Source organism: Peribacillus sp. B2I2, from assembly GCF_041261685.1.
Lineage (GTDB): Bacteria > Bacillota > Bacilli > Bacillales > DSM-1321 > Peribacillus.
The window spans coordinates 2,250,789-2,308,459 of record NZ_JBGCCB010000001.1; the positions used below are offsets into that span (position 1 = coordinate 2,250,789).

Annotated in this window: 49 protein-coding genes and 2 pseudogenes (1 of these 51 only partly in view); 41 read left to right on the plus strand and 10 right to left on the minus strand. The window is 38.9% G+C overall.

Annotation, left to right across the window (positions count from 1 at the left end; genetic code table 11):
* The first annotated feature begins 176 nt into the window (after positions 1–176).
* The 4 genes from ABIE66_RS11290 (at position 177) to ABIE66_RS11305 (ending at position 4,115) form a co-directional block, all read left to right on the plus strand.
* Positions 177–620: a MaoC/PaaZ C-terminal domain-containing protein gene (locus ABIE66_RS11290; protein WP_370014726.1), complete on the plus strand. Its 444-nt coding sequence runs from the start codon at positions 177–179 to the stop codon at positions 618–620.
* Positions 621–1,011: 391 nt separating this feature from the next.
* Positions 1,012–1,935: a DMT family transporter gene (locus ABIE66_RS11295; RefSeq protein WP_370014727.1), complete on the plus strand. Its 924-nt coding sequence runs from the start codon at positions 1,012–1,014 to the stop codon at positions 1,933–1,935.
* Positions 1,936–2,427: 492 nt separating this feature from the next.
* Positions 2,428–3,405: a ring-cleaving dioxygenase gene (locus tag ABIE66_RS11300; RefSeq protein WP_370014728.1), complete on the plus strand. Its 978-nt coding sequence runs from the start codon at positions 2,428–2,430 to the stop codon at positions 3,403–3,405.
* A gap of 110 nt (positions 3,406–3,515) precedes the next feature.
* A complete protein-coding gene (locus tag ABIE66_RS11305; RefSeq protein WP_370014729.1) occupies positions 3,516–4,115 on the plus strand; it encodes a nitroreductase family protein in 600 nt (199 codons plus the stop codon).
* Positions 4,116–4,623: 508 nt separating this feature from the next.
* Here ABIE66_RS11305 and ABIE66_RS11310 read toward each other — a convergent pair.
* On the minus strand, positions 4,624–5,967 hold the full coding sequence (locus tag ABIE66_RS11310) for an aminotransferase-like domain-containing protein (protein ID WP_370014730.1): 1,344 nt from the start codon (positions 5,965–5,967) through the stop codon (positions 4,624–4,626).
* A gap of 117 nt (positions 5,968–6,084) precedes the next feature.
* Here ABIE66_RS11310 and ABIE66_RS11315 point away from each other — a divergent pair, with 117 nt between their 5' ends.
* Both ABIE66_RS11315 and ABIE66_RS11320 read left to right on the plus strand, forming a co-directional pair.
* Positions 6,085–7,041 carry a DMT family transporter gene (locus tag ABIE66_RS11315; RefSeq protein ID WP_370014731.1) on the plus strand — a complete coding sequence of 319 codons (957 nt, stop codon included), beginning with the start codon at positions 6,085–6,087 and terminating at the stop codon, positions 7,039–7,041.
* Positions 7,042–7,926: a DMT family transporter gene (locus tag ABIE66_RS11320; RefSeq protein WP_370014732.1), complete on the plus strand. Its 885-nt coding sequence runs from the start codon at positions 7,042–7,044 to the stop codon at positions 7,924–7,926.
* 286 nt (positions 7,927–8,212) lie between these two features.
* On the opposite strand, the gene ABIE66_RS11325 is transcribed toward ABIE66_RS11320, so the two are convergent.
* From ABIE66_RS11325 to ABIE66_RS11335, 3 genes are all read right to left on the minus strand, one after another.
* Positions 8,213–8,770, minus strand: coding sequence for an MFS transporter (locus ABIE66_RS11325; RefSeq protein WP_370014734.1), 558 nt, complete (start codon positions 8,768–8,770; stop codon positions 8,213–8,215).
* Positions 8,767–10,197 carry an FAD-binding protein gene (locus tag ABIE66_RS11330; RefSeq protein ID WP_370014735.1) on the minus strand — a complete coding sequence of 477 codons (1,431 nt, stop codon included), beginning with the start codon at positions 10,195–10,197 and terminating at the stop codon, positions 8,767–8,769. The genes ABIE66_RS11325 and ABIE66_RS11330 overlap by 4 nt, the downstream gene beginning before the upstream one ends.
* A 145-nt stretch (positions 10,198–10,342) precedes the next feature.
* A complete protein-coding gene (locus ABIE66_RS11335; RefSeq protein WP_289324764.1) occupies positions 10,343–10,948 on the minus strand; it encodes a TetR/AcrR family transcriptional regulator in 606 nt (201 codons plus the stop codon).
* A gap of 492 nt (positions 10,949–11,440) precedes the next feature.
* On the opposite strand from ABIE66_RS11335, the gene ABIE66_RS11340 reads away from it, so the two are divergent.
* The 14 genes from ABIE66_RS11340 to ABIE66_RS11405 all read left to right on the plus strand — a co-directional run bounded on the left by ABIE66_RS11340 (position 11,441) and on the right by ABIE66_RS11405 (position 28,384).
* Entirely contained in the window at positions 11,441–12,760 is a 1,320-nt protein-coding gene (locus ABIE66_RS11340) for an MFS transporter (RefSeq protein WP_370014736.1), read from the plus strand.
* Positions 12,761–13,071: 311 nt separating this feature from the next.
* On the plus strand, positions 13,072–14,577 hold the full coding sequence (locus ABIE66_RS11345) for a helix-turn-helix transcriptional regulator (RefSeq protein ID WP_370014737.1): 1,506 nt from the start codon (positions 13,072–13,074) through the stop codon (positions 14,575–14,577).
* A 196-nt stretch (positions 14,578–14,773) separates the two neighbouring features.
* Positions 14,774–16,450 (plus strand): urocanate hydratase, encoded by a 1,677-nt coding sequence (gene hutU / locus ABIE66_RS11350; RefSeq protein ID WP_289316713.1) that lies wholly within the window; start codon positions 14,774–14,776, stop codon positions 16,448–16,450.
* The gene (gene hutI, locus ABIE66_RS11355; protein ID WP_370014738.1) at positions 16,447–17,745 is read left to right on the plus strand and encodes an imidazolonepropionase; all 1,299 of its coding nucleotides are present in this window, start codon (positions 16,447–16,449) and stop codon (positions 17,743–17,745) included. The genes hutU and hutI overlap by 4 nt, the downstream gene beginning before the upstream one ends.
* Positions 17,746–17,990: 245 nt before the next feature.
* The gene (locus ABIE66_RS11360; RefSeq protein WP_370014739.1) at positions 17,991–18,140 is read left to right on the plus strand and encodes a hypothetical protein; all 150 of its coding nucleotides are present in this window, start codon (positions 17,991–17,993) and stop codon (positions 18,138–18,140) included.
* 73 nt (positions 18,141–18,213) lie between these two features.
* Positions 18,214–19,599, plus strand: coding sequence for an MFS transporter (locus ABIE66_RS11365; RefSeq protein WP_370014741.1), 1,386 nt, complete (start codon positions 18,214–18,216; stop codon positions 19,597–19,599).
* An 83-nt stretch (positions 19,600–19,682) separates the two neighbouring features.
* Complete coding sequence (gene hutH / locus ABIE66_RS11370; protein WP_370014742.1) at positions 19,683–21,242, plus strand: histidine ammonia-lyase; 1,560 nt, start codon at positions 19,683–19,685, stop codon at positions 21,240–21,242.
* 92 nt (positions 21,243–21,334) lie between these two features.
* Complete coding sequence (solA, locus tag ABIE66_RS11375) at positions 21,335–22,462, plus strand: N-methyl-L-tryptophan oxidase (RefSeq protein ID WP_370014743.1); 1,128 nt, start codon at positions 21,335–21,337, stop codon at positions 22,460–22,462.
* Between the two features lie 328 nt (positions 22,463–22,790).
* Positions 22,791–23,549, plus strand: coding sequence for a 5-oxoprolinase subunit PxpA (gene pxpA, locus ABIE66_RS11380; RefSeq protein ID WP_370014744.1), 759 nt, complete (start codon positions 22,791–22,793; stop codon positions 23,547–23,549).
* A gap of 121 nt (positions 23,550–23,670) precedes the next feature.
* Complete coding sequence (locus ABIE66_RS11385) at positions 23,671–24,810, plus strand: NRAMP family divalent metal transporter (RefSeq protein WP_370017026.1); 1,140 nt, start codon at positions 23,671–23,673, stop codon at positions 24,808–24,810.
* A 90-nt stretch (positions 24,811–24,900) separates the two neighbouring features.
* The gene (locus ABIE66_RS11390) at positions 24,901–25,692 is read left to right on the plus strand and encodes a putative hydro-lyase (protein WP_289324773.1); all 792 of its coding nucleotides are present in this window, start codon (positions 24,901–24,903) and stop codon (positions 25,690–25,692) included.
* Positions 25,693–25,714: 22 nt separating this feature from the next.
* Positions 25,715–26,473, plus strand: a complete 759-nt coding sequence (gene pxpB / locus ABIE66_RS11395) for a 5-oxoprolinase subunit PxpB (RefSeq protein WP_289324774.1) — start codon at positions 25,715–25,717, stop codon at positions 26,471–26,473.
* Entirely contained in the window at positions 26,470–27,465 is a 996-nt protein-coding gene (locus tag ABIE66_RS11400; protein ID WP_370014745.1) for a 5-oxoprolinase subunit C family protein, read from the plus strand. The genes pxpB and ABIE66_RS11400 overlap by 4 nt, the downstream gene beginning before the upstream one ends.
* A 163-nt stretch (positions 27,466–27,628) precedes the next feature.
* The gene (locus ABIE66_RS11405) at positions 27,629–28,384 is read left to right on the plus strand and encodes an IclR family transcriptional regulator (protein ID WP_370017027.1); all 756 of its coding nucleotides are present in this window, start codon (positions 27,629–27,631) and stop codon (positions 28,382–28,384) included.
* Positions 28,385–28,753: 369 nt separating this feature from the next.
* Here ABIE66_RS11405 and ABIE66_RS11410 read toward each other — a convergent pair whose 3' ends face one another.
* Entirely contained in the window at positions 28,754–29,776 is a 1,023-nt protein-coding gene (locus ABIE66_RS11410) for an NAD(P)H-dependent amine dehydrogenase family protein (protein WP_370014746.1), read from the minus strand.
* A 397-nt stretch (positions 29,777–30,173) separates the two neighbouring features.
* On the opposite strand from ABIE66_RS11410, the gene ABIE66_RS11415 reads away from it, so the two are divergent.
* The 9 genes and pseudogenes from ABIE66_RS11415 (at position 30,174) to ABIE66_RS11455 (ending at position 37,746) form a co-directional block, all read left to right on the plus strand.
* A complete protein-coding gene (locus ABIE66_RS11415) occupies positions 30,174–30,734 on the plus strand; it encodes an HPP family protein (RefSeq protein ID WP_289335564.1) in 561 nt (186 codons plus the stop codon).
* A 399-nt stretch (positions 30,735–31,133) separates the two neighbouring features.
* Positions 31,134–31,592 carry a DUF2690 domain-containing protein gene (locus ABIE66_RS11420; RefSeq protein ID WP_370014747.1) on the plus strand — a complete coding sequence of 153 codons (459 nt, stop codon included), beginning with the start codon at positions 31,134–31,136 and terminating at the stop codon, positions 31,590–31,592.
* Between the two features lie 895 nt (positions 31,593–32,487).
* A complete protein-coding gene (locus ABIE66_RS11425) occupies positions 32,488–33,282 on the plus strand; it encodes an alpha/beta fold hydrolase (RefSeq protein ID WP_370014748.1) in 795 nt (264 codons plus the stop codon).
* Between the two features lie 44 nt (positions 33,283–33,326).
* On the plus strand, positions 33,327–33,575 hold the full coding sequence (locus ABIE66_RS11430) for a ferredoxin (RefSeq protein WP_289324780.1): 249 nt from the start codon (positions 33,327–33,329) through the stop codon (positions 33,573–33,575).
* A gap of 213 nt (positions 33,576–33,788) precedes the next feature.
* A complete protein-coding gene (locus ABIE66_RS11435; RefSeq protein ID WP_370014750.1) occupies positions 33,789–34,781 on the plus strand; it encodes an NAD(P)/FAD-dependent oxidoreductase in 993 nt (330 codons plus the stop codon).
* Positions 34,782–35,749: 968 nt separating this feature from the next.
* The gene (locus tag ABIE66_RS11440) at positions 35,750–36,079 is read left to right on the plus strand and encodes a carboxymuconolactone decarboxylase family protein (RefSeq protein WP_370014751.1); all 330 of its coding nucleotides are present in this window, start codon (positions 35,750–35,752) and stop codon (positions 36,077–36,079) included.
* A gap of 178 nt (positions 36,080–36,257) precedes the next feature.
* A pseudogene (locus tag ABIE66_RS11445) lies at positions 36,258–36,485 on the plus strand (SDR family oxidoreductase); the annotation flags it as partial.
* Between the two features lie 87 nt (positions 36,486–36,572).
* Positions 36,573–36,779: an aldo/keto reductase gene (locus ABIE66_RS11450; protein WP_370014752.1), complete on the plus strand. Its 207-nt coding sequence runs from the start codon at positions 36,573–36,575 to the stop codon at positions 36,777–36,779.
* Positions 36,780–37,503: 724 nt separating this feature from the next.
* Positions 37,504–37,746, plus strand: a complete 243-nt coding sequence (locus tag ABIE66_RS11455; protein WP_370014753.1) for a hypothetical protein — start codon at positions 37,504–37,506, stop codon at positions 37,744–37,746.
* Between the two features lie 26 nt (positions 37,747–37,772).
* Here the strand turns inward: ABIE66_RS11455 and iadA are convergent, their stop codons facing one another.
* Positions 37,773–38,945 (minus strand): beta-aspartyl-peptidase, encoded by a 1,173-nt coding sequence (iadA, locus tag ABIE66_RS11460; RefSeq protein WP_370014754.1) that lies wholly within the window; start codon positions 38,943–38,945, stop codon positions 37,773–37,775.
* A 36-nt stretch (positions 38,946–38,981) separates the two neighbouring features.
* Entirely contained in the window at positions 38,982–40,403 is a 1,422-nt protein-coding gene (locus ABIE66_RS11465; protein WP_289324784.1) for a YfcC family protein, read from the minus strand.
* 268 nt (positions 40,404–40,671) lie between these two features.
* On the opposite strand from ABIE66_RS11465, the gene ABIE66_RS11470 reads away from it, so the two are divergent.
* Positions 40,672–42,714 (plus strand): sigma-54 interaction domain-containing protein, encoded by a 2,043-nt coding sequence (locus ABIE66_RS11470; protein ID WP_370014755.1) that lies wholly within the window; start codon positions 40,672–40,674, stop codon positions 42,712–42,714.
* Between the two features lie 197 nt (positions 42,715–42,911).
* On the opposite strand, the gene ABIE66_RS11475 is transcribed toward ABIE66_RS11470, so the two are convergent.
* Entirely contained in the window at positions 42,912–43,829 is a 918-nt protein-coding gene (locus tag ABIE66_RS11475) for a LysR family transcriptional regulator (protein ID WP_370014756.1), read from the minus strand.
* A 451-nt stretch (positions 43,830–44,280) separates the two neighbouring features.
* On the opposite strand from ABIE66_RS11475, the gene ABIE66_RS11480 reads away from it, so the two are divergent.
* The 4 genes from ABIE66_RS11480 (at position 44,281) to ggt (ending at position 50,129) form a co-directional block, all read left to right on the plus strand.
* Positions 44,281–45,255: a TAXI family TRAP transporter solute-binding subunit gene (locus ABIE66_RS11480; protein WP_370014757.1), complete on the plus strand. Its 975-nt coding sequence runs from the start codon at positions 44,281–44,283 to the stop codon at positions 45,253–45,255.
* Between the two features lie 85 nt (positions 45,256–45,340).
* On the plus strand, positions 45,341–45,850 hold the full coding sequence (locus tag ABIE66_RS11485) for a DUF1850 domain-containing protein (RefSeq protein WP_370014759.1): 510 nt from the start codon (positions 45,341–45,343) through the stop codon (positions 45,848–45,850).
* Positions 45,840–47,834: a TRAP transporter permease gene (locus ABIE66_RS11490; RefSeq protein WP_370014760.1), complete on the plus strand. Its 1,995-nt coding sequence runs from the start codon at positions 45,840–45,842 to the stop codon at positions 47,832–47,834. Before ABIE66_RS11485 ends, ABIE66_RS11490 begins: the two co-directional genes overlap by 11 nt.
* 219 nt (positions 47,835–48,053) lie before the next feature.
* Positions 48,054–50,129 (plus strand): gamma-glutamyltransferase, encoded by a 2,076-nt coding sequence (gene ggt / locus ABIE66_RS11495; RefSeq protein ID WP_370014761.1) that lies wholly within the window; start codon positions 48,054–48,056, stop codon positions 50,127–50,129.
* Between the two features lie 144 nt (positions 50,130–50,273).
* On the opposite strand, the gene ABIE66_RS11500 is transcribed toward ggt, so the two are convergent.
* Positions 50,274–51,458, minus strand: coding sequence for an acyl-CoA dehydrogenase family protein (locus ABIE66_RS11500; RefSeq protein ID WP_370014762.1), 1,185 nt, complete (start codon positions 51,456–51,458; stop codon positions 50,274–50,276).
* Between the two features lie 341 nt (positions 51,459–51,799).
* Between ABIE66_RS11500 and ABIE66_RS11505 the strand changes: the two genes are divergently transcribed.
* The 6 genes and pseudogenes from ABIE66_RS11505 (at position 51,800) to ABIE66_RS11530 (ending at position 55,942) form a co-directional block, all read left to right on the plus strand.
* Positions 51,800–52,672 carry a transporter substrate-binding domain-containing protein gene (locus ABIE66_RS11505; protein WP_370014763.1) on the plus strand — a complete coding sequence of 291 codons (873 nt, stop codon included), beginning with the start codon at positions 51,800–51,802 and terminating at the stop codon, positions 52,670–52,672.
* A gap of 185 nt (positions 52,673–52,857) precedes the next feature.
* Positions 52,858–53,565 carry an amino acid ABC transporter permease gene (locus tag ABIE66_RS11510; RefSeq protein WP_289316676.1) on the plus strand — a complete coding sequence of 236 codons (708 nt, stop codon included), beginning with the start codon at positions 52,858–52,860 and terminating at the stop codon, positions 53,563–53,565.
* A gap of 12 nt (positions 53,566–53,577) precedes the next feature.
* The gene (locus ABIE66_RS11515) at positions 53,578–54,291 is read left to right on the plus strand and encodes an amino acid ABC transporter permease (RefSeq protein WP_370014764.1); all 714 of its coding nucleotides are present in this window, start codon (positions 53,578–53,580) and stop codon (positions 54,289–54,291) included.
* Between the two features lie 20 nt (positions 54,292–54,311).
* Positions 54,312–55,067, plus strand: a complete 756-nt coding sequence (locus ABIE66_RS11520) for an amino acid ABC transporter ATP-binding protein (RefSeq protein ID WP_241588816.1) — start codon at positions 54,312–54,314, stop codon at positions 55,065–55,067.
* A 74-nt stretch (positions 55,068–55,141) separates the two neighbouring features.
* Positions 55,142–55,332 (plus strand): annotated as a pseudogene (locus ABIE66_RS11525) (IS1595 family transposase); the annotation flags it as partial.
* Positions 55,333–55,420: 88 nt separating this feature from the next.
* Complete coding sequence (locus tag ABIE66_RS11530; protein WP_370014766.1) at positions 55,421–55,942, plus strand: SF0329 family protein; 522 nt, start codon at positions 55,421–55,423, stop codon at positions 55,940–55,942.
* A 244-nt stretch (positions 55,943–56,186) separates the two neighbouring features.
* Here the strand turns inward: ABIE66_RS11530 and ABIE66_RS11535 are convergent, their stop codons facing one another.
* Positions 56,187–57,089: a LysR family transcriptional regulator gene (locus ABIE66_RS11535; protein WP_370014767.1), complete on the minus strand. Its 903-nt coding sequence runs from the start codon at positions 57,087–57,089 to the stop codon at positions 56,187–56,189.
* A 124-nt stretch (positions 57,090–57,213) separates the two neighbouring features.
* Between ABIE66_RS11535 and hutG the strand changes: the two genes are divergently transcribed.
* Positions 57,214–57,671: the 5' portion of a formimidoylglutamase gene (gene hutG, locus ABIE66_RS11540; protein ID WP_289324797.1), read on the plus strand. 499 nt of this gene lie beyond the right edge of the window; 458 of the gene's 957 nt are visible here — the first part of the coding sequence; it begins with the start codon at positions 57,214–57,216; its stop codon lies off the right edge, out of view.

Consider the following 57,671-nt stretch of genomic DNA (forward strand, 5'->3'; position numbering starts at 1 on the left):
GGAAAATATATTTCATTTACTAGCTTTAAACGCTATTCACATCGAATAGTACGTCTTTGAAAGACATTTTTTATAGTGTTGATATTAAAAACTATCACTAAATTATATTGTATATAGTATTTAATATCTGAATTTTCCGCCAACTAATTCAAGCCCAAATAAAGGAGATTGGAATAATGTTTAATAAATATTTCCATCAATATGAAATCGGAGAAACATGGGTGTCGAAAGGACGTACTATAACCGAAGCAGATCTAGTAATGTTTTCTGCATTTAGCGGTGACTGGTTTCCCCTCCATACTGATAAGGAGTATGCAGCAAATACAAAATTTAAGCAAAGGATAGCCCACGGAATGCTTATACTTTCGGCTGCAACCGGCTTATTTCAATTTGAATCAGGAATCGTCGTTGCATTTTATGGTTTGGAGAAAGTTCGATTTACAAACCCTACCTTTATTGGGGACACGATACATGTAGAATTAAAGGTGATTGACCTTTTTGAAAAGGGCTATCAAGGTGTTGTAACAGTCATCCAAGAAATAAAAAAACAAAACGGAGAAACTGTAGCCATCGCCAATATGAAAATAATGGTCAATTCTGATGCCGAAGTAAAAATATAATAATCACTTGATCTATTAGGTGACAAACTTAAATATTCGAGCAGGTAAAACGTACTTATGACTACTATCAATATCAAATTAGGCAATTCGAAGTGAAAGGTATTATCCCAAACTTTAGCACAGAAATTTAAACGGCGGTAGGTGGAAGAAACAAAATAACAAGCTGCGTTTTTTTACTTCATTTTTCAGAAGAAGGCAAGCCTGCACACTGGCTTGTCTTCTTTGATGAACTCAAGCCTCTTTAGTTTTTTAAGACATCTTTGACTTGCCTTTATAGGGTGTTGTTTCGATTTTGGCAGAAGAAAATTTCAAGTTCATCTTATATAGCAAGATTTTAAATGAAATCCCTAACAATTTTTGTCATAATAAGAAAGTAGGAAGGGGGAACATCATGCTTCGATTATACGGGGCTTTAATCGGCCTTAGTTTGATATGGGGTTTATCATTTGTTTTTATGAAGTGGATGCTCCCGCCAGCGGGAATTTGGGGCATTGTGTTTCTCCGCTGTTTTGCGGGTGCTGTTGTTCTGCTTCCCGTGTTATGGTGGAAGCGCAGGGAAATCAACTGGAAATTGCCGTGGAAAGCACTGGTCGTTGTCGGAATCTTCAATTGCGGATTAGCATGGGGATTAATACCTTTAAGTGAAACAGAGATTAACAGCAGCACGGCATCGATTCTAAATGCAACCACACCCATCTGGACGGGGATCATCGGATTTATCATTTTTTCATACGTTCTAACCGCCCGACAATGGATGGGCATTCTAATTGGTTTTTTCGGAATTCTAGTATTGATGGATTTTCAAATCGGTCAGCTTTTCGGAAAGGAATTCATCGGGATTGGGACAATGCTGCTAGCGTCCATCTGTTATGGTTTTGCTGGTCATTTTACGAAAAGATTTCTTTCCAGTACCAGCATATTGGTCATTACGACGTTTACGCTGCTCACGGGTGCCGTTATCGGTTTGATCGGGATGCTAATAACAGAGCCGATTAAGCCAGTGATGTTGATGGAACCGCTGACGATTTTCGCCATAGTCGGTCTTGGGTGCTTTGGCTCTGGGCTTGGCCAGCTAATCTATTTTTACATCAATAAAAATGGCAGCCCAGAGTTAGCCGCATCGGTTACATACCTTATTCCTGCAACAGCTATGGTTTGGGGCTACGTCCTGCTTGGAGAAGCGATAAATCCTAATGTAATTATTGGCCTGCTGATTATTTTCGCAGGAGTTTATCTTTCTTCTAAGAAGTCAAAAGAAAATGATGGCACAAACTCTTCATCCGGAAAACAAGCGGAATTGCATCACGTAAAATAAGAAACCAAAACGAAATAGCCCTCACGTAAAGATTTTGTTTTTTCCTGAGGGCTTTCGTATTGAATCGCATTAATAGTTTTTTACTTATTCTAATCCAATTTTGCCAAAGAAGTGATTGATTGTCTTTGCCGCATTTATAGCTATAGACATTAACCCTTATACAGAAGTGGATTTGCATTAGAATGGATATTCTTACGTAGAATATTTAGAATTAATTTCTCCTATTATAGAAAGGGAAATTGACAGTATTTTTTGCCTGAAATTATTTTGATGTTGAGATATATTAATTTGAGATAATATTGTTGACAGTAAATTTAATTCATGATAAATTACCTTTAAGTAAAGATAATTTAATTCGAGATATTAAAAAGTGTAAAACCCTATACAAACTCCTTTAATGAATAGACCACTCTGCTTGAAGGAAAAATATAGGGAACTAATGAAAAAGCTAAACAACCATAAGTTGAATCGTTTTAATGGGAGGAATCAAGTATGAATGGATTAAAAGGTATACACCACGTAACGGCCATAACAAGCAGCGCAGAAAAGAATTATGAATTTTTCACTGATATTTTAGGTATGCGTTTAGTCAAGAAAACAGTTAACCAAGATGATATCCAAACCTATCACCTGTTTTTTGCAGACGATGTTGGGGGTCCAGGTACTGACATGACTTTCTTCGATTTCCCTGGTATTCCAAAAGGTGTGCATGGGACCAATGAGATTTCAAAAACATCCTTCCGTGTACCGAATGATGCCGCATTAGAGTATTGGGTTAAGCGTCTCGACCGTTTAGAAGTGGGGAATACAGGAATCCAAGAACAATTTGGTGAAAAGGTCATTTCTTTTGTCGATTTTGATGATCAGCAATATCAATTGATCTCAGATGAAAACAATGAAGGGGTAGCAGCTGGAATCCCCTGGCAAAAAGGACCGATTCCTCTGGAGTACGCCATTACAGGATTAGGACCAATTTTCATTCGTATCGCCAACTTCGATTACTTTAAAGAAATGATGGAAAAAGTTCTATTATTCAAAGAAATAGCCGAAGAAGGATCCTTTCATTTATTCGAAGTAGGGGAAGGCGGGAATGGAGCACAAGTAATTGTCGAGCATAATTCGAGCCTTCCTCAGGCACGGCAAGGTTTTGGGACTGTTCACCATACAGCCTTCCGGGTAGAAGACCGTTCCGTTCTGGAAGAATGGATCGAACGAATGGAAAGCTTCCAATTTCAAACGTCTGGTTATGTTGATCGTCACTTTTTTGAGTCGCTTTACGTACGAGTGGCGCCGCAAATTTTATTCGAATTTGCCACTGATGGTCCTGGATTTATGGGGGATGAACCATATGAAACCCTTGGGGAAAAGTTATCCTTACCACCGTTCTTAGAACCTAAAAGGGATCAAATCGAAAAATTGGTCCGTCCCATTGATACAGTGAGAAGCACAAAGGAATTCATTAAAGAATAATTGGTAACCTTAAGCGAATGATAAATTGGTTTATGCCCATACTAAAACAGGTAGAAATAAAACATGGAATAATCATTTGAAATAGAAAAAATGCTCTGGAGGAATGAATCATGACAAAAGATTTTTACACGGCCATTAAAGAGAGACGTTCATATTATGGAATCAATAAAGAGGTCCAAGTATCTGATGAGAAAATAAAAGAAATTGTTGAATTTGCCGTTAAACACACGCCATCGGCTTTTAATTCCCAATCTTCCCGCCTTATTGTTTTAACAGGCTCAGCACATGATAAATTATGGGATATTACGACGCAAGCGTTAAGGAAAGCGGTCGGTGAGGGAGATTTCTCTGGCACTCAACAAAAAATGGATTCCTTTAAAGCGGGATATGGAACCATCTTATTCTTTGAAGATGAATCTGTTGTGAAATCACTTCAAGAACAATTTGCTACTTATGCCGATAACTTCCCAATCTGGTCACAACAAACATCAGGAATGCATCAATTAGTTGTTTGGACTGCCCTTGAGGCAGAAGGATTGGGAGCAACTTTACAGCATTATAATCCTCTAATTGATGATGAAGTGAAAAAAGAATGGGATGTTCCAAGTAATTGGAAGTTGATTGCGCAAATGCCATTCGGTAATCCAACAGCTCAACCAGGTGATAAAGAATTCAAACCACTTGAGGATCGTATAAAATATTATAAATAACTAGTAAGAGCAACTTTATTAAAGCCAAGTCTAACGGGCTCTCAGACTGTAGACAAACTCGAAGAAAAGCGAGTTTGTCTACAGTTTTTTTCTTTAAAAAACATTCCCTCGCCACAAGCGTCTTTGGTGTCCCGGCTAGCCAGTTATTCGGCAGGAGTGTCGCAAATTTCTTCAACCTAGCGAGAGTTCCATCCCATATAAAACAGTAAAAAATCATGGAGTATAACCAAGTTTTGTTTTGAAATTATGGTAATGATCCCCTCGATAAAATCGTGAAAAGGATTCGGGAAGAGACCATCCCGCCCCCTTTTTGTATACAAACCGAGAGCCAACTCTATTTAGCTCTTTTTTAGTTGAGCTCATTTTGCATATGCTTTTCAGAATTACAAATGTTAATGGATGTAATTTACAGATATTAATGGCTTTGCGTTGTTATCAGAAAAAATATTTTTACTGCTTTTTTGATAAATGTTCTGAGTGGAAAGTGACTATACCTTATGTAAAAGCTTTATAAGTAATAGTTCTGCTTGTTATTCAATTCTTTAAAAATGAGTGCTATTCCTTGGTCAAGTTTTTGTATATTTGTATTGGACACGTTTAATTTTAATATTTTTTCCTGGTGAAAGCCATCTATATAATTTTGCTCTATCGTCTCTACCAGTACTTGTTGATTATGTAAGTTTTTGATTAGTTGAGCACTATTTAAACGATGAGGTAGTACGATATGAGCGTTCATACATATGGATGCTGGGCGATGAAAGCCTGAAGTTGAGTGCTTTTCTAGAGCATCATACAGCAAGTTTGCACGCACTAAATAGGACAGGCGCACTTTGTTTCTATGGCGTTCAAACATACCGCTTTTTATGTAGATTTCCAGGGCTGCTTGTGAAATCATGGAACTATCGATATCAGCTGTCCTTTTATATAGTTGGAAGCTGTTCGCTAATGGTTTTGGCAATACGGCAACACCTATACGTAATCCTGGAAACATTATTTTAGAGAAGCTTTTTAAATAAATGACCATGTGATGTGTATCCTCGGAAAAAATAGGGTCTACCTTCATATTTTCTTCGAAATCTGCTAAAAAATCATCTTCGACAATATAAACACCATACTTTACAGCAAGTTTTAGTATCTCTTCCCTGTCCTTTTTAGAGTAAGAAGTCCCTAACGGATTATGAAAACGAGGCATCGTATAAAAGAATTTAATTTCCTGACCACTAAAAATCCGTTCTAATTCCTCTAAATCAATACCTTCTGCCGTTCGTTGGATTCCTAGCACGGAAATCTTGTACGCTTTCAATTGCTCCACAAATAAATGATAACTAGGTTGTTCAACAAGTATATGGGTACGTTCATTTGGAAAGGGGATAAGTGTTAATAAGGAAAGTGCTTGTTGCACACCAGAAGTAATGAAAATCTGTTCTTCCTTTGCGAAAACCTGATATTGCTCTAATTGCTTTTGTATCACTTTAATTAAAGAGGGTAGTCCTTTTGGAGTGCCATAGATAAACAATTCTTGCTGATAGGTATCGATGGCTTTGTTGATGCAATGTTGAAAGTCATGATACGGAAATTGATGCCAAGCGGGAGCGGAGGTAACAAAATCGATTTCCGCAGTTGGTTCACTTTTACCATTAAATTCTTTTTGAACGACATAATATCCACTTTTAGGTACCGCATAGATTAAATGCCTCTTTTCCAATTCTTGCAGGGCTTTTATGACTGTACTTTTACTACAATGATGTTGATCGCTTAGTTGACGAATTGATGGGAGTTTAAATCCTGCTTTGAGCTGTCCATTCTGGATGAGAGATTCAAATTCATTAAACAAAGCTACGTATTTTAACATGAATACCTCCTAAAAACTGTACCGTTACAGATGCTTTTTATTTGTATTGTATCGTAGTCGAACTTTTAATACGATACTAACAACCGGCCGGCTGTTGAAAAGGAGGATTTACTCTATATGCCAGAACATAAAAAAGCCTATTTTGCAGCGATACTATATGCCATTATTATTGGATTTTCATTTATCTTTACAAAAATATCATTAATGGAAGCGAGTCCGTTAGACACATTGGCACATCGATTTACGATGGCTTTTTTGATCGCTATAGTTTTTAAGCTGTATAGGAGGACATCAGTGAAAATGAGTGCAAAGGATACTTTGAAAACTCTTCCGTTGGTGTTCCTTTATCCAATTTTATTCTTTACATTCCAAGTGTTTGGTCTCGTTTATACCTCATCTTCAGAAGCGGGTATCATCCAAGCGACCATACCAATTTTCACGTTATTATCAGCTTCATTATTTTTGAAGGAATACGCAGGTAAAAGTCAGAAATTTTTTCTTTATTTATCTGTGATGGGGGTTATCTTTATCTTTGTCATGAATGATTTGCAACTTGAGGCTCACAGTTTGAAAGGAACGATCCTGATCTTATTATCTGCGATTGCTGCGGCTCTTTATAATGTGGTAGCAAGAAGGTTAACAAAGCGATATTCACTATTTACGTTAACTTATGTGATGACGTTCTATGGTTTTTTTGCTTTTAATAGTATGGCCATCATCAACCATATCATTAACCAATCTTTTAGTAGCTTTTTTTTACCCTATACAAGTAGTGCATTTCTCATTTCGATCATATATCTTGGTGCATTATCGTCACTGCTTACTGCTTTTTTATCAAACTATGCATTATCTATATTACCAGCATCTAAGATGAGCGTTTTCAGTAATTTAGCGACATTGATTACGGTTATGGCAGGGGTGATATTCTTACATGAATCCATACACTATTATCACGTTATTGGTGCAATGATTATTCTTGTTGGTGTAATCGGCACAAACTATTTTGGTGGAAATCGGTCAAAGCATATCAGTAAGGTTATTGGCGATCCATTAATGAAGAGAGAGGTAAAGTGAATGAATAAATATGTGTTATTACTGGTGATTAGTTGTATATGGGGATCTCAATTCTTCTTTATTGCATTAGTTATAGATAATGTTGGGGTTATTACTTTGTCAGCCATCAAAGCATGTATCGGTGGTATCTGTTTACTCTTCATTGGTTTTTTCTTATCAAAAGAAGAGCGAAGAGTAAATAGGAGTTATTATAAATGGTATATAATCATTGCGGTTTTCGAAGTTGTACTACCATTCGTATTTATTGCGCAAGGTCAGAAAACGGTACCAAGCAGTATCGCATCGATGTTGATTGGAATGGTTCCTGTCTTTACCATCCTCTTTTTAATAACATTTTACAAAAGAAAAAGCACAATGCCGGAGATTACAAGTATACTATTCGGATTTGCAGGTATTGTCTTCCTTTCCTGGCCAACACAAGGATTCCATGACCTTTTCACCAGTATTCAAGGTAATATCCTATTGATATTGGCTGCCATGAGTTTTGGATTATCATTGATTATCATGGAGAAATTAAACGAGGGATCTTCCGTTATTCATATGAGAAATGTATTATTGATTGCCAGTGCATTTCTCATCCCAATGTCCCTTTTATTTGAGCAATCTTTCAAATTGGATTTAGAACGATCTCAATCTATCTACTTAGCGATTTTAGGCATTTTCCATGCAGGAGTAGTTTATGCATTATTTAATAGGCTGATTCGGCAAGAAGGCGCGTTATTTACGTCATTCAGTAATTATATAGTGCCTGTCATCGGTATGATTTTAGGCTTTTTCTTTTTACATGAAGCGTTGTCTATTCATCAGATGATTGGGATGGGTATAATTATGATGTCATTGGTTTTTTCAGACAAAAAAATAATAACCAAGTTGATAAGAAAGTAGTATTTTAATATATGTGCTATTGTCCGTAGTCTTTAATTGTACTAATAAACCGCAGATTTTAGAATTTCGAAAAAATACCGCAGTAAAAGTGAGAAAAGAGAAGTGGATTATATTTTATCTTTGTAGGATGGAAATTCATTTTTTGAAAGAATATGTGGTTTTTGGTGTTTGATCCGCAAATGATTTATATACTTTTATATAATAGAAGCAGCATCTGCTTAGGTTAAAGCAGATGCTGCTTCTACTAAAAATTATCACTAACTAGCAATAACCCTTATGTTTTTATTTATTCTGCATTAGATAGTGGAGCGTTTTTATCCATCTTCATTATAATAAATCCAGACCAGGCAAACATTAAGGATGCAAGGTAAAAGATGCTTCCAATCGTTAAAAAGTCGACTAAATATCCGGTTGCTATCACGGCAGCTGCAGCACCAATGGATGTCCAAACATGGTAGTTTCCAATTTCCTCACCCGCGGTTGTTTTCGTAACATATCTTGCAAGTACCGTTTTTTCAGTGTTTTTTTGTACAGCCCCAAGGACCCCCATTATAATTTGCAGGAGATAGACATGCCAAATTTCATATGCGAGAGGAAAGGCAAGAAGGATTAGTGCCATCCCCCATGAATAGATAATGAGAAATGTTTTGTCACCGGCTTTGTCAGCGAATTTTCCGATTAAAGGGTAACTAAGTGCTGCTGTCAGTGAGAATATTCCATATGCCCATCCGAATTGCGAATAGCTGGTACCTACATTCTTGATTAGCAAAATATAAAAAGGGAAAATCATGCTGGCAGCCATACCAACAGTGCCTTGGTAAATAACAAAACGTTTATAATTCATGGATGATACTCCTTGTAGAAAAGATTCATGAAGCGATTATCAGGATCATACTTCTTCTTTAATTGAAAGAATTCCTCAGCACGCGGATACGCTTCAAATAATTGTGTTTTGGTTGGATAACCATAATAGGGCAAATAGTAGCTGCCATTATGCTCAAGCGTCACATTAATCATATTACGGATGACCCTTCCCGTATTTTCCTTACTTTCGTTATCTGTCCCTTGATTGATTAGCATAACAAGAGCGAACATATCATCCTTGGCATAGGACATGAGTGATTCATCATTATGTTCCACATAACGAATTGTAATATTTAATAAATTGAAATCTTTTTCATGTGATAAAGTTTTTCTTAGATCATCGATATAATCAGTAAATTGATCTATCGGAACGAAGTATTCTTGCAACACTTCTGTTTTGGAGGGATTGCTGTAATCCATAAAGGCAGAGTCCGACCTCATCACATTATTCCTGGAAACCAAGTTACCATCAATATTGGCCATGTAGGTCTCTTGAGTTTCCCAAAACCTCTTTTTCCCCCAGTCATTATAACGCGATAGGCCAAGAAAGAATTTAGGCACGGCAACGATTGTTTCCCGTTTGAGAGTATTGTAGTTCGATAGCTGTGCTTGGTCATTTGCCCTATAATAATCCGTTACATACATTTCATCCAAATAGGAGCCAGGAGCAACCGATATTCTTGCCAGATGCATTTTAACAGCATCGTTTTGAAGGACATCTCTTTTAAAATACGAAGTATATTCATCATAATTGAGTGATTTCGTTTTAATTTTATAAAGTTCGTCATCGGTTAGCTGGAGTGTAACATCAAGTATTACTCCAAACAAACCATATCCGCCAATAACCGAAGAGAAGAGCTCCGAATTTTCTTCGCGGCTCACCGTTAGGATTTGTCCTTTCGCGTTAAGCAATCTAAAAGATTCCACGGTTTCTATCAAGGCATGATGGCGGATATCACGGCCATGGACATTAACGCTCAAAGAACCGCCGATGGTGAATATGTTTTGAGATTGACTGACCTTCAGTGCAAGTCCATATGGGTTGATATATTCCTGTAGATCAGCCCAGGTTGCTCCGCTTTGAACCGTGATGTGTTTTTCTTTTACATCCAAATCAAGGATTTTGTCATAATGCTTCATATCCAGCAGGATCCCGTTTGGATATAATGTCTGTCCCCCTTGGCTATGCTGCATTCCGGCAATGGAAATGGAATCACCGTTTTTTACAGCTTCTTTAATGACCTTTTTGATTGCTCCTTCACTATCTTCTGCTTTTATCGCTTTCATTTTAACTGGCATCAGGCGGCTGATATCTTCTGCAATGGGGTGGTCAAGCTTGAAATTAAAAGCCTGCAGGGATAAACCAAATAATATTGCATATGGGATGATAAAGAAAAATCGTTTCATAATAACTAGCTTTCGACTCCTCGTTAAAAATGTTTGACACTCAAGAGATATATTAATGCATGAACTTTATTGAATAATTGAGTTACCTCGCCATTCATTGAGATTGGGTTTAATATGCTTTAAATAATGTTGAACTTTTTATGTATTAGTGCTTCATTTTCAGCCCATTAATGATAGTTTCGATTAGAGGTATGGATAAAGATTCCAAGCTTTGTTCTGTGTTGTTTAAACCCCAATGGTAGATGATACCCATCAGGCTTTGGGTGAGGAGTGTTGAAATCTCATTTATTGACTGTTCCGTGCCTATGCTGTTTTGTTTTTTCGCCTCTTCAATTAATGAACGAATAATTTGTAAGAGTGAGCGATTTGAATTTGAAAAGTATGTATGTTCTTTTGAATCTAATGCGGAACTGTAAATCACTTTCATTAGATCTTTGCCCATCTCTTCTTCCAGAAAACGCATCAATTTGCGTATGAAAACAAACAATTTCTCGGTAGCGTCCATATCGGCTGGGAACGAATGGAAGACTTCACGATAGTAATCATCGACTTCTGTGAACCTCGCTAAAAAAATGTCCGATTTCGCTGAAAAGTGTTGATAAAATGACCCTTTCGAAGTGCCGCTTTTTTTCACGATTTCGTCTACTGTAACTTTATCATAACCCTTTTCGCTAAATAGCTTTAAAGAGATGTTTAAAATTTTTTCACGAGTCTTTTCTCCCCTAAGCTGTTTTTTTCTAGGTTCAATCATAAAAAAACCTCCTAGTGATAATTGACAGAATATTCCTATATAGTTTACTATCAGACTACAGTCTGGTTTAGGGAATTTATGGTCTATTTAATTTAACGTAGATTATGAATATTCACAACGCTTTCTTAATTCATTTGGCATATCGGGAAAGCGCTTACGATGTTTCTTGGTCAGTATGGGTGTTGTCAATCTAGCAAAATCAGGAGGATTTTTTAAAAATAGGAGAATACCTGAAAAGGGTGGTTAGAGTTCGTAAGATCCCTTTCCTATTAGTTACTGTCAGGTAGAAAAGGTAATTCTTTTTTAGCCTGGATGATATGCGTTTTGTAATATTGTTGGGAATGAGTAAATGTAAATGGAGAGGAGGTGGTATTTCGACTTTTTGAAGGTACCGGGAATGAACCAGAGAGTCGGGAAGCTAGGAAAGAAACGATCAGCGGCAATCGCATTTTTTTATGGGGAAAATGTAGCTTGAAAAGGGAGGAAATAATCATGAATCATTCCAGTGGTGAAATAGAGAAAAAGACGATCAGTAAAACGATGAAACGCATTCTTCCATTTATCTTGATCCTTTATATCATTGCATATTTGGACAGGATCAATTTAGGCTATGCTGCTTTACAAATGAATGCGGAATTAGCTTTATCCGCTGAGGTTTTTGGATTACTTTCTGGTATTTTCTTTATAGGCTATTTCTTCTTTGAAGTTCCAAGCAACATGATCATGCATAAAGTGGGAGCTCGGATATGGATTGCCCGTATAATGATTTCGTGGGGGCTCGTTGTAATATTAACAGGTTTTGCGCAAACAACTATGCATTTATATATTCTCCGTTTTTTATTAGGTGTCGCCGAAGCTGGTTTTTTCCCTGGTATAATCTTATATTTAACTTATTGGTTCAGGGCCCGCGAAAGAGGAAGGGCAACAGCGGTCCTGCTTTTAGCCTTACCGATTGGCGGATTGATTGGTGCGCCTGTGTCGACGTGGATTCTTGACAATATATCCTGGTTTGGTATGGCAGGCTGGAGATGGATGTTCATCCTTGAAGGCATTCCGGCCATTATTATAGGAATTGTTGTTGTTTTCTATTTAACTAATAGACCGACTAACGCTAAATGGTTATCTAAGGAAGAAAGTGATTGGTTAGAAGGGGAATTGAGTGCGGAAAGAAAAGTTAGCTCGAAAATAAATAAAGTCACTAAGCTTGATATGCTGAAAGATTCGAAAATCTGGAAGTTGGCCCTTTTTTATTTCGCAGGGTACACATCTATCTATGGATTGTCATTCTGGATGCCAACCATCATTAAATCTTTATCGGAAAATGCAACAACCAATTTAGAAATAGGCTGGTTAGCGATGATTCCATCATTAGTCGGTATACCTGCCATTATGTTTGTTGGCTGGAACTCAGATCGGACCAATGAACATAAACCACACTTGCTTGTTTGTCTCATGATATCAGTTATCGGATTTATCGGGTGCGGCTTTTCAGATAGTGTATTTATGATGGTGCTTATGTTAACGATTACATCTTTCGGGTTATACGGTTTCAGTGGATGTTTCTTTGCCTATATGACATTTTTCTTTACTGAGTCGACTGCACCAGTTGGCATAGCCCTAGTCAATTCATTTGCGGCTTTAGGTGGTTTTGTAGGACCGATGATTCTTGGAACTGTTGCATTTACTCAAGGCATGTTTATATTATCTGGATTACTTGTGATAGGAGTCATTACTTTATTATCATTAAAATTGACTAATGTTTCAGCTGAAAATATTGGAAAAGAAGTTGAAGTCAATATTAAGCAATTATAAAAAATTCTAAATGAAAATTGAATTAAAGCGTAGAGTACTAAAATAGAAACATCAGTGGAAATCACAAAGGTCCATGGTGTTTCTTTTTTCATATAGTCATATTATTAAAGAAAAGTAATTTTTAAATGAGGGAAGTAAATGTAATAAATATGGATGCTTTCCATTTTGAGCATGTCCAAATTTAATCTTGATCGCAGGTTCTTCTCAATATGACTTGTTTGAAGGATTCGGCAGGATTAGAATGGAGATGAGATGCAACTAACTTTGTAAAGAACAGGGATTCCTTTTCTTTCAAACGTCACATTTATTCGATGAAAAGGATATCAGGGAGAGAAATGGGTGATGATGTGGAAATTCATTTGGTGGTAAAAGATGAGATAGAGGCTCAAGGAATTCGTTGGATAGTTGAATCCCACCTTACGGGAGTCCGACTGATCCTATGGAAAACGATTGAAGAATTTGAAAAGGGCATGCGCAATCAGCATCCGGAATTCGTCATTTTAGATATGGATATTTGGACGAATGAAAGTGAGGCGATGGGCGCTTCGTTAAAGCGGAGGGGAATTCGTTGGTTAGGGATTTCATCTGAGCGAATCTTTCAAACAGCTTATCGGGCCTTACGTTTTCGTGCGGATGATGTTCTATTCCGTCCTTTTTCTTCAGCGGATTTGGTAAAGCATATCCAACAATTGCGTTTTCAATTAAGAAATGGTCAAGGTTTTTCCTCGACAGGCACCATGGATGAGGAGAATACACTTGATATTGGTTATCCAGATTTCTTCTTGACAGAGCGGAGGCATGATAGTCGAATAACCATGGTGGCATTTTTGACACCTGATAATAGGGCCCTCCCTTTAGTATATGATGAACTGCAACGATATTCTTTTACTGGGAAGCATCAAATATTCGCTTTATCGGATTTTATTTTATGCGTCCAGGAAACAAAGGAAATTGATGTAAATAAGGAAGAATATCAAGCGTTCCTGGCTCACTGGAAAGAAAGAATGGATGAGCCTCTTGCCATCATAATAAAAGTGGCAACGCCTGATGAGTCTTTAAAAAGGATGTACCAGCAAACACGTGAATTTACGAGGCAAATCTTTTTCGATGGATATGATATCATTTTAGCGGAAAGTCAACAAACTTCCCCTCAAGAGATGGATCCATTCCTCACTCCTCTTGAACAAAGGCTTTGGATAGAAATGCTCGAAAGACGGGATGCGAAAGCCATCAGGAACTGGATCGAACGTGAATTCCTAACTTTTCAACAACCATACCCTGACCCGGAAATCGTTCGTATTCGCCTTACAAGCGTACTCGCACAGATCCGTAGGCATATGAAATCATACAACTTGCAAAATGCGTCTCTAGAAGCAATATACTATGATGTATTTCAGCAAATCGTACATAAACCAGTCATTCATCAAATAGTAAAAGAACTGCATGCGTTCACCACCCATTTGCTCCTTCAGGATCACGGGCAATTACAGGAAGGAGCACGCACTCTTAGCGAAAAAGCAAGAGAGCTGATCGAGTCCAACTATTGGGATTCCCAGTGGAATCTATCGACCTGTGCAGATACTCTGCGTGTCAATAAAAGCACACTCAGCCGTCGTTTTGCAGCTGAATCCGGCGAGTCTTTTCGCAATACGCTGCATCAAGTTCGAATTAGGGAAGCTAAACGCCTATTAAAGGAAACGGATTTATCATTGGAGGAAATCGCACAATTAGCCGGTTATTCACATCAGACCTATTTTAATGCAAAATTCAAACTGCTTGAAGCTTGTACTCCATCAGCTTATCGGTCTGGATTATAAAAAGGACGATTCAGTAATATTGAATCGTCCTTTTTTATTTCATAACAATATAATTCTCAATATAATTCATAAAAAAATAAAGTTAACTACAAAAACTTGAAATAATTTATAAAATAATCATTAAATTATAATTAATGAATTATTCTGAATTTTTCTTATAGAATGAAAATATAACAAAAACAAGGGGGAAATGAAAATGAACACGATTACAAACAAGGTTATCCGTTATACTGGAACAGAATTGCATACAAAAGGATGGCAACAAGAAGCAGTGCTTAGAATGTTAATGAATAATTTGGATCCTGAAGTTGCAGAACGTCCAGAAGATCTGGTGGTATACGGAGGGATCGGGAAAGCAGCTCGTAACTGGGAATGCTTTGATGCAATCGTCAAATCACTAAAAGAGCTTGAAGAAGATGAAACTTTATTGGTCCAATCAGGGAAACCGGTGGCCATTTTTAAAACGCATTCGGATGCACCACGTGTCCTGCTTGCAAATTCAAATATCGTCCCTGCTTACGCGAACTGGGAAACATTCCATGAACTTGATAAAAAGGGATTGATGATGTATGGGCAAATGACAGCTGGTAGCTGGATATATATTGGTTCTCAAGGAATCGTACAGGGTACATACGAGACATTTGCCGAGCTTGCAAAACAACATTTCAATAACTCATTAAAAGGCACCATTACTCTAACGGCAGGACTAGGCGGTATGGGAGGGGCACAGCCACTGGCAGTTACGATGAACGGCGGTGTCTGTATCGGAATCGATGTTGATGAGACAAGAATTGACAGGAGGATCGAGACTCGTTATACCGATGTGAAAACGGATTCTTTAGATGAAGCCATTCGTCTAGCTAAAGAAGCAAAACTTGCAGGAAAAGCATTATCGATTGGCTTGATTGGGAATGCGTCCGATCTTCTTCCTGAAATGATCGCCAGAAACTTTATTCCGGATGTCTTGACAGATCAAACTTCCGCCCATGATCCGTTAAATGGATATACACCATCTGGTATGTCAATGGAGGAAGCTGCACAATTACGGAATGCGAATCCAGAAGAGTATATTAAACTCTCTAAAGCTTCAATGGCCAAACATGTAAGAGCGATGCTTGAAATGATGGAAAAAGGAGCCGTGACGTTTGATTATGGCAACAATATCCGTCAAGTTGCGAAAGATGAAGGGGTAGAGAATGCTTTTGACTTCCCTGGTTTCGTTCCTGCTTATATCCGTCCACAATTTTGTGAAGGAAAAGGTCCATTCCGCTGGGTGGCTTTATCTGGTGATCCTGAAGACATTTATAAAACAGACCAAGCCATTTTACGCGAATTTGCTGATAATGAACATTTATGTAACTGGATTAGAATGGCTCAAGAAAAAATTCAGTTCCAAGGTCTGCCTTCGCGCATTTGCTGGCTTGGTTATGGGGAGCGCGCCCGTTTTGGTAAAATCCTCAATGATATGGTTGCAAGTGGAGAATTGAAGGCCCCGATAGTAATTGGGCGTGACCATTTGGATTCAGGCTCTGTCGCTTCGCCGAATCGTGAAACGGAAGCAATGAAGGATGGTTCGGATGTAGTGGCTGACTGGCCAATCTTAAATGCAATGGTTAATGCAGTGGGCGGTGCAACCTGGGTATCCGTACATCATGGCGGTGGTGTAGGAATGGGATACTCCATGCATGCAGGAGTGGTAATCGTGGCAGACGGCACCAAAGAAGCAGGCGCCAGGATTGAGCGAGTGTTGACAACGGATCCTGGGATGGGCGTAGTGCGTCATGTTGATGCAGGGTATGAACTGGCAGAGGAAACAGCTCGTGAAAAAGGTATTAATATCCCGATGCTTGATAAAGGAATTGATAAACAATGACAAAACCAATTTGGATAAAACATGCCGCTCAACTTGCCACCCTTACCTCTGAAAGGAAAGGTCCTCGTTCCAAAGAGGGAATGTCGGAGCTTGGTTTGATAATAGATGGAAGTATATGGATGGAGTCTGGTTTGATTCAAGCTGTAGGTACGACCAAGGAATTGGAAGAACTTTATGCTGATAGATTGCATGAAGCTGAAGTTTTCGATGCTTCTGGCCATTTGGTGACACCAGGGCTTGTTGATCCCCATACGCATGTGGTATATGGCGGGAGTCGTGAGCGTGAATTTGAAATGCGTCTTGAAGGTGCAACATATATGGACATCATGAATGGAGGTGGAGGCATTCATGCAACCACCCGCATGACCAGGGAAGCAAGTGAAGAAGAGTTGATGGAACAAACCAAACGACGCCTTGATTCGTTTCTCGCTCATGGCGTGACTACAGTAGAAGGTAAAAGCGGTTATGGAATGAATTTGGAAACCGAATTGAAGCAGTTGCGGGTGATGAAGAAGTTACAGGAAGAGCATCCGATTGATTTAGTTCCTACCTTTATGGGAGCCCATGCGGTTCCAAAGGATTATAAAGGCCGTGAGGATGAATTTGTTGATCATCTGATTAATGATATGCTTCCAATCGTCTCTGAAGAAAAGCTTGCTGAATTCAATGATGTATTTTGTGAAAAGGGGGTTTTTACCCCTGAACAATCAGAGCGGATTTTAAAGGCGGGGAAAAAGTACGGCTTGATCCCTAAAATTCATGCCGATGAAATTGAGCCATACGGGGGAGCGGAACTAGCTGCCAAAATAGGGGCGATTTCAGCTGAGCATTTATTAAAGGCTTCCGAAGAGGGAATTCAAGCCATGGCTAAGTCAGGAACCATTGCCTGCTTGCTTCCAGCCACAGCTTTGTATTTAAGAGAAGAAGCGGCCCCAGGACGCCGAATGGTTGATGAAGGTGTAGCTGTTGCCATTTCGACCGATTGCAATCCCGGATCCTCACCGACGACTTCTATGCCACTTGTCATGAATCTGGCATGCATCTCGATGCGGCTTACCCCTGCTGAAGCGCTTACGGCGGCAACATACAATGCTGCTTGTGCAATCAACAGACAAGAAAAGATAGGTTCGCTTGAAGTAGGAAAACAAGCGGATGTCGTTTTATGGAATGTTGAAAACTATCAGGAATTGCAATATTTATTTGGGGTTAATCACGTTAAGACTGTATGGAAAAACGGTGTTCAAGTTGTGAATGATAGAGTAAAGACTGATTCCAAAAGCCTGACGGGCCTTTAAAACTCACTAAAAAAAGATACGGCCTCGATTCTCAATCAATGTCTACCCATTCCATCCGCTGAAAAATTCAGGGGATGGAATGGGCTTTTAGAAGTATTTATCAAATGTAATGGTGCTGAATCGTAGGATGGTGGTTTATCATCCTACCCTTGCCAGCGTTAAACACTTTACTGCTTTACAGTGAGATTTAATGAAAGTGTTTTAAGGAAATCGTGGAAATGAATCTTCCATGTGGAGGGGATTTTATGTGGATAATCACTATCCATTCGAAGGATAACTTAAAAATGTTTGAGTTTTACACTGAAAAGGAAGCAAGGGAAAAATTCGAGGTAATAGAAGGGTGTAAAATCCTTAGTGAAGTCATTTATTTCAATGATCATATAATTTCAGGTTAACTACCGGAGTATTACAGTAATAGTGTTTTTTTTGATCCATAAATCTGATAAATCAAAAAATGGAGGGGATTCTTTGAACGAACAAAAATTCACTATAGACGATGCCCCATTTAATAAATTTCATTTTCGAATTGCAGGACTTACATTCGGTTCTAGCTTCTGTGATGGATATTCCCTTGGAATCATTGCGATGGCCCTGACAGTATTCGGGCCTCAAATGAATATGAATGCAATGTGGACAGGGCTGATCGGCAGTTCTGCTTTAATCGGTCTATTTGCGGGATCTTTAATACTTGGAAGACTTTCTGATCGTGTAGGAAGACAGAAAATCTTTCTTGTAAACTTTTTACTTATCACGGTTGCTACTATTTTACAATTTTTTGTTAGTAGTCCAGAAGAGCTTTTCTTTTTACGGTTGCTAATTGGTTTTGGACTTGGAGGAGATTACGCTGTCGGTACAACTTTACTCGCCGAGTTTTCACCCAAAAAGTATCGCTCCTCGCTTCTCGCGTCTATAAACGTAGTATGGACGCTTGGATATGTTGCATCAAACTTTGTTGGTCATTACCTGGGACAGGTTGGTTCAGACTCATGGCGTTGGATGCTTGTTAGTGCTGCTATTCCCGCTATTGTGGTTTTAATCTTAAGAATAGGAACCCCTGAATCACCAAGATGGCTTGTCAGCATGGGGCGTGTCGAAGAAGCTCGCCAGATTGTAAAAAAACACCTTGGATCGAACGTTGAAATGGGAGAAACGACTACTGGCACTGAAAATCAAAAGGCTCTAGGATTTCGTGGACTTTTCAGTAAAAAGCATCGTAAGCGGCTGGCTTTTGGTGGAATATTTAAATTAACTCTTGTTATTCCGTACTTTGCAATCTACACTTTCCTACCGTCCATACTAAGGACAATGGGTTTTGAACAGAACTTTTTTGCCGATACAATGTTAAATCTATTCTTGTTAGTTGGGGCAATTTTTGGTCTATGGTTGCTGGCGAAATTTTCTCGTAGAGGATTTACCATCGGGGCTTTCACAATCCTTACTGTTTCATTGTTTTCACTCAGCTTCTTACACAATGGTTCTCAATTCTTAATGTTGACAGCCTTCTTGATCTTTACTTTTTTCATGTCAGCAGCATCGAACCTTACATTGGTATACCCAGCAGAGCTTTTTCCAACTGAGATTCGTGGTTCTGGAATAGGTATGGTTACGGCAATTAGTCGAATTGGTTCTGCGATTGGAACATTTCTGCTGCCTGTTTCTTTAAGTTCATTTGGATTAAGTACCTCAATGGCAGGTATGGCAGTCATTCTGCTAATCGGCTTGATCGTATCGATCGCCTGGGCACCTGAGACTAAATCGCTTTCACTTAATGATGCCAGTAATCCTTTACTTGAAGCGGAGCACTCTATAATGGAAACCGATATTCCCTTTACAGAAAATAAGAAAATAACATAAGATTAATTTTCCAGCAAATAATTGAGAAGGACAAGAACTTTTTTCTCCTTCTTAATGAGTCATATGAGAGGAGATGTGTAAGGATGACAACAGCCGATTGTTTACACCCTATGGATATTAAAGAGGTTGTACTGGGCGATGATGCCATCTCAATCCAAGAGGTAATTGCGGTTGCAAGATATGGTGCGAAAGTTACTTTCACCGAGGCATATTGTGATAGGGTGGATAAATCCCGTAGCCTAATAGATAAGTTTTTAGATGAAAATCGATTGATTTACGGCGTAACGACAGGGTTTGGCAGTAATATGACGGAGGTGATTTCTCCACAGGACGCAGAAACCCTTCAACGGAATATTGTTCGTTCACATGCTGTTTCTGTTGGGGAAACTCTTGAAAAAGAAGTAGTAAGAGCCATTCAATTGATGATACTCGTGAATTTAGGCCAAGGTTATTCAGGAGTCCGTTTACAAGTTTTAAAACTAATCGCTTCACTGTTAAATCACGATATACTTCCCTATGTTCCAGGTGAGGGGTCAGTAGGGTATCTGTCTCCTGAAGCACACATGGCCTTATTGGTGATCGGGGAGGGACGGGCGTGGTACAACGATGAGCTTCTCCCGGGAAAGGATGCATTAGCACAATCTGGATTGAAGCCAGTTACGCTTGGGTGTAAAGAAGGACTGGCACTTACAAGCGGGACTACTTCCGTCACTGCGATGGCTGTCCTGGCTTTATACAATAGCATTCAAGCAGCGAAAACCGCTGACATTACGGGAGCTATGTCCTTAGAAGTGCTAAAAGGAACAATAAAAGCATTTGATCCTCGTCCCCACGCATTGAAAAAACATGAAGAACAGGCTATGACAGCCAGAAATGTTACAAGGATTCTTGAAGGCAGCCAAATCATTGATACTTACAAGGAACATAGATTACAAGATGCACTTAGTTTACGATGCATTCCACAAGTCCATGGAGCCATAAAAAGAGTATTGAAAGACGCTGCTGTTTCGATTGGGAATGAAATGAATTCTGTAAGTGACAATCCTCTGATTTTTCCGGAAGAGGAAGATGGAATTGCATTAATGGCTGGGAATTTTGATGGTTCATTTGTTGGGATTTACGCGGATACGATATCCATAGCGTTAGCAAACTTAGCAAAAATAACAGAACGCAGAATAGATCGCCTTGTAAACCATCACCTTAGTGAATTACCTAATTTCTTAGTGGTTAATCCAGGTTTAAATAGTGGCTACATGATTCCACAATATACAGCTGCCGGGCTATTAAATGAAATCAGGGTGCTCTCGCATCCAGCCACAATAGATAATATCCCTACATGCGCAAATCAAGAAGACGTGATAAGTTTTGCCTATTTCGCTTCGAAGAAAGCCTATCAGATTTCGAAGAAACTTGAATATATTTTAGCCATTGAACTGATGACGGCAACGCAAGCGATGGATTTTCATCTACCCTTGAAACCGTCACCGGCTACGGAGGCGGTATATCATTTAGTTCGGAGCGAAGTGCCGATGGTTGAAGAAGATCGCTTTTTCCATCCTGACATTGAAGCGATTCATAGGCAAATTCATGAAGGTGAAATAGTGAAGCTCGTTGAAATGGCGATCGGGGAAATAGAGTTCTAAAACCATGTGGAAGCTGTTTTACTTTATTTAATAAGGTAATGGCTTCCTTTTTTTTATATGAAGGCTCATATTTAAAGGAGGAGGGATGTAAGATGCACTATGATGTAATTGTAATTGGAGCTGGATCTATGGGTATGTCTTCAGGTTATTATCTATCAAAAAGTGGACAAAAAGTATTATTAATAGATTCCTTTGCTCCTCCCCATAATAAGGGCAGCCATCACGGGGAAACAAGAATTATTAGACATGCTTATGGTGAAGGCAGGGAGTATATTTCTTTGGCACTTAAATCCCAAAAGCTATGGGGTGAATTGGAAAGAGATTGGGGGAAACAATTATTTCTTCCAACAGGGGTCCTGAATGCCGGAAGCGAAAATTCGGATTTCATTAAACAAGTGAAAGCGGGGTCAAAGGAATATGGTTTACCTATGAAAATCTTGGATTCACATGAAATTCATGATAGATGGCCTGGAATAACACTGCCAGAAGACTACATTGGGTGTTTTGAATCGACTTCGGGCGTGTTGAAAAGTGAAGAGTGCTTAAGAGCGTATCAACAACTTGCGAAATCCCATGGTGCCGACATCATTGTAAACAGTGAGGTAAGGAAGATAGTTGTTCATGGCAATGGGGTCACGATTAAAACGGATGAACAGACATTCCACTCAGAATCTTTAGTGGTTGCAGTTGGGGCATGGGCCCCGAAAATACTGGCGATGTTAGATTTAAATCTGCCGTTAGAACCTATTAGAAAAACATTTGCCTGGTTTCATGCAAATGAGAAATTATATAATCATAATGATTTTCCAGCTTTTACTTTTGATACTTCAGTGGGTACATACTATGGCTTTCCTAGTATAAATGGTTCTGGATTGAAAATAGGGAGACATGATGGAGGAAACCGTATAAATCCTGATGGCTGTATTGAGGGTTTTGGTGAATTGGATGAAGATGAGGGAGATTTGATGAAGTTTTTACGGAAATATATGCCTACTGATCAAAAAATGAAATATGGGAAAACTTGCATCTACACCATGACCCCTGATGAGCATTTTATAGTGGATAAACATCCTTATTACCCACACATTGCTATAGCAGCAGGTTTTTCTGGTCACGGGTTTAAATTCAGCAGTGTCATGGGAGAAATTTTGAGTGACTTGATTAACTCCGGTACAAGCAAGGAAGATATTTCATTGTTTTCTATTAATCGATTTAAATGAAATGAATCCTATCACCTTTAGATTGAACAACCTTTTATGCGCCACGCTTTAAACTTAAAAAAAGCCGTTGATTCCTTATAACAGGAAACAACGGTTTTTTTTTTTTATTATCACTTAATATTCTACCATTTAGAGACTGAATTTGAATTAATGTTAGATTATCTAACGAGGTATTGTCGAAATATTTAAAACATGCTAGAATTATAATATTCCGAAATATGAAACTCTAATTCCGAAATTCGGTATTGTTAAATTGAGTGAATAAAGAGTACTTACATATTTATCTGGGTTATTTACTGAAATTTCCGTCATTAAAGGAGAGGGTAGTATGAAAACGGTTGATTTGAATTGTGATTTAGGAGAAAGTTTCGGCGCATACCGCATTGGTAATGATCAAGAGATTTTAGATTATGTAACATCAGTTAATGTAGCTTGTGGATTCCACGCCGGTGATCCTTCAGTCATGAGAAAAACGGTTCAGCTTGCTTTAGGGAAAGATGTCAAGATCGGGGCCCACCCAGGTTTCCAGGATTTAATAGGTTTTGGCAGACGCAATATGAATATTTCACCACAGGAAGCTTATGATATTGTAGTCTATCAAATTGGTGCATTAAATGGCTTCCTGCAATCAGAAGGCGGAAGTATGCAGCATGTGAAACCGCATGGGGCTTTGTACAATATGGCCGCAAAAAACAAAGAGTTATCCTTGGCCATCGCTGAAGCGGTATATAAAGTGAATCCTGAGCTAATCTTATTTGGTTTGTCGGGCAGTGAATTAATCCGTGCCGGACAGGCTATCGGATTGCGAACGGGCAGTGAAGTATTTGCTGATCGTACCTATCAACAAGATGGTTCATTGACTTCCCGATTGGAGAAGGATGCCTTGATCGAAAATGATGATGATGCCGTTGCACAAGTCATTCGCATGGTGAAGGAAGGGAAGGTTTTGTCTCAACAAGGTTCAGATGTGGCTTTAAGAGCAGATACCATTTGCATTCACGGGGATGGGGCACATGCTTTAACCTTTGCTCGGCATGTGAAAAAATCCTTGCAATTATCTGAAATAACAATCAAGTCCTTTTCTTGAAAAAACCAATACATTCAGGAGGTAGATTCCATTGGAGCCAATCAAAAATACTGCAGCACAGGAAAAGAATCCGACTAAGCCAAAAACAAACCGTACTTTATTGTTAGGTGCAGCATTCCTAATGGCAACATCGGCAATAGGACCTGGTTTTTTAATGCAAACAACCGTTTATACCCAAAGTCTTGCAGCAAGTTTCGGATTCGTTATTCTTATTTCGGTCATTCTTGATATATTTGCCCAAACAAATGTATGGCGAATTATTGCTGTGTCCGAAAAACGGGGTCAAGAAATTGCAAACATGGTCCTTCCAGGGCTGGGTTATGTACTTGCCGCACTGATTGTTATGGGCGGGCTGGCATTTAATATTGGAAATATCGCAGGAGCTGGATTAGGTCTGAATGCGATGACGGGAATCTCCCCAACGGCCGGGGCGGCAATAAGCGCAGTCATCGCCGTATTGATTTTTTTAGTGAAAGAAGCGGGAAAAGCCATGGACCGCTTTACGCAAATTGCCGGGTTTTTCATGATTTGTTTGATGATTTACGTTGCTTGGACAACCTCTCCTCCAGTCGGGGAAGCGGTAGTGAGGACTTTTGCACCTGATAAAATCGATATTATCGCAATCGTTACATTAGTGGGAGGGTCTGTAGGCGGTTACATAACATTCGCAGGGGGACACCGTCTCTTGGATGCAGGCGTGAAAGGTGTTGGTGCATTACCCGAAGTAACCAAGAGTTCGGTAGTGGGCATCTTGATCACCACGGTCATGCGTGTAGCGTTATTTCTAGCAGTGCTGGGTGTTGTATCGAAAGGTTTATCAATTGATCCCGATAATCCTGCAGCATCCGTTTTTCAACTTGCAGCTGGGAATGTAGGATATAAAATCTTCGGGATCGTTATGTGGGCTGCCGCAATCACATCAGTGGTTGGAGCCGCATATACTTCCGTTTCGTTTATCAGAACATTCAGCGAAAAGATAAATAATAATGCTAACTGGATAATCGTTGGATTTATTGTCGTATCGACCATTTGTTTTCTATTGATTGGTCAACCGGTTAAAGTACTGCTTGTAGTTGGAGCCATTAATGGACTAATTTTACCAATTGCCCTTGGTACATTGCTAATTGCCGCATATAAGAAAAACATCGTGGGTGAATATAAGCATCCTTTATGGTTAACGATTTCCGGTGTATTCGTGGTAGTCATCATGTCGTTAATGGGCGTGTATACATTAGTGAAACAACTGCCCGCACTTTTTTAATGATTAATGAGTGAAAATCCAATAAATACAGATGGAAGTGGCGTGCCAGTTTGTCACTGACTGCCAGTTCTTAATAGGAGATGAAAAATAATGATCGATCTTTCTCAGGCTACCCCGGCTGAGTTGCGTTCAATGATTCGAAACACCGAATTGGTAAAACCGACTGCTGGAATGGCTAACGGTTATGCACAAGCGAACTTAGCCATCTTAAAAAAAGAGCATGCTTTTGATTTTTTATTATTCTGTCAGCGCAACCCTAAATCCTGTCCATTGCTTGACGTAACGGAAATTGGTTCACCCATTCCCGCATTTGCAGCAAAGTCTGGGGATATACGCACAGATATTCCTAAATATAGGGTATATAAATATGGAGAATTAGTGGAAGAAGTAACGGATATTTCAAACTATTGGGAAGACGATATGGTTGGATTTTTAATCGGGTGCAGCTTTACCTTCGAACACGCCCTTTTAAATAATGATATATCGATTCGGCATATTGAAGAGGGATGCAATGTACCTATGTATAAAACCAATATTCCGTGTATTGAAGCAGGGATTTTCCATGGGAAAATGGTAGCTAGCATGAGGCCGATTCCACAAAAGGATGTGGTGAGGGCAGCTCAAGTGACATCGCGGTTTCCTGCAGTTCATGGGGCTCCGATTCATATTGGTGACCCTGAAGCAATCGGTATTTCCAGCATTCAGCATCCGGATTTTGGTGATCCAGTAACGATTCGTGATGGGGAAGTCCCGGTCTTTTGGGCATGTGGCGTAACGCCTCAATCCATTGCTATGGAGACCAAACCGGAGATCATGATCACGCATGCACCTGGACATATGTTCATAACTGACATTCGTGATGAAAAATTAGGAGTTTTATAACTGACGGAAAGAGATGAGTCCTATGCCGGAAAAGCTTTTGAATAAATCTGCTTGTACACTTTCTCCATTGGGCGATTCCGCAATCGTGATTACATTCGGGAATGGAATGGAATACAGCATTCACAAAAACATTAAATTGTTTATGGATTCGCTGGCAGAAGAACCCTTTCCAGGATTTATAGAATGTGTGCCGGCTTTTACTAATTTGACGGTTTTTTATGATCCGCTAGTTATCTATAAGGATCGAAAACAAAACAGTGAAACTGAAAACATTTCCCCCTATGAAGTGGTCCGTTCCATCTTGGAATTGAAATTACAGGAAATAAAAGAAGATAAAAAACTCTCACATCGAACGGTTTCCATTCCTGTGTGTTATGGGAAAGAATACGGTCCGGATTTGGAATATGTAGCCCGTTATAATAAATTGACTACTGATGAAGTCGTTCATATTCATTCAACCGGAGAGTATTTGGCCTATATGATTGGATTTGCGCCTGGTTTCCCGTTTCTTGGCGGACTATCAAAAGACATCGCGACGCCTAGGCGTTCTTCTCCCCGGATGACAATTCCGGCTGGGGCAGTAGGAATCGCTGGTATGCAAACGGGTGTATATCCAATATCAACACCCGGTGGATGGCAATTAATCGGACAAACGCCAACCAAACTATTCTTACCAAATGTAAATCCACCCAGTCTATTACAAGCAGGGGACATTGTTAAATTCCATCCGATTTCTGTTCAAGAATATAAAGATATGATTCGTAAGGAGGGGGAACATTGAGCCTGCGAGTAATCAAACCGGGATTATTGACAAGTATACAGGATCTTGGAAGAAAAGGATTTCAACAACATGGGGTGATTGTAAGTGGGGCGATGGATGGCTATTCTTTACGAATTGCCAATATGTTGGTAGGCAATGAAGAAGGAGAGGCGGCCTTGGAAATCACCTTAATGGGTCCGACCATTAAAGTGGAGAAAAATTGCCTGATTTCGATAACGGGTGGGAATTTAACACCAACAATTGATAGTAAGGTTGTACCGATGTGGAAGCCTATTTATGTAAAAGAGGGATCGATTCTTCGATTTGAAGGGTGTAAATCAGGTTGCAGGGCGTACTTAACAGTTGCGGGGGGCTATGCGATTTCTGAAGTGATGAACAGTAAAAGCACATATCTAAGGGCTGGGATTGGAGGCTATAAAGGGAGGGCATTAAAGGCTGACGATGTCTTGGAGTTTAATGAACCTTCCAAAATCCTTGGTGATCGGGAGTTCAAAGGTCCATTTTCCTACCCAAAGTGGTTTGTCAATGATAAAGAGTTCTTGCCAGGGGGAAAACCTCTCATCCATTTCATCGATGGAAGCCAATATGATTATTTCACGGAATCAAGTAAAGATAGTTTTGTAGAGGGTTCATTTAAAGTTTCTAATCAATCCGACCGCATGGGATATAGAATATCAGGCCCGACACTTGAGTTACAGGATAATGGGGAGTTATTATCTGAAGCGGTCACGAATGGATCGGTTCAGGTTCCTCCGGATGGAAACCCGATCATTCTCCTTGCCGATAGCCAAACAACGGGAGGATATCCTAAAATCGCTCAGGTGATTACGGCAGATTTACCATTGATCGCTCAGGTTAGGCCAGGGGAATCCATTCAATTCTCACGGGTGAACTTAAAAGAGGCTGAACGGCTTTTCCTTCAAAAAGAACGACAATTCAATGAATTGAAGGTTTCGATTTCATTAGCCCTGAAAAAATGGCTTGCTATATAATTCCTCCGGCAAAAAACGCCAACGATGAGAAAGTACTCTTTAGAGTGCTTTCTTTTTTTGTTCCCCTTAAATATATAATTTACCGTAGGTCAATACATCCTTTCTTCCATGTTTTATAATAGAATGATAGTTAAGGAAAAAATGTATCATGAAAGGAGAAATCATGCAGGCACATAACAAAACGGTTGTGAAATCCATGCAAATCCTAACCCTTTTCATAAATCATCCGAAACTGACCTTTAATGAAATGATGGAACTTTCCCATTTGCCGAAAACCTCGTTACACCGTATGGTGGGATCATTGGAAGAAATGGGATTTTTAAAAAAGGACGATGATGGCCATTATTCACTTGGACTGATATTCTTGCAATTTGGTCAACTGGTAGGGGAGCGTTTGGATATCAGGTCAATCGCTTATCCCATCATGAAAGATCTTCGGGATGATGTTGAAGAAGCAGTGAATTTAATTGTGAGGGATAAGGATGAAGCGATGTACATCGAAAAGGTGGACACCCTGCATCCTGTTCGTCTTTATACATCTATTGGAAGGCGATCGCCATTGTACGCTGGCGACTCTCGAATCATCCTAGCGAATTTGCCTGAAGAAGAGCGTGAAAATTATTTGGAAAGTATTCAATTAAAACCAATCGCCATGGGAACGATAACGGATAAAACTAAACTCCGTCATGCTTTGGATGAAGCTAGAATGAATGGTTACACGATAACTTCATCAGAACTTGAAGATTATACAAAAGCGGTGAGTGCACCGATACTCAATGGCAAAGGTCAAATAGTAGCTGGTATTAGTGTGGCCGGTATTGAAGCAAGGTTTCAGGAAGATCGCCTGCCTGAATTGATTGACAAAGTAACGAATGCTGCCAAGGCAATTTCCATGAAACTTGGTTCTCAAGTTCATTAAGGAAAATAGAAAATGATTTTTTCCAAACTATCATCATTTACGAAATCGATTAGTTTACTTAATTAGGATGACTTACATATGATAGTAGACAAAAAAGTAGGGGTCCCCGGTTTTAAAAAAAGGAATAATCTGCAAAGCCACCGGTTATGGTGGTTTTTTTGTCATTTTGGCATACTCAGTAGTAACGGTGTAATGATAGCAGCTTTATTAGGAGGGGCTTATCATCAACCATTTCATGAACATAGGGAAGTGAAATTTAACTGACCAAGACGCAAAGGTGAACCATCCGAGATGGTTCACCTTTGCTAATATCGCTAAATCAAGCTTTGGAATCTGGTTTCACTTAATTGGATAATCGTTAGTTAGCCCCTAAATACGCACAAAATCTGATTGATTTATATTTCTCGGCACGCCGATGTCAGCCATTGTAAGTAAACCTGGTTTACGGAGGGAATCAATTTGCTTTGCGGTATTGATAATCATTGCTGCGGTTGCGGTATCGCCAAAAATGCCGTTTGGGACAATCAATCTCTGGGTTTCGTTCCCCTCAATAACGATTTCATCTTCTTGCTTAATACCTGCAGACATCGTTAAATCCAGTGAAATTTCCTTTCCGTCCGTTGTCTTGCCCGTGGAAATTTGATGGAGCCCCTTAACATCCCCAGGTTTTAATGTAGTTAGGGGAACGGTAATATTTTCACTTGCAATCGTTGGTTCTATTATATTGATTACGCTTGAAAGTTTCCAATTGAGCCCATAAGCGATCAATCTTACAGACTCCTCAAGTCCTACATGACCAATTTTATCCTGTTTAGCTAAAAATTCAAACTCTTCTTTGGTCATACCGATTCCGACTTTTTTTTGTAGGGGAAGGCGCCTTTTGGATACATCCACTTTACGATTGACCCTGATTTTGTTAACCGTCGTCAATATTGTTGAAAAAGAAATGGCCATAGTATCCATTATGTAGCCTGGATTGATTCCGGTTCCAATGACACTAAGTCCTTTTGCTTTAGCGTAATCATCTATTTCCTTTGCAAGTACAGGGTAGCGATGCCAAGGGAAAGAAAGCTGCTCACAGGTGGAAACAACTGAAAAACCATGATCTAAAAGCTCTTTGATTTGTGGCCATACTTTTTGTGCGTTTGAACCGGTTGCATGAAGGGCAATAGGGTGGTCAGCTGCAGAATTCACTTCCTGTATGTGGGTTACTACACACTTGTTCGTTTCTTTTTCATTGATGAGTAAACCAATATCCTTACCTACCTTATCGGGATCAATATCGACAACGCCGATAATCGATTGTGGATTGGTTTGATAAGCGCTGCGTAGAATTTCAATACCAATGGGGCCGAGTCCGAATACTGTAAATTTAGAATATTGTTTAGCCATTCATCTCTCATCCTTTCAAATAACGTATAAGAAAAGGCTAACATTGATAGATAAATAATAAAAATAGTTAATTTTTATATATTTATAAATTATCGTTATAAAAGGAATGACAGTAATGAATGGGCGGATGTATGTAAAAGAGGCTTCAAAAGGTTTTATTAAGAAAAGTCCCAACTTTTTGTGCTGAACGAAGTGGCTATCGGTTGCAAGGGATTGAAGCAAAACAACCATTCCAAGGCGTGTCGGTATTCTAACCGAGCAAAGTAAAGAATTAATCCCTAAAAATTAAAATTCAGAGATATATTTAAACATTCCTTGTTTTCATGTAAGATAACTTTATAGATAAAAACTTCGGAACGTATCAAATTACATAGAAAGCTTGAGGAAAACATAAATTATGGATTTTGAAAAAAGCCTTGAGAAAAGATGGAGTAATCAACCAAACATAGGTTTAACAGCGTATTTAAAGAAAATGAAGGGTGAAGCTAGATCAAAAGATAATATTGATTATATTGATTCGTTTATTTCAGCTATAGGTGGGCTCATTACAATTATCATTATTAGTTTCATAGCTGTCTATTTAGGATATCCTATGGCATTAGCTCCGCTTGGGGCCAGCTGTGTAATTGTTTTTGGTGCCCATAATAGTCTCTTGTCCCAACCTCGTAATGTTATTGGAGGACATATAATCTCGACAACTTCAGCACTTATTATTTGGAGCATATTTGGCAAGAGCCTATTCATTATCGGTCTAGTGTTAGCTATAGTATTAATTATAATGACCCTTACAAAAACTGTACATCCTCCCGCAGCAGCAAGTGCCCTTGTGGCTGTCAATTCTCAAGCTGGGTGGGGATTCCTTCTATCGATTGTAATAGGTACCATATTATTAGTTTTAATATCGATGATTTATAATAACTTATTTCAAACTAGACAATATCCAAAACACTGGTTATGAGAAACTAATATGGTCTGTATTATTTAGATGATTAGAAATATATAATTATATATAAATCGGGAAGTGAGGGTGTATTTTGGCAAGGAGTTTCCGAAAGGACCTGTCTTGGGGAAAATACAACTGGAAGTTATAAAAAACTTAAAAACATTGATTATACTTAAATTAAATAAAAAAAAATCCGACCAATATAGGTCGGATTTTTTTTACTATTAGCAGAAGCCGCCATATCCATGATGGGCATGTGGGATTATCCGTTAACTTCGTAGTTAGCCGAAAAATGGTAATATTTATACAGATGGTAAATGATTCCAGAGTGCATGGAAGTTCCAATTATTGTATGGTAAAGTCTAGAAGAAGTAAAGGAGAGAGGTTTTTATTAAAAAATTATTAAATATTGGGATGGTAGTAACTCTTGTCTTTGGACTGTTTTTTGCGATTGCACCCATGAATAAAGCATATGCCCTGTCCTATGATAATACAAATCCTTATTCGACAGGCTGTGCGAATAAAAGTCCAATCACCTATGAAACAGAATATATCTACAAAAACGGTGTGAAAATTGGATATGTACAGCTAAAAGGAAGTGCGTATTGTCATACGGCTTGGGGATACTTAAAGTTTTATTCGGCTGCTCCGTACGATTATTATGCAAATGTTTGGGTTGATAGTTTTAATGGCACGACTAAGAGAGCATATACAAGTTGTGCTAGTTCCGGTGGAAACGGTTGGATAATGAAAGGTCAGACGTCCTGTTATACTTCACAATTATGGAATTTAGATCCGTATAATGCTTTGGCCAAAGCAGGTATTTATTCTTCAACTGGGGCTCTAATTATTTCTGCGAACACCGGTCGTTAATTAGTAGGTTATATTAAGAAGAAATGCAATGAAACATATGGAGCAGGCGGAAACATGGGTCTCAGAATCAAATAGAAGTACGACGTCCGGCTCTAAAGCCTATATTTACGGTAATGGAGATACATTAAGCGACCAATGCTTATATGCGAATTAAAATACAGGAAGGAACTATTCTCCTTCCTTCATATGAAAAACGTGTCCACAAATAGGCACGTTTTTATTTTTTGCGATCACGAGTTGTATGGATGGTTGTAAATCCGGTTACTCCTTGCCGAGTAGTGTTGATGCGATCTTAGAATCCATAATCAATAATGGTGAAGACGGTATTGTTTCGTGTTGTTGTCAACGAAACAATACTTTTTTTGTTTTTTTTATTTAAAACTATTTTTTTATTGGAAAAATATTATCTGAATAATATTGACTATTTAGAAAATTCAATATAACATTAAATATTGGTAACGATGTTTTTTATATAAAACATAAAGTTGCTGCTATTTATTTTGTAAGGGGAGTTGGATAAGTTTAATAGTATACGAGGCATTATCTTATCACTAATAATGAAAGCGCATTCAAAAGTATTGAAAGGGGGTTATAACATGTTACAAGTTTTGTTGACTATAAAAACAGAGTGTTAAAACCAAAACACTTATCTTTTTTATAACTTACATTGACAATAAAGCGATTACATTTTAGAATTGTTTATATAGAAAAACACTGTTTTATATGTAAAACGATAGCGGTTTATGAGGCTGATTTTATTGAGGAAATTTAAAGTGGCAAAAGAAACCTTTTAGAATAAGGAATTTGTAGCTCGCTTACAAGACCGTACACTTGATTCTGTAAAAAGGTTTTATAGAGTTGCCTTTGCCAAAAACAAATAAGGGGGACTGATTGCATGCCTTATGTACAAGTTGAAGATTTAAGTATTCATTATCAAATAGAAGGTAATGGAGAACCTTTAGTATTGTTGCATGGTATGAGTAATAATTCTCAGTCATGGATGGAACAAATTCATGATTTAAAGGAACATTTCACGGTAATTGCATGGGATGCTCCGGGTTATGGGAAAAGTTCAGATCCGGCAGAAGAATTTAGAAATTTTAAAGAGTTTGCGCGTATTCTGAACGGCATGCTTGATCAGCTAAAGTTGGAAAAAATCCATCTGCTCGGCCATTCAATGGGAGCAGCAATTGCGATAGAGTTCTGTAGCCTGTACCCTAATAAGATTAATAAACTTATATTAGCCGATTCGACAAGAGGGGCTGCTGCCCTAACCCCAGAAGAAAACGAGATGAAATTGAAAAATCGATTATTTTCAATTGAAAACCTTTCACCTGGGGAGATAGCGGAAAAAAGGATACAAGCATTGCTATCTTCCTATGCATCCGAAAAAGTCCATAAGCGCGTAAAAGAGATTATGACACAGGTAAGGCCGGCAGGATATCGTTCGGTAGCATATTCACTTTATCATCTAAATCAAATGAATTTGTTATCTCATATAGATGTTCCTGTTCTTATTATTTGTGGTGAGTTGGATACTGTAACTCCTATAAAGGAGTCGGAAGCAATTCATGAAAAATTAATGAACTCCCAGCTAGTTATAATTCCAGAAGGCGGTCATCTGTGTTATCAAGAAAATCCAGAGAAGTTTAACTCAAGCATTCTAGAATTTATGAACAAAAGTGAATAAGGAAAAAAGCTAAGCTTAGATTAAAGAGGGGAATGATAGTGAAAATGGCTAAATTTACAATCGTGGATAAAGAAACTTGTATTGCTTGCGGAGCATGTGGTGCTACAGCTCCGGAGATTTATGATTACGATGATGAAGGTATAGCGTTTGTTATATTGGATAATAATGATGGGGCAGCAATCATACCTGATGAACTCGAGGAGGATATGCTGGATGCTTCAGAAGGATGTCCGACCGAATCTATTAAAATAGCTCAAGTGTCCTTTGATGGTAATCCTAATAAATTTGAATAACATTTCTAGATAAGATGGTTGCAATTAATTATAGATTTATAGATTTTTTTAACTATGGAGATAACATCTCTAGTTTGGTTTAAAGGGTGGAAATTCAACATTTATTATTTTTTGGAACGGGGAAATGGAAGGGTTACTTGTACAGGTCTATCCCTTAATGGGTCTAATTTCAGTATGATCAACCAACAACATGAAGAACAAGGAGTGATTAATTTGACAGAAGAAAAGAAGGTTTATGACATAACAATTATTGGCGGCGGCCCAGTTGGCTTGTTTACGGCGTTTTATGGGGGAATGAGGCAAGCAAAGGTGAAAATCATTGAGAGTCTTCCTCAATTGGGAGGACAGCTCACGGCTCTTTACCCCGAAAAGTTCATTTATGATATAGCTGGATTTCCAAAAGTAAGGGCTCAGGAATTGATAGATAATTTAAAAGAACAAATGAAAGTATTCGAACCAACAATTTGTCTTGAAGAAACAGTTGAACAGATGGAAAAGCAAGCTGATGGAACATTTAAGATCACTACGAACCTCGATACTCATTTCTCTAAATCAGTAATTATTACTGCTGGGAATGGAGCTTTTCAGCCCCGTAAACTAGAATTGGAAGATTCAACACAGTTCGAAAATAAGAATTTGCATTATTTCGTGAATGATATGAACCAATTTAAAGGAAGAAAAGTTGCGATTCTAGGCGGTGGAGATTCTGCAGTTGATTGGGCCCTTATGTTAGAGCCCATTGCTGAAAAAGTAACATTGATACACAGAAGAGATAAATTTCGTGCCCATGAACATAGTGTAGAACAATTAGTGAATTCCTCTGTTGAGGTCAAGACACCATATATTCCCTCCGAACTGGTAGGGTCGGATCAGATTACTCAAATTGTTTTGGAACACGCAAAGACTCAACAAAAAGAAGTGGTGGAGGTAGATGATTTAATTATTAATTACGGTTTTGTCTCTTCTCTTGGCGCGATTAAAGAATGGGGTCTAAACATCAATAAAAATGCAATTATCGTCAATTCCAAACAAGAAACGAATATTTCAGGCATTTATGCAGCCGGGGATATTTGTACGTATGATGGAAAGGTTAAATTGATAGCTTCTGGATTTGGTGAAGGTCCTACGGCTGTCAATAATGCTAAAGCCTACATTGATCCCAAAGCGAAAGTTCAGCCGATGCATAGTACTTCCTTATTTAATTAACCTGAAAGGGAATTTAAAGATTTAATAAATTTAATATAGGAAGGTACTAATTGGGAACAGCTTATATAAATAATAATCAGTCCAATTGCCTTCATTATAGGTCCTGCTTACATAAACGCTACGTCAAGACGAATATTACATTCAAAGCTACACATTCAAAAATAAAAGTCGAATTTCTTCAAAGATAGGAATTCGACTTTTAGGTCGTTTAAGTAAGGTCCCCCATAGCGATTCTTCACAATATGTTTCTTCGTAAGTAAAAAATAGTATTGAATAGGTTATTAATAGAAAATAACTAGATGTTCCTATCTAACGAAATCCCTACTTGTTCTGCCACGACTTAGGGTGGGTCAGCTATCGTAGGATTCCACTACCCCTACGATAGCTGATCCAAAGAATTTAGGAATAACCTCTTTATTTAATCCTTAATTTTTTCCTGCGTTTATATTCACATCTCCTTTTAATTCTTCAATGACAAATTCCAGAGAAGGGCTGCGAAAAGCAGAAGCCCCTTTACTCTTTAAGATCGTCGAAAATAGAAATAATTGCTTACAAATTATTCAAACCAAATCAGGTTTCCATCTTTAAAATCCATTTCAGTTTCAGATTCACACAATTGTTTAAAGTTCATTAATATGCTCTTCAATGAGTTTATCCGGTTAATTAAATTTTTCCATGTGATGATGATAAATGGGTTCTTCGGCCAACAATTGCGATGTCGGGAATATCCTTTGTAATTTAATCGAAATTTTTTTCAGACATCAGTTCAGAAAAATAATCACACAATATTTATCGAATTGTGCAATTAGGCACATTTCCCGTGCATTTGATTATTGCAGACATTCTGTTTTTATTTAAAATTATACACAAATGTGCGATATCGCATCAATATGTAATTTTTATTGGGCATCAAATGTAACTACCTACGGCAAAATAGAAGAGTAAAAAAATGAAAGAAGGGATATTAAATGTCAAATTCAATAGAACCTACTCCAGCACAGAAAATGATCGGAGATATTGCTCCCAAGCTTGTACAATTAAACGATGATGTTTTGTTTGGGGATATATGGGAGCGTGGGGAACTTTCTCCCCGTGACCGTAGTTTAATTACCGTATCTACTTTAATAACCGGTGGAAATACACAACAACTAGGATTTCACTTAAACAAAGCAAAGGAAAACGGTCTTTCTGAAGAAGAACTTATTGAAGTCATTACCCATCTTGCTTTTTATGCTGGCTGGCCAAAAGCGATGTCTGCAATCATGGTTGCTAAGGAATTGTTTTCGAAAGAAAAATAGCAATGAAATTTTAAAAGTCATTTATTTAAGAAAGGATGTTAATTAATATGGCTAATATTCAAGGTAAAGTTGTCATTATTACGGGAATTTCGTTGATTGATCTTCACCTAGCACCAACTTTGCCCCTTTAGTTGCAAGTTCTTTGGCAGTAGTTTCTCCAATCCCACTGTATGGTTTTGTGGCTTTGCATGAACAAATGGACGTACTGGCTTCGTATGCACTTAATGAGTTTGGGAAAATCGATGTATTAGTGAATAATGCAGGAGTGATGCCACAATCATTCCTTTTTAAGAAGAAAATCGATGAATGGAATATGATGATCAATGTGGACATCAAAGGCGTACTTTATGGCATTGCAGTTGTTCTGGCTACAATGAGGGAACAGAAATCCGGTCACATCATTAATGATGAGTTTGCCCCACTTTAATTTTTGGGGCAAACATAGACATTTAATACTTTATTTGTTTTAAAAAAATGATTGGGAGGGGTTACTTTGAATTATCCCACTGTCGGGAAAACTGGCATTCAAGTCACGAATTTATGTTTTGGTACGATGTCTTTGGGCGGAAACGCTGAGGAAGAAACATCCAAAGCCATGTTTAAGCGATGTCGGGAAGTTGGCATTAACTTTTTTGATATGGCAAACGTAAATAGCTTGGGCGTTCTGAACAAATACTGGGGGAATGATGGCCGATTGTAGGGGCGAGATGTACTCGCAACAAATTTTTTTATCCGGCGTCATGCTTGAAGTTCGAAATAGCTTAAACGCTTAAAAACGGATTGCATTGACTTTCGCTTTGTGCATATGTTCGACGAAAATATTCCTATGGAAGAAAAACATCGTCCACTTGATGACCTTAAAAAGCACAAGGGGAAATTCTCTATCCTGGGGTAATCAATTGGGTTGCTTAGCAAATTATAAAGGCATTAGGGATTTCTACAAAAGGACACTTTGCCCGTTTTGAAGTAATACAACCTATGTTTTACTTGGTTAAACGTCAAACTGAGGTCGGAATTTCACCTCTGCCCGCTTCCGAACAGGTTGGAGTATCCTCTAGCTATAGCCCTTTAGGAGCTGGACTTCTTAAAAGGTAACATGGGGATAAACGAACATAGCAAAGACGGTTAGTGGTAGATAAACGATATTCTGATCGCTATTTGGATGAAATGAATATCGCTGTAGCTGACCGATTTAATGGGTATGCTGCAGAACATGGCATTGACACCTAAACATTTGTGGTTGTCTGGGTTATGTCGGAGCCTGCAATAACAGCACCCATTATCGGGTCAAGAAATTTATAACAACTCGAGTCTTTCCTTGCTGCTTTTGATGTGGACATTACCCTGGAATGGCGGAATGAAATATCTTCATTATCTATTACTCCTGCACCTGCAACGGACCTAGGAGAAATGCTAGTCCCGATGTGGACATAAATCTACCAATAGATGATTCTTTGCTCCTGCCGAGAATTTCCCGCACCGCCTTGAATCGGATCCGCAACGGACGGGTCATTCAGCATTCCCGCTATGATTTTTCTTCGGTAACCAGAATGATTGCGTACCCGATATCGGTCGGAACTGCAGGTTTCATATTGGCAAGTGGCATGCCATTTTCAGCATTGCGATGGATACCTATTACGGATTCGAGTCACTGTGAGGCGACGTGATTCCGATAAATGGGTATCCTGTCTCCTCATTCAAATGTTCCTTTTATCAACGGAACACCTTTTTCTACCATAACTTTTCCTCTCGCCACTACAGTGGCGATTGATAATGTTTCCTTTTGCAACAATACGATATCAGCATCCTTCCCGATTTGAATACTGCCCTTGTTTGAAAGCTTCAGCACTTGTGCGGGATTCGTGGTGATGACCTTCAGTGCCGTTTCAAGAGGGATGCCTTCTTCTAAAACAGAATCACGGACTTCGTGATATAAGGATGATACTTTTCCTACTTGAAGGCCAGCATATTCTCCATGAATGTTGAAAAAGGGAAGGCTTGCTTGCCCGTCTGAAGAGAAAGTGATGTGTCCGACTGGAATCCCTTCTTCAAGCATGATGCGTAAGGCCATGCTGCACTTCACTTCGCCATCTTCTAAAAACTGAGGAATGGTGCTTGTAGTGAAGTCTACGTATCCGCCTCGTTTCGCGTAATCAATTCCAGCCCTGAATAATTTTTCATTTCGGTTAATATGTGTCGGATGGAGCTGCCGTATGGGAATGTTGGTGTTATCTGCGACTTCATGTAACAATGAAAGCTCTCCATTTCCATCCCCTACATGAACTTCCAATATACCGGCTTTTCCTGATAGAATCCCGCCGTTGCGTGCCGCTGTGGCGATTTTTATAATTTCTTCGAATGTGGGTTCTGATGATCTATGGTCGGAGATGGCAATCTCCCCGACACCGATAATTTTGTCGATTAGAATAATGTCGTCTTCGATTTTTCCGGTCAATGTTTTAACGGGTACTTGATAGGAGCCTGTATGAATGAAACAGGAAATACCTTCCTCTTCAAGGGCCCGCGCCTTGGCAAGGAGGCTTTCCATTCTACGTGTAGTTCCGTCCGTACCAAGTAAGCCGACCAGCGTAGTAATTCCTGAAGTTGTAATATCCGTGAGCATCAGCTCGGGGGTGCGGGTTTTGAATCCGCCCTCGCCGCCTCCGCCAATAATATGAACATGTGAATCTATAAAGCCCGGAACAATCAAAAGATTAGTCGCATCGATGATTTGAATAGGAGCAAAGTTGTCAGGAATCTCGATTCTATCATCTATGAATGCGATTTTATCATCTGTAATTAATATGTCTTTCCGTCCTAAGTAATTGGGTGAGTATATCTCGCCATTTTTGATTAAAGTAAGCAATGCGTTTCTCCTCCTGTAAATAAGTCGTGATCTATATCAGAATGGACCATATCCGATGAAGTGAGCTGTGATGACAGCTATTAATCCGATGAGATATTGAATGAGCACCAGCGGCAGAATCCACTTAGCCCATTTTGTCCAAGGAATGCCTGCGATTGCCAAGCCCGCCATCAAGGTGGTAGCGGTCGGAAAAATCATATTTCCAATTCCGTCCGCAAAAGAGAAAGACAGCACTGCAGTTTGGCGTGTAATATCCAATAAGTCTGCAAGCGGCACCATAATTGGCATGGTCAGCATCGCATGACCGGTGCCTGACGCTAAAATGAAATGGATAATGGTTTGGAAGCTATACATGCCGGCAACGCTTAAATAGGCCGGAATATGCTGGATGGATTCAGCTACTTGATGCAACATGGGGTCAACGATATGTCCTTCATTCAATACGACAAGAATGGCGCGTGATACGCCGATTATCAGAGCGCCGCCGAGCAAGGCTGCAGATCCATTGGTAAAGGAGTTGACAATGTGATCTGCAGACAGTTTCCCGATGATTCCAATAACGATTGTCAATACAATGAATAAGGCAGCTATTTCTGTCATGTACCATTGGAACTTGATGACTCCAAACGCCAAGACGATATAGTTAATTAAAAAGGCGCCTAAGATGAACTTGTGTCTGGCTGTTAACTTTGCACTTGATTGCAGCAGTTTTTTCGCTTCTTCTTTTGTATATTTTCCGTATATTCCTATAGAAGGATTTTTCTTTACCTTCATTGCATGACGATAGATATAAAGAACAGAAACAATATAGACGATGAAAAATAAAATAAGGCGCAACCCTATGCCCGAGAACATCGGCAATTCTGCAATTCCTTGCGCAAGTCCTACTGTGAATGGATTCATGATGGCAGTCGTAAACCCTGACAATGCCCCCACTATGACGATGGCGGTTCCTGTAATTGTATCGAATCCCAGGGCCAACGCCAACGGAATGATAAGAGGAAGATATGCAAGTGTTTCTTCCGCCATCCCCATTAAGGAGCCACCTACTGCGAAAAACAGCATCACGACAGGAATCAATAGCTTTTCACGCGTCGCCAACTTACGAGCCATTGTAGCGATAAGCACATCAACCGTTCCTGTTGCTCTTAAAACACCAAAAAATCCTCCGATAATCAATAAGAAAAAGATAATATTTCCGGCTTCCACCATTCCGGTGTGAATAGCTTTTATCATATCGAACATTCCGACCGGTGCAGAGTCTATCCATTTAAAAGAACTGGCATCTACAGTTGTCCTTCCATCAGCTTCGATCCGTGCATATTCCCCGGCAGGCAAAATGTAGGTGAATAGAGTTGCTATTGCGAGAATGCAGAGCAGCAATACAAAAACATTGATTTTTCTCTCTTTTTTTCCCGCTGTTCCAAGCGAAACAACCTTCTCTTCTATTTGGCTCATCAGTGTCTCTCCTTTGTCTTTAAAATAAATGCATGGAATTAAGACGCTTACAAAATATTCCCGGCCTATGGGCTATCATCAGTTTCCTAGTATTATGCTGTCCCCTCCTTATCCATAGGCACTTCAATCCTTTATATATGCAAATCTTGTGCCATTAAGGGGGGAATGATATTTACGGAAACTTAATTGTCGGAATTAGAGTATAAGGACTTTATTGGTCCTTTTTGGTGATATAATAGAACCAATTTAAAGACAGGTTGGTGTTTTTATGTCAGGGTCCTCACTTACACTAATAGCGGGAAGCACAAAAACAAAGGAAGTCTTGCAGGAACAGCTGGAACTATTGCTTGGAGACTATGTTCATGTCAAAAGCCATGCTGCAGATGAGGGTTTACCGCATTCTCTGGAAGATGAAATCATCTTGTATTCATCAGATGCCGCTTATGTTAATAAAAAGGGTATGTATAGCGTAAATGCCGGGAAAATAATTGTGGGAAAAAGAACGGTTAACCATGAGTACATTGACAAACTTTTAAGAATACCAGATGGTTCATCAGTTCTTCTGGTGAATGATGATGATGATGCAACTATAAATCTTATTGAATCCTTATATCAGCTTGGTGTCGATCATATTCAATTTATCCCTTTTCGGAAGGGTATATTGTTTTATGAGGATGTCCAAATTGCCGTTTCACCAGGAGAAACACATCTGTGTCCACCTTACATAAAAGAAGTAATCGATATAGGCGTGCGTCTTTTCGATATAACAACAATTCTGGAAGTAGTAGAAAGTTGTGGTTTGCACAAGGATATATCCTCGAAGATTTCAGAAAGGTATATTAGCAATATCATAGAATTACAACGTAAGCTCGTATATGCAGAGCGGGATGCCAAGCAAATGAGCGAACACATCCAAAATGTGTTGGGAACAGTCGATGATGGAATCTTGGTCGTTAACGGAGAAGGACTGATTTCAGTATTCAATAACCAGCTTGCGGCATTGTTCCATGTTGAGGCACAAGAGGTGGTTAATAAGTATCTAGAGCAAGTAATGAATCGCCGGGATATTACCCAATTCATCATGGAAGGTAATGATGAAAGCAAGTTCTTCGAAATAGACAGCGTGGATGTCGTAATTTTCCGATTGCAAATGATCAAAGAACATACAATCGTCGCAACCTTCAAAAGTGTACATCAAGCCTTAGAAATAGAAAAGACAGCACAAAGAGAAATGCGAAATAAAGGATTCTATACGAAATACTGCTTTGATGATATTATCGGCGAGGATGAAGTAATGAAAAAGCGTAAACAAATTGCCAAGAAGCTTGCCTTATCGGAGCATCCGATTTTGATTCAGGGCGAGACAGGTACAGGAAAAGAACTGTTTGCTCATGCCATTCATGAGCATTCCTTGCGAAAAAACGGGCCGTTTCTGGCTGTGAACTGTAGCGCATTAACAGAAACGCTACTTGAAAGCGAATTGTTTGGCTACGAAGAAGGGGCATTTACAGGAGCACAAAAGGGAGGCAAGAAAGGACTGTTTGAAATGGCGGATAATGGGACCATTTTTTTAGATGAAATTGGCGACATAAGTCTCACCGTTCAATCCCATCTGCTTCGAGTTCTGCAGGAGGGCGAAATTCGCAGGATTGGCGGAAAAAGAATCATTCCCATTAATGTTAGAGTGATTACCGCAACAAATAAAGATCTTCAAGGAAAGATGCGGGACGGTTCATTCAGAACAGACTTGTTTTACCGGCTAAATGTACTCAATCTGAACATTCCCTCACTCAAAGAAAGAAGAGCGGATATTCCGCTTTTGATAAAGCATCTCATCACAAAAAGCGGGAAGTGGGTAAAGGTGGAGCAAGAAGTTCTGGAGTATTTCATGCAATATGAATGGCCCGGCAACATACGAGAACTGAAAAGCACAATTGATTACATGCTGACTGTCTGTGAGGGAAATGTCGTGACGAAAAGTGACCTTCCGTTCATTCACGGGCTTACGGGAAACAGTGTGCCTTCTGAATATCCCGCATGTGAAAGTATGCTGGAAATGCAGGAGCGTGCTTTCATCCTGGAAGTAATCAAGCAATGCAACGAAAAAGGAAAAGCGGCAAGTAGAGAACTGATTTCAAGTAACAGTCAAGATTCCGACATTTTCTTGTCCCCTCAGCAGATCCGACGCCGCTTAAATATTTTAGAAAGCGAAGGGTTTGTCATCAAAGGCAGAGGACGGGCCGGTACGAAAATCACCGTTGCCGGAATAGAGTATTTATATTTTCTTAAGTCAGAGCATGGGATGCATTGATATTCTTAGGCACTACCAATAGGGGTGGTCTGAATATTTGAACGTTTTGAAAATGATATTACTTAGCGGAGTATAGAAGAAAAATTAGTATAGCCCAATTTCTCAGCGTCATAAACGAGAAATTGGGCTTTTTTTACTTCATAATGCGTAAAATCTTTACTTTTGATCTTCTCACTCTGAGTTGTTTCGCAGCTATTTTAGCAAAATATATCGTTAAAAGCATGTTCATTTTTTAATGTTTTCAAAATATGCTTAGTCAGCATTGATGCATCCGTGTTTTTCCAAACTGCGGAAATGGAACTGGATAATTCAGAGTTATCGATGTTCAAGGCTTTAACTTTGCTTTTTCCCAACAAGCTCACCATATCTTCAGGCATGAGAGCAACGCCTAAGTTATTGGATATAAGATTGGCGATCGTCAGTAATTCGGATCCTTTACATAATTCCTTAGGTGAAAATCCAGCAGTCAGACAAGCTTTTTCCAAAAGGAATTGAAGGGAGTGTGCTTGAACGGCATCATAATGGATAAAAGGTTCGTCTTTTGCTTCGTATAAGTGTATAGAATCCTTCTGGGCTAGTGGATGATCAATGGAAACAACCAATTGTAAAGGAAATCTCAGGAATTCAATCATGCTTAATCCTTCATTTGCAATGATGTTATTGTTTATCGGCGTTCGGATGAATCCGATATGATAATTTTGTTGGTTTACGAGTTTCACAGCTCTTGAGGATGTTGTTTCATGCACGTAAAATTCTGTTTCCGGGTATTCCTCCACTACCTTTTTCAATAACTTCGGGATATATATGCTAGCTGCAGAGGGGACGGTAGCAATCTTCATTTTAGGCTTGGGGATGGTTTTATTTTCAACTATGTAATTCACTGTTTTCTCGATATCTTCAAAGGAAGGAGCAAGTTTTTTATAGATGTACTCTCCTTCTTCCGTCAAAGTGATTTTTCTTGTCGTTCGATTTAATAGTTTAAAGCCTAATTGTTTTTCGAGGGATGAAATCTGTTGGCTAAGTCCGGGCTGGGAGATATGCAGGGTTTTGGAAGCCTCACTGAAACTAAGATGGTTAGAAACCTCTATGAAATAGCGGAGGGACAGGAAATTCAAACAATCACCCACTTCAGTTTGATTTGAAAATACTCTGTTAAAATAGCTGGTAAAAGGAAGGGTGGACTTCTAATATTCCCTCTCAAACAATACCTGAATATAATGATTGAATGCTAGAAAAATGCAAGGAAGGTCATTTTATAATATAGACTTATAAGTTTATAACAATAATATATTTCTAAAATGGAAGAGTCAATATTATCCTTAAAGAAAGGAATAATAAGTAAAAAAAGGTAAAATACTCCCATTAAATAACTGGATTTCCTTGGTTTTAATAGGCTTTTTTACACATATATACTGATTTTTTTGATTTCGATAAAACTTTTTAATCGATTACTAGTGCTTTTGATTACGGTGTCTAATTTTGTAAAAAAAGGGAAAGTGAGGTGGTCGGTAGAATAATAACACTATCATCTTTTGCAGATGATGAAAACACATGAGGGGGAGTTTTATGAAAAAATTTCATAAGTGTTTTTTATTAATGATGATTTTGACGGTCACCGGTATTATCACGGCTTGCAAAGACAGTAATGAAGGTGTCTCCGGCAGCGGTAACCAAAACTTGAGTCTGTTGACTGGTGGAACGGGAGGTACATACTATCCACTCGGAGGACAAATTGGAAAAATCATTTCCGATAAAACAAAAGCGAATATAACACCTCAGACATCCGGTGCCTCGGCTGAAAATATGGAAACTTTAAGAGTTGGAGAAGCTGAAATCGCTTTTTCGCAAACGGATATTGCCGCATACGCACTTGAAGGAAAAGAAATGTTTGACGGGAAACCCATAGACAATATACAAGCGATCAGTTCTTTATATCCTGAAACGGTTCAAATTGTAACGACAGCAAAAAGTGGCATTAAATCAATTGAGGATTTAAAGGGTAAAAAGGTATCAGTAGGTGCACCGGGTTCAGGTGCATACATCAATGCTATGCAAATACTGGAAATCCATGGGTTGTCTGAGAAAGATATTAAAGGACAAAATCTATCTTTCGATGAGTCGGCGGAAGGAATCCAAGCAGGAAATATTGATGCAGCTTTCATTACGGCCGGAACACCAACTGGTGCAGTTGAGGCGCTGTCCGTACAAAATGATATTATTATCCTGCCTATTGCAGAGGACAAAATTCAAGCTTTGGTTAAAAAGTATCCATACTATGCTGAAGATTCAATTCCAAGTGGTACGTACAAAATCAAATCCGAGGTAAAAACAGTTGCTGTTAAAGCGATGTTAGTGGTTACAAAGGATCTGGATGAAGATTTAGTTTATGAAATGACAAAAGCTGTTTATGACAACACAGATCAAATCACACATGCAAAAGGCGAATTCATTACAGCAGAAACTGCACTTGAAGGGTTAGGGGATATGGAAGTTCATCCTGGCGCAGCAAAATACTTTAAAGAAAAAGGTGTTTCCAAGTAAGGCAATTTGGTCGGTAGCTCGCTTTTTGTGGCCTATCGGCTTCATTTTTTTCTGAATGGGATTTCTGATTTTGAAAGGGGTATCTATGAAATTCAAGAAATTCATGGCGTTTGGTATACCTCTGATCATCGCTTTTCTATTATTTTTTCCGTATAAACATGTCATTGCATTTTCCTACCAGGACCAAGGGGAATTAGTCGCGTACTTACCATTGAAAAGCGAAAAAAATTTCCAAATTAAGTATACACACTCCATCCACCTCACGGATGTTTTGGAATCATATCGTTTATCGGATAAGCAAATCGAACAAACCGAACTTGCTTATAATGATTTTGCAGTCGGTATGCCTTCCAATGCCGAGGGGGAGGAAGTATTCGAAGAGAAAGACGGGACCTACTTCATAAAAAATATGAAACGCAATTTTACCTATATAGATTTACGGGTAGGACAAGTCAGGGCTAACCATCGATTGGTATATGATGAAAAAACATATGCATTGGCAGACTTTATTAAACCAGGAACATGGGTCAGGATTTCATCGGAAAGCATTTCATTATGGGAACAGTTGAAGGGAGTGAAGATTAGTGGCCGATAAAGAAAAAACGAAATATTTAACCGAAGCAGAGCAACAGGAATTATTGGAAAAATATGATCCTGAAGCCGGGACTAGGAAATTAACTGGTGTCTTGGGCCACATTGCGTTTTTTGGACTTTTAGCTTTTTCGTTATTCCAATTATATACTGCTATTTTTGGTGTTTTTACAGCACAAATCCAACGGACGATACATTTAGGGTTTGCACTCTCCCTGATTTTTTTACTATTTCCTGCAAACCGTAAGAAGCGTCAAAAAGGAAAGTTTCAAATTGCCTGGTACGATGTCATTTTAGCGATCCTTAGTATCGGGGTGGGTGCCTATTGGCCATTATTTTTCGAGGATATCGTCATGAATGTCGGACGTTTGGGAGCTTTGGATTTTGCAGTTGGTTTAATGGCCATTCTGTTGGTTTTAGAGGCAACGAGGCGTGCAGTAGGGCTTCCGATAATGGTCATCGCAATTTTATTCGTTTTCTATGGGATTTTTGGACAGTATATGCCGGGCTTCCTCGCCCATCGCGGTTTAACTCTGGAACGTTTGGTACAAACGATGTTCTTCTCGACAGAGGGCATTTTGGGTACGCCGTTAGCGGTGTCATCGACATTCATCTTCCTATTTTTATTGTTCGGTTCCTTTCTTGTCCGAACGGGTGTCGGTCAATACTTCAATGATCTTTCAACGGCTATTGCCGGTAGAAGGATAGGGGGACCCGCAAAGGTTGCGATTTTTTCCAGTGCTCTGCAAGGAACGATCAGCGGGAGCTCTGTAGCTAATGTTGTCACTTCAGGTGCATTTACGATACCAATGATGAAAAATCTCGGATATAAGAAGGAATTCGCTGGGGCAGTGGAAGCAGCGGCTTCGACAGGCGGTCAATTAATGCCTCCGATAATGGGGGCAGCGGCATTTTTAATGGTCGAGTTCATCGGGAACGGGATAACGTATTGGGATATAGCAAAGGCGGCTGCGATTCCAGCTATCCTTTACTTTTCAGGAATTTGGATCATGACTCATTTTGAAGCGAAACGACTGGGATTGCGTGGATTAACGAAGGAAGAAATGCCAAGTAAAAAGGAAGTGTTCGGCAAATTTTATTTATTAATTCCGATCATCGCCATTATCATCTTGCTCATGCTGAATATCACGGTTACACATGCAGCCTTGTATTCCATCCTTATTTCGGTTCTCGTAGGATTCATAAACAAGGATGTCCGCATGAAATTCATCGATATCATTTATGCATTGGTGGATGGAGCTCGGACAGCACTTGCGGTTGCAGCAGCTACCGCAGCAGCCGGCATTATTGTAGGAATCGTTACGAAAACAGGGTTAGGGCTGAAGTTGGCTAATGGTTTAATCGATTTGTCTGGTGGATATTTGATTCCAACACTAATGCTAACGATGGTAGCAGCACTTATTTTGGGAATGGGTTCACCTACGACCGCCAATTATGTAATCACATCGACGATTGCAGCACCTGCAATAATTTTGCTTGGTGTTCCTGATTTATCAGCCCATTTATTCGTCTTCTATTTTGGCATTATAGCAGATATAACTCCTCCAGTTGCTTTAGCGGCATTTGCAGCGGCGGGTGTGGCAGGCGGTGAACCGATAAAAACGGGGATTGAGTCATCGAAACTTGCCATTGCTGCATTTATCATTCCATATATTTTTGTTCTCTCCCCACAAATGCTGATGATCGATACAACTTGGATGGAGGTTGTCTGGGTCGTTCTTACAGCAATGTCCGGCATGATTGCAATTGGTGCGGGTGTTATAGGTTACTGGATGAGGGGGATGCACTGGTTGGAAAGAGTCCTCGCCATAATCGTTGGTTTACTATTAATCTATCCTGAAACGATATCGGACATCGTTGGGGTATCGGCTTTTATCGTATTATTGGCTTTACAATATCTTTGGAAGAGTGACCATCACGACAGCTCCAAAATCTTGGGAAATAACCAAAGCATAGAGAAAAATTAGTCTACCGAATATCGATCCCGAAGTAAAGGGTAGAGCTGAACCATTTGGGGGGTGATTTTTTGAAGTGAAACATCATTGAGAACGCAACGCCCAATGGGAATGTGCAGACTGCTTTTATATCGAGACAACCAGCATATTCCTACTATAGACATCTGCTCGTATATCCACTTGCCTTATGATAAAATCCTAATCTGTTTTATTTTGAAAGGAGACTAATTCATGAAATTTTTAAAAAGTTTTATTTTAGTTACTTTCAGTTTCTTTTGTATGATCACACCAGCTTTTGCAAGTGTCCCTGGAGTGGATGAGTCAATGGGAAGGGGAGCAACAAAAGGAATCGTATCAGTTTCCCATCCGTTAGCAGCTGAAGCGGGTATAAAGATACTAAAACAAGGTGGAAATGCAGTCGATGCAGCAGCTGCCATTCAATTATCGTTAAATGTAGTTGAGCCAATGATGTCTGGAATCGGCGGCGGTGGTTTTATCATGATTTATAATAAAAAGGAAAATAAAATAACGATGATCGATAGTCGCGAAATGGCACCGCAAAATGTTACGCCTGAACTTTTTTTAGATGAAAAAGGAAAACCTATTCCTTTTAGTAAACGACACACATCCGGGAAAGCGGTTGCTGTTCCTGGAACCCTAAAAGGGATGGAAACGGCTCTTGAGAAATATGGAACATTGAAATTATCTCAAGTTATGGACCCGGCCATTAGACAAGCTGAAAAAGGGGTAAAGGTCAATTGGGCAACAGCTCAATATATCGGTGAAAATGTAAAAAAACTTGAAAATAACCAAGCGGCTGCAAAAGTTTTTGTACCAAATGGAAAACCATTGGAAGAGGGAGATACCCTCGTTCAGCCGAATCTGGCAAAGACTCTTAAGTTAATAAAAAAACAAGGTTCTAACGTTTTTTATAAAGGTGAAATCGGGGAAGCCCTTACGAAAGAAGTTCAAAAACGTGAAGGAACGATGACAACCGAGGATTTGGAAAACTATGTGGTGAAAGAGAGAGAGCCAATTAGATCGGAATATAGGGGATTTGAAGTGGTGGGGGCAGCTTCACCAAGTTCAGGCAGCTTGACTGTCCAACAAATCCTGGAGCTAATGGAAGGATTCGATGTACAAAAGATGGGGGCGAACTCCCCTGAGTATCTTCATTATCTAACTGAAGCCATGCATCTAGCATTTGCCGATCGCGCTGCCTATATGGCAGATGAAGATTTTTATGATGTACCAACAAAAGGACTATTGAATGAAGATTATATAAAAGAAAGAAGAAAACTAATTAATCCAAATAGATCAACAGCAGATGTCAAAGCAGGTGATCCATGGAAGTATGAGGGCAAAGAACCCACTTCAATGGAGAAGGTAAAAGAAGAGAAAACCCCAATCGGACAAACGACTCACTTTTCTGTAATGGATAAGTGGGGAAATATGGTTGCTTATACGACTACAATCGAGCAAGTGTTCGGATCAGGTATCATGGTACCTGATTATGGATTCATGCTTAATAATGAAATGACCGATTTTGATGCCACACCGGGTGGAGTTAACCAGGTGGAACCAAGAAAAAGACCGAGAAGCAGTATGTCCCCGACCTTCGTATTAAAAGATGGTAATCCCTTCATGGCCATTGGTTCACCAGGCGGGGCGACGATAATCGCATCGGTATCTGAAACGATTATGAATGTGCTTGATCATCAAATGCGTATTCAAGATGCGATATATGCTCCACGTATTTATTCTGCTGGTTATCCGACAGTTAGATGGGAACCGGGAATTGAACAAAATACAAGGTTAGAGTTAATGGCAAAAGGCCATGTTTATGAAGAAAAACCCCAACATATCGGAAATGTGCAAGCTGTTATTTTTGATTTTGAAAAGGGGAAAATGTATGGAGGAGCCGATAATACGAGAGAAGGAACGGTTCAAGGAGTGTATAATGTTTCCCATAAATCGAAACAGCCAAAAGAAATAAAAGAAGAAAAGAAAGGACCGTTTACCTTAAAAGTGAATGGAGCCGTTTATCCTTATACAGCTGAACAAATGAAACTGATAGATGAAAAACCCTATATCCAATCAGACAAATTGCTACTTGGTTTGGGTGTAATTGGATCAGGGGACTTAGAAACATTTAAACCAGATAAAAAATCGTATCTACCGGTGTTAAGAGTAGCGAAATCCCTAGGATATAAAGCAAAATGGAACGAAAAAGACAAAGAGGCACTATTGGAAAAAGATCCGGCGGATATTGAAGATCCAGACGATGATGGTAGTGTCACCAATTAATTTCTTTTCTTGAGGGAGCCAAGCCTGCTCCAAGAATAAAATCGAATTCTGTATGACTCAAAAAATGGAAAACTCCTGGATTCTCTATGAAAAGAGAATTCAGGGGTTATTTATAGTTCATGGCGTTTCTTTTATCAAATCTGATCATTTCAAAAGTGGATGGCCGCTTAAATTGGATTTTGTCTGTTCAATTGCCAATTTTGCTAAATTCTTTATCGTTACATCGTCCATCGGAGGATTGTGTAAACCAGCTCTTACATCCCTATAGTGCCTTTGTAGTGGATTATTTCGTTGAAGACTTTTTGCACCGACTATTCGCATGGCTTTATCGACAATTGTAATGGCTGCGTTTGTAACAATATGTTTTGCAGCCCCCAGCTCATTTGTGAAATGAATTCTTCGTGATTCATCATCATAAGCCTCGGCAACGCTATATAAGAAATGCCTGGCTTTCATTAATTCCAAATCAATTTCTCCTAGCAGTTGTTGGACATTAGCCAGTTGGCTGATAGGTGCATTTATACTGTTTGGAGAATAGTTATTGGCAAAGTGTATGGCGTAATCCCTTGCAGCTTGCGCAATGCCAAGGTAACAGGCTGGAATATGAAGGATCCACGCATTGAATCTGTTTCCACTTGGCATTTCAGGTAACTCAACAAGTTTTGAATCATCCACTTCAACATCTTTAAGAACCAAATCATGACTTCCTGTCCCCCTCATTGAAATTACGTCCCATGTTTCATCTATGTAGAGCCCATCCAAATCTTTATGCAGGAGAAAAAATCCAACCTTTTGCCTTTCCTCGATCCATGCTGAAACTAGGAAATAAGTTAAAACTGGGGACATGGTTGTATAGGTTTTACGTCCGGAAATAACCCAGTAATCTCCCTTTTTGACTGCCTTCGTTCCGGGGCGTCCCCCGCGAGTCGGACTGCCAGTTTGCGCTTCACTAACGGAACGGTTCACTAAAGCGCCATTTAGAACTTCCCCAGCAATAAAATCTAAGTTCGTTTTTGACCAACTTTCCTGTTCAAAAAGGTCTCCTATCACTCCAAGGTTCCAACCAATGGATAGCGCAGTCGCTGAATCAAAACTAGCCAATGTTTCTTGAAGGAGAATCATGTCATAAACTTTTAACCCTCCGCCACCATAGGATTTGGGAAGAGTTGAACTTGTATATCCCATACGAATTAAATCTTGAATATGTTCTTTCGGAAAAAAGGCCAATTCATCAATTTGAGCAGAATTATTTTTGAATTTTGATTCTACTTCATATAATTTTTTCAGCCAGGCTTTTTGACTCTCCGTCTTAATGAATAGGTTAATCACACGGTTCCCTCCTTCTATTACCTTCTGTTTTTGTTTTAATTCCTATTAATCTTATTGGTTTAAATAATAATTAAGGTGTGTTTAGTTGTCAAGGAAATTAAGGATTTGCAGATAAACTACAACTCTTTTAATAAAACAGGTGTGTGCAGTTGCTTGAAAATTTTAAATATACACATTGACTTTACAAAAGTATCCATCTATTATGTTTATAACCAAATGACTTACTTAACCTACCGAAATAGTTGGTATTGAGTAGAGAAGGTGATGTATGTATTTCATTTGAATTTCAGGAAATACAAATGCAAGTAAAAAAAACTTCGTAAAACGAAAGGGGATACACTATGAAAAATAAAAAAATTCGCCATGTTTTAACTATCGGTTTAGCGTTGGTAACCATATTAGCGGGGTGCGGATCAGGTACATCAACGAGTAATGAAGCCGATGCAAATTCAGGTAGCACTTCAGGTGTCCGAAAGGTAAAAGTAGCCTATGACCAAGCGTCAAAACCTATGTCTTGGCTGGATGAGAATGGAAATCCAACTGGATATGATGTGGAAGTTATGAAATTGGTTGATGAATTACTACCGGCATACGAATTCGAATATATTGGCACATCAAGCGATGACCTGTTAGTAGGCATTGAACAAGGTAAATATCAAGTGGGGGTTAAAAATGCTTTCTGGACAGAGGAAAGGACTGAGAAGTTCATCTTTCCTAAAGAATTCCTTGGATTAAGCAGTGCGGGCCTTGTTTTAAAGAAAGAAAATTCAAAGATCAAAAATCTCAAGGACTTTGCTTCAGCGGGCTTCTCCTTAGCACCAATCGCAGCAAACAACGCTCAATACACGATCGTTGATGAGTATAATCAGGCGAATCCGGACAATAAGGTGAAATTGAAAGCCGGAGATGCATTCACTGTAGATGTAATTCAATGGGTAAATGAAGGCCGTGTCGACGGTGGAATAGCGATCGAGGGAGCTTTTAAGAAGCAAGTGGCCGACGATGGCCCCTATCATAATTTAGTGGATGATCTAGTTTACAATGAATTTGCAGTCATTAAAACCTGGCCATTATTCAACAAAAAAGAACAAAAATTCGCAGATGCTTATGATGAAGCGATTAAAAAAATTAAAGACGAAAAGAAGACGAATGAGTTAAGCAAAAAGTTTTATGGCCGGGATTTATTCGAAGTTTTGGGAACTGTAGAGAGATAACGAAGCCCTTAGCAAAACAAGCATTAGAATGTCAATCAATGTTATGACTTGTCATTTGCTTAATATGGGTTTTCTTGGATAACTCTTGGTATTTTAAGAGATGGCAAGTTTCTAGGTACTGGCCTTCAAAAGAATGATTGGATTTGAAAATTCGAATCTTCAATGAAAGCAGATGGAGGTGAAACATGGAAAAATACTTTGATTTAGCTTACATAGTAGAGTCGGTACCAATGTTAGTTCCTTTTCTAAAAGTAACATTAATCGTTACGGGTCTATCGGTCTTGTTCGGGACAATCATAGGTTTCATCTTAGCAGTCATGAAACTTGGAAATAGTAAAATCGCCAGGAAAATTGCCTATGGATATACAACGGTACTGAGATGTACGCCCTCTATAGTTCTGCTTTTTTTGACTTATTATGGTATCCCTGCAATTGCAGGGAATTTTGGTATAAATCTTAATGATATTGATAAAGCAGTATTTGTAGTCATAACCTTTTCGCTTCAATTTGCGGCTGCAATGTCAGAAGTGATCAGAACATCGCTTGAATCTATTGATAGAGGGCAATTTGAAGCGGCAGTAAGCGTTGGATTAAGCAATACGCAAGCTTACCGGAGAATTATTTTACCCCAGGCTTTCGTAGTCGCATTACCAAACTTCGGTAACAGCTTACTTGAATTAATGAAAGAAGGGTCTTTAGCATATACAATCGGCTTGATAGATATCATGGGGAAGGCAGAGCTTATAATCGCCGGGAACTATAACACACATGCATTAGAAATTTATCTTGCATTGGCGGTTATTTACTGGACATTGTCGATTGCCATTGAACAACTGTTCTTAAAATTGGAAAAGGCATTCAGTAAAGGAAAACAAGTGATAACAACTGCATAGAGGGGTGACAGAATGTCAGAAGGTCTGGATTATAGGTTTTTAGTGGAAACCTTTTTTGTAGCGTTATCGGGGGTGCCGACCGCATTATTCATTACAATTGTTGCTTTGATTATTGCCTTGCCATTAGGGTTTTTACTTGCTTTATCAAGAATAAATCAAATCCCGGTATTGAATCGCTTAGCACAGATATACGTTTCATTTGTCAGAGGAACGCCCGTCATTATCCAAATTTTCATTATATATAGCAGTGTGCCATTAATGCTGACTTCGATATTTGAAATGTATGCTGTCGAAATGAATGTATACGATGTAAATCCGATATGGTACGCATTCATTGTTTTCTCGTTGAATACGACAGCTATTCTCACAGAGGTGTTTCGTTCAGCAATCAGCACAGTGAGCAAGGGGCAGCTTGAAGCTTCGTATGCTGTCGGATTAACAACTGTGCAAGCATTTAGAAGAATTATCATTCCACAGACATTGGTAGTGGCATTACCGAATATATGTACAGCAACAGTCAATCTGATTAAAGCGACATCATTAGGCTATGCTTTGTCATTGCAGGAAATCACTTTAAAAGCCAAGGTAGCTGCCAATGTTGGCTACAATTATGTTGAAGCATATATTGATATCTTTCTTGTTTACCTAATTTTATGTAGTTTGGTGGAATACTTGTTTAAAAGGTATGAAAAACGAGTAAGCAGGTTTAAAGCCGTGAGTATCTGAAATGAGGAGGTGTGGCCGAAATGCTAGAGATTAAAAATATTCATAAATCATTCGGTGAGAATGAGATTTTAAAAGGTGTGGATTTAAATATAGACAAGGGAGATGTGGTGGTAATTCTGGGTCCAAGTGGTTCAGGTAAGACAACTTTACTTCGATGCATTAACTTTCTTGAAAAAGCAGATCAAGGACATGCCGTTTTTGGAGATATTGATGTAAGTCTTAAAACGGCATCTAAAAAAGTGATTCATGGAATAAGGCAAAAGATAGCCTTTGTTTTTCAAAATTATAATCTTTTCACTAATAAAACCGCATTGGAAAATGTAACGGAAGGACTGGTTATTGGAAGGAAGATTGCGAAAGCAGAAGCATATGAGATTGGTAAAAAAGCATTGGATAAAGTAGGCTTGTCAGAAAAATATGATGCTTACCCTAGTGAACTCTCAGGCGGGCAGCAGCAAAGGGTGGGCATTGCGAGAGCGGTTGCTTTAAACCCTGACATTATTTTATTTGACGAACCAACTTCGGCATTGGACCCGGAATTGGTCGGTGAAGTACTGACGGTGATGAAGCAAATTGCCAAAGAAGGAACTACGATGTTAGTCGTCACGCATGAAATGTCTTTTGCAAAGGATGTTGCAAACAGAGTGATTTTTATGGATGCAGGTGTCATAGTGGAAGAGGGATCGCCTAAAGAAATTTTTGTGAATCCAAAAGAAGAAAGAACGAAGAGGTTCTTAAAAAGAGTTTTGCCGGAGGATTATATTTTTTATATTTAGGTTATGTTCACTTTCTCTTTTGATATGTGATTGAAACAAACGAATGAAAATAACGTTTGTTCGAGGGATTCGGAATGTCGTTAAGTGAATTGATAGTAAAAATTCAAAAATTGAATTAAGCAAAAGCAAAAATACACGGTTGAAAGAATTCTTTATCCATTTACTTGCATCATCATTTTCTGCAAGTGAACAAGCATTTCAACAAGTGATCGAACGCAAAAATAAAGATGGCAAAACTTGTGTAGATTGTGACTCTTTAAACATATACCTCTGCAGTTCATTAACAAGCAGAATAGAATAATGAAAGAAATATACTTTTGGGGAAATTGAAAACTGTAAAGGAGAATAAAAACTTGCGTAATCAACCATGGAGTAAAGTAAAGAAAAAGTTAGAGAGTTTTATCTGTGACTCTCTAAAAAATAGAGTTCAGTTTACTGTTACGAATTATCGAAAGGCTCACGACCGATTAGGACGAGCTTTTATTACTGTTGATAAAAAGGAAATCCTAAATATGTGTACGATAACATCTGATAGAGAAATGTTCAGAAAAGAAAATGAAATAAGAAATGCCAAAAGTATTGAATACGATGTCTATAATGGAAATCAGAACTATGAGATAGGGATACAAGCACATGAAATGATTAAAGCAGAGGGGATTTTTGCACAGTATGACTTTTTTAATGCGGTTGAAGAATATTTTAATTTACCAATAGAAATTTCCTTAAAATCAGATGATATGATTATAAAGATTCTTTCTCTGATAGATAGAAGAGTTGGGATGCGTACGTTACAAGGACTTAAAAAATCCATCCTAAATGAAAAGGAAATTATTCAATATTTTTTTATAACTTGCGATGTGAAGCAGAGGGAATAAGAACTTCCTAAAAAGCGCTATGCTATAATTGAACAAGTATTTTACTTGGCGTGGAAGTGTGAGCGTTAGGACGTTATTTATTAGTGAGGAAAAACAATACGGATGGATAGTGAAAACACATGAACCTCCTGCAAATATGAGTGGGAAACCTAGCTCATTGGCAGGAAGTCTAAAGTATTTTCTTTGTATAAAGTGAATCACAATGAGCAATGGTGTCTTTTCCTTTAAATTAGAGAATCAGCATTTAGGCATCGTTCCTAACATCCCACTTAAAAAAGCTATGTATTTCCTCTACTAACTTACATACTGCAGGAGACAGATATCGATCTTTCAAATAGGCCAGGTAAACAGTCCTTTCCAAAGAATTCGAATCTATTGCACGAATTGCAGTATTGCATGTTGCAGCGGATTTTATATAGGTTTCCGGTAAAATTGTAACCCCAAGTCCTTCTTCCACCAAACTGCAAGCTGCTTCAAGCCTTTCTATTTCGTATAAGATATTGGGAATTGCATTTTCATCCTTAAATGCTTTTAAGATATCATCTCTTGTTTGAAATCCAGTTGTACTGATGATCAATTCTTTCTTTGCAAGGTCTTGGAAAGTGATGGACTCTTTTTTGTTTAACTCATCATCTTTATGGATCAAAAGCATGAATTTTTCATTATATAGGGGGGTGGACACGATTTCCTCGTTGTTAATGGGCTGGTTCGTGATGGTGAAATGAACATTATACCGATTTAACGAATCGATAACTTTCTCTTCCCCTAATATTTCCCTGACTTTTATATGAATATTAGGATAATTGACTTTAAAGTTCCTGATTAACTTCGGGAACCAAAATTTGAATGATTCAATGGAACCTATTGATACTGTTCCACTTCCAACATCCTTCATTTCCTCAAGTTCCACTTGCATATTATTGAATTTTCTTAACAGGTCAACAGATCTCGTATAAAAAATCTCCCCTGCTTCCGTAAGCTCTAGCCCCCTTGTATTACGTTCCAAAAGCTGCAAACTAATTTCTTTTTCCAATTTCATGATGGCATTGCTTAAGGAAGGTTGAGATATATGTAGTATTTTAGCAGCTTGGGAGTAATTCTTTTCTTGGACAATGGTAGTGAAATAACGAAGTTGGCGCAAATCCATATATTCTCCTTTCTATAGCTTTAAACTATAGATATATTAAAATTTAGTATTGGTAATTATATATTATCTCATTTATAATTTTTAAAAAAGATATTTCGGAATTTTTAAAATAAAGGAGAAAATTATGTATATTAAACCGAATTTGGATTATTGGAATGGAAGGGTTGATTCCCATACTGACATGGACAGCTTCAGATACCACCAACGAGTACGTTTGGCACCGATTTCGGAATTACCCATCTCTTCCGAAGCATCCAGAACCTTTGGAATGATTGGCTTCAAATGTGATGAAGGAGTCAAAAGGAATAAAGGCAGGATTGGTGCTGCAGAGGGTCCTGATCACATTAGGAAGTCCTTGGCAAAATTACCATGTCATTTATCTTCCCAAACAGAGTTGTTGGATGCTGGAAATGTAACGTGTGAAGGTCCAGAGATGGAGGCTGCCCAAACTCAACTGGGATCAGCTGTTGCCAAAATATTGGAGAGTAAAGCGATTCCTATCATACTTGGCGGAGGACATGAAACCTTTTATGGCCATTATCTTGGGATTAGAAAATACATTGGACCAAAGGCTAGGTTAGG

Bases quoted from the DNA above. Each gene is read 5' to 3' on its own strand.
- ABIE66_RS11360 (WP_370014739.1), top strand. From the start codon at position 17,991: ATGTGGATAATCACTATCCATTCGAAGGATAACTTAAAAATGTTTGAG.
- ABIE66_RS11330 (WP_370014735.1), bottom strand. From the start codon at position 10,197: ATGAAACGATTTTTCTTTATCATCCCATATGCAATATTATTTGGTTTA.
- pxpB (WP_289324774.1), top strand. From the start codon at position 25,715: ATGCCGGAAAAGCTTTTGAATAAATCTGCTTGTACACTTTCTCCATTG.
- ABIE66_RS11485 (WP_370014759.1), top strand. From the start codon at position 45,341: ATGAAATTCAAGAAATTCATGGCGTTTGGTATACCTCTGATCATCGCT.
- ABIE66_RS11510 (WP_289316676.1), top strand. From the start codon at position 52,858: ATGGAAAAATACTTTGATTTAGCTTACATAGTAGAGTCGGTACCAATG.
- solA (WP_370014743.1), top strand. From the start codon at position 21,335: ATGCACTATGATGTAATTGTAATTGGAGCTGGATCTATGGGTATGTCT.
- ABIE66_RS11385 (WP_370017026.1), top strand. From the start codon at position 23,671: ATGGCAACATCGGCAATAGGACCTGGTTTTTTAATGCAAACAACCGTT.
- ABIE66_RS11295 (WP_370014727.1), top strand. From the start codon at position 1,012: ATGCTTCGATTATACGGGGCTTTAATCGGCCTTAGTTTGATATGGGGT.
- hutI (WP_370014738.1), top strand. From the start codon at position 16,447: ATGACAAAACCAATTTGGATAAAACATGCCGCTCAACTTGCCACCCTT.
- ABIE66_RS11420 (WP_370014747.1), top strand. From the start codon at position 31,134: ATGGTAGTAACTCTTGTCTTTGGACTGTTTTTTGCGATTGCACCCATG.
- ABIE66_RS11325 (WP_370014734.1), bottom strand. From the start codon at position 8,770: ATGAATTATAAACGTTTTGTTATTTACCAAGGCACTGTTGGTATGGCT.
- ABIE66_RS11465 (WP_289324784.1), bottom strand. From the start codon at position 40,403: ATGAGCCAAATAGAAGAGAAGGTTGTTTCGCTTGGAACAGCGGGAAAA.
- ABIE66_RS11315 (WP_370014731.1), top strand. From the start codon at position 6,085: ATGCCAGAACATAAAAAAGCCTATTTTGCAGCGATACTATATGCCATT.
- ABIE66_RS11480 (WP_370014757.1), top strand. From the start codon at position 44,281: ATGAAAAAATTTCATAAGTGTTTTTTATTAATGATGATTTTGACGGTC.
- hutU (WP_289316713.1), top strand. From the start codon at position 14,774: ATGAACACGATTACAAACAAGGTTATCCGTTATACTGGAACAGAATTG.
- ABIE66_RS11470 (WP_370014755.1), top strand. From the start codon at position 40,672: ATGTCAGGGTCCTCACTTACACTAATAGCGGGAAGCACAAAAACAAAG.
- pxpA (WP_370014744.1), top strand. From the start codon at position 22,791: ATGAAAACGGTTGATTTGAATTGTGATTTAGGAGAAAGTTTCGGCGCA.
- ABIE66_RS11340 (WP_370014736.1), top strand. From the start codon at position 11,441: ATGAATCATTCCAGTGGTGAAATAGAGAAAAAGACGATCAGTAAAACG.
- ABIE66_RS11290 (WP_370014726.1), top strand. From the start codon at position 177: ATGTTTAATAAATATTTCCATCAATATGAAATCGGAGAAACATGGGTG.
- ABIE66_RS11440 (WP_370014751.1), top strand. From the start codon at position 35,750: ATGTCAAATTCAATAGAACCTACTCCAGCACAGAAAATGATCGGAGAT.
- ABIE66_RS11320 (WP_370014732.1), top strand. From the start codon at position 7,042: ATGAATAAATATGTGTTATTACTGGTGATTAGTTGTATATGGGGATCT.
- ABIE66_RS11405 (WP_370017027.1), top strand. From the start codon at position 27,629: ATGCAGGCACATAACAAAACGGTTGTGAAATCCATGCAAATCCTAACC.
- ABIE66_RS11390 (WP_289324773.1), top strand. From the start codon at position 24,901: ATGATCGATCTTTCTCAGGCTACCCCGGCTGAGTTGCGTTCAATGATT.
- ABIE66_RS11345 (WP_370014737.1), top strand. From the start codon at position 13,072: ATGAAAAGGATATCAGGGAGAGAAATGGGTGATGATGTGGAAATTCAT.
- hutH (WP_370014742.1), top strand. From the start codon at position 19,683: ATGACAACAGCCGATTGTTTACACCCTATGGATATTAAAGAGGTTGTA.
- ABIE66_RS11300 (WP_370014728.1), top strand. From the start codon at position 2,428: ATGAATGGATTAAAAGGTATACACCACGTAACGGCCATAACAAGCAGC.
- ABIE66_RS11520 (WP_241588816.1), top strand. From the start codon at position 54,312: ATGCTAGAGATTAAAAATATTCATAAATCATTCGGTGAGAATGAGATT.
- ABIE66_RS11505 (WP_370014763.1), top strand. From the start codon at position 51,800: ATGAAAAATAAAAAAATTCGCCATGTTTTAACTATCGGTTTAGCGTTG.
- ABIE66_RS11410 (WP_370014746.1), bottom strand. From the start codon at position 29,776: ATGGCTAAACAATATTCTAAATTTACAGTATTCGGACTCGGCCCCATT.
- ABIE66_RS11305 (WP_370014729.1), top strand. From the start codon at position 3,516: ATGACAAAAGATTTTTACACGGCCATTAAAGAGAGACGTTCATATTAT.
- ABIE66_RS11415 (WP_289335564.1), top strand. From the start codon at position 30,174: ATGGATTTTGAAAAAAGCCTTGAGAAAAGATGGAGTAATCAACCAAAC.
- ABIE66_RS11425 (WP_370014748.1), top strand. From the start codon at position 32,488: ATGCCTTATGTACAAGTTGAAGATTTAAGTATTCATTATCAAATAGAA.
- ABIE66_RS11515 (WP_370014764.1), top strand. From the start codon at position 53,578: ATGTCAGAAGGTCTGGATTATAGGTTTTTAGTGGAAACCTTTTTTGTA.
- ggt (WP_370014761.1), top strand. From the start codon at position 48,054: ATGAAATTTTTAAAAAGTTTTATTTTAGTTACTTTCAGTTTCTTTTGT.
- ABIE66_RS11430 (WP_289324780.1), top strand. From the start codon at position 33,327: ATGGCTAAATTTACAATCGTGGATAAAGAAACTTGTATTGCTTGCGGA.
- ABIE66_RS11335 (WP_289324764.1), bottom strand. From the start codon at position 10,948: ATGATTGAACCTAGAAAAAAACAGCTTAGGGGAGAAAAGACTCGTGAA.
- ABIE66_RS11535 (WP_370014767.1), bottom strand. From the start codon at position 57,089: ATGGATTTGCGCCAACTTCGTTATTTCACTACCATTGTCCAAGAAAAG.
- ABIE66_RS11310 (WP_370014730.1), bottom strand. From the start codon at position 5,967: ATGTTAAAATACGTAGCTTTGTTTAATGAATTTGAATCTCTCATCCAG.